Here is a 56747-nt window from a genome sequence, read left to right on the forward strand (position 1 = left end):
TCTGATAGAGCGGCCGAGCTGAAGGGACTCGTCGATCTGCTGATCTGCTCCAATGTGTGCATTCCGGAAAGGTTTGAATTGACACTCCCTGTGCCATTGGGAACGGGCGTCGATGCGAAAGCCGCGACCGATATCGCGACATGGGCCGCTCGCGTACCTGTTGCAGGGCCAGAAAGTGCAATAGCGGTCTCGGGCGCATCGCTGAAGCAGGATCAGGCATTGGTTGTTCAAATGACGCGGCCTTCTGGCTGGAACAATCCCGATCTTTTTCCAGAGTTTGGTGCAGGCTCTGCATTCGGCGCACCCGACATCCGCCTTACAAGTGATCGCACCGGTCTCTGGGCAAGTATCCCGATTCTCGCGTTAAGCGAGGAACAAACCTCCCTTCGAATTACGGTCGTAGACGAGGGTGTCGCGGTTACATTCGATGATGTGAACACTACCGACGTTGTACCTGCGCCACCTTACGCATCCGAGACCAGCCAAGATAGGGGTCAGTTTTTCCCGATTCTCTTGCTGTCCTTCCTGGGAGGGTTGATACTGAACGCAATGCCATGCGTCTTGCCAGTTCTATCGATTAAGTTCGGGTCGGCGCTCCGAATGAAGAATCGCTCCCTTTCACAATTGCGCGCGGGATTTCTCGCTACGGCTGTGGGAACTGTTGCTTTTATGTGGGTGCTGGCCTTGGCGGTCATAGCGCTGCAGACGCTCGGATATGCCGTTGGATGGGGTGTGCAGTTTCAGAATGCATATTTCCTAATTGCACTCATTCTCGTTGTCGGACTCTTTGCGGCAAATTTGTTTGGAGTTTTTGAAATTTCTTTGCCCAGCAGCTGGATGGTTAGGCTATCTGGCCGCTTTGGGCGGGGGTATGCCGAAGACTTCTCCACCGGCGCTCTGGCTGCGATACTTGCAACGCCTTGTTCAGCCCCGTTGCTGGGGACAGCCATTGCCTTCGCCCTTTCTGGCACGACAGGCGATATACTTGCGGTTTTCACAGCGATGGGGATTGGGCTTGCACTGCCATATATTCTGGTTGCCGCTTGGCCTGGTTTCCTGTCTCGACTGCCCAAACCGGGACCCTGGATGATAAGCGTGAAGATCGTTCTCGGATTGCTGCTTGCCGGAACCGTTGCATGGCTATGCTGGGTCTTGATTGGTGTGACGTCGCCAACTCTCACAGGCCTGGTGCTGCTGGGTCTTGGGCTCATCGTACTGGCGGCGAGAGCCTATCAGGTTCAGCCTCGTAACGGTTTGCTGTGGGGAATGACTGCGGTTTTGGGCATGACGTTGGCGGCCCCTGCACTGCTGCCAAAAAGCTCCGATGATGTAACAGCCTCGATCACTTCTTACTGGGTCGAGTTCGACCGGTCCCGGATCGCGCGTGAAGTGTCGCAGGGCAAAACTGTCTTCGTGGACGTTACTGCGGATTGGTGCATCACTTGTAAAGCAAACAAAACCCTGGTCCTGGATCGTGAACCAGTTTTGGGAGCACTTGGCGAGGAAGGCGTGATTGCGATGCGCGCGGATTGGACGCGACCGGACGCGAAAATCCAATCCTATCTCGAGGCGCACGGCAGATACGCAATTCCGCTCAACATCGTCTACGGTCCAGATGCTCCTGAAGGTATCATTTTATCTGAACTACTATCTGCGGATGCCGTTCTCGAAGCACTGTCGGCTGCCAATCTCAGCGCTGTCCGAAAACGATGACATAGTGCCGTTGCATTGCTCAAGGGAGGCAGAACCTACAGTGGTTTAGTTTCAGGTGAAAGGAAAGCTGTTATGTATCTGAGACCACGCGGCCCCAATTTATTTGTTGATCCGATCCAATCGGGCCGTGGCGGCGGCACGCATAGGGTCGGTTTCCGGAAGGCTTTCGGCCAAGGTGCGCGCATTGTCGGCGGCGTTCTGGGCAGCATCAAAGTCACCCAATACACTGTACGCCTCCGCAAGCCGAAGCCATCCTTCAAGATTGTCTTGGTCATCCAACAATCGCGCCGCCAAGCGGTCAACCATGGAGCGGACGAAAGCGCTGCGTTCCTCGACCGACATGTCCTGAGCGGCCTCGATATCGGCCGCACCGGGGCTACGCGCGTCCCGAGAGTCCGGAAAGAAATCAGCTAGGGTGACAGGGCTCTCTCCAACCTGTTCCCCCAATCGGTTGGCGACAGACAGGAAAAGTTCCATCCACGGATAGGCGCGATCCGCTCTCTTGAGGCGCTCGATCAAAAGCGTCCTCGCTTCATCTGGAACCCCGTCCTGTTCGAGGATCCGGGCTCTATAGAAAATTGGGCCTGGATCATCGGGGGCCATCTCCGATGCGCGTTCGATCACGCTTTCCGCTTGCGGCGTCACGATCCCGTTCTCGGCTGCGATCAAGGCCTCGGCATATAGCAATAGGGTTGAGATATCTGCATTGTCGCGGACAGTGACGCGTTCGAATGCATCGGCGGCATCATCGTAACGAGCCATACGCATATAGGTCTGACCGAGCAGAACCCAACCATCACTTGGTCCACCAGACTCGTCTGCTTCAAGCCGGGTTTTTAGTCTCTGGGTCAACTCTGAGAGGTTTGCGGCTTCCTGGGTTTCAGATGCGCGAGACGCCAGAGGCTGGCTTTCGATCTGTGGCGAGCCGATTTGAGAATACAGAGCGAAGGCTACCAATGGCGTGGCAATGGCGGACGCGAAGATGGTGCTTCGCCCACTTGCGCGCGACGATTCACGTGTCGCAAGCCGACCGGCAGCCAGAATGCGGCGTTTGATTTCAACCCTGGCCGCGTCGGCCTCGGTAACGGATATCAGATTCCGCTCTTGATCAGTATCAATTTCGGAAAGCTGATCCTTGAGGATAACCAACGCTCCATCCTTTCTGTTCAGGACTTCACCCGTTCGATAGAGACCGGACAAGAACAGAAGGACAGTGATGGATGCCATCGCGCCTAACACCAACCAAATCATGGGTCTCTCCGTCCTTCATTTTCATGAAAAATGGCTTCGAACTCACGCTCTTCATCGGGGCTCAGTGGATCAGCAGTGCCATCAAGAACGGCCCTGCTTCGGTACCTGATTGTGACAAAGACAACGCCAATCCCAACGGCAAAAAGAACCGCTGGTCCGAACCACAACAGATACGTGGCGGGTTTCAGTCGCGGCCTGAACAGGACGAAGTCACCATATCGATCTACGAAAAACGCAATGATCTCGTCATTTGTTTCACCTGCAATCAGACGTTCGCGCAGCAAGGTGCGCATCGTTCGGGCAACACCCGCATTTGAGCTATCGATATCCTGATTCTGGCAGACAACGCAGCGTAGCTGCTTTGAGAGCTCCCGGGCGCGCGACTCAAGCACCGGATCATCCAGCAACTCATCTGGCTCCACAGCCCATGCCGCGGTTGTTGCGGAAAGCATCAGCACCAGTGAATAGAGCCAACTCTTCATGATTGACCACCTGCTGCGGCCAACGCAGCACGAATTTCATCCTGTGCCTCTGGCGTCACAATGGGACCAACGTAGCGATAGACTACGATACCGTTCGCATCGATCACAAACGTCTCAGGCACCCCCGAAATACCCCATTCGATACCGACCCGGCCCTCGCTGTCTGATCCGATCCTCTCATAGGGGTTGCCAAGCTCCTCCAGCCAGTTTGCGGCATCTGCTGGTTTGTCCATGTAGTTAATCCCCATCAGCCGAACACCGTCCTGTTCAACAAGCCTGGTTAGCACCGCATGCTCAGCACGACAGGGCACGCACCATGAAGCGAATACATTGACCAAAACCGGCTCGCCAATGCTACGAAGGGCTGCGGCCGACAGTCCGGGGGTCTGCGTGCTCTCTACCGGTGGAAGCTCAAAATCCGGAACTGGTTCGGAGACCAAAGCGGAAGGAATTGCGTTAGGATCTCGGTCTGGGTTGAGCCCCCAGAACAAAAATCCACCCAAGACCACTGCGACCAGCGCTGGCATCGCGAGAAGGATTTTCTTCATCATATCATTCCGCCGGTTGAAGCGCTGACGACCGGCTTTTTGGCGACGGCGCACCCACCCGCAATCTGCGGTCCGATAGCGAAAGGGACCCGCCAAGCACCAGCATCGTCGCTCCGATCCATATCCAATTAACCAGTGGTTCGTAGAGAATGCGCAAATTCCACTGGCCCGACGCCTTTTCGGTCGCAGGCTCACTGATGGTGACGTAGAGATCACCTCTGAGCGTTGATCGGATTGCAGATTCGGTTGTGGACGTCCCCGCAACTGGATAGTTTCTGCGCTCCGGACGAAGAAGCGTAATCTCCCGTCCATCTTTCAAGACGCGAAGCTGGCCTTGTTGTGCGATGTAGTTTGGACCACGCAACCGTTCGACACCGTCGAATATTACCTCAAAACCGGCGATTTCCACGGTCGTCCCCGGTTCTGCGAAAAGAACACGTTCTTCCTTCCAGGCTGTGGAACCTACAAACCCAAGCACAAGCATTGCAACGCCAAGATGCGCGAGCGTCATACCGTGCGCAGCGCGCGGCAAGTTCCGCGCGCGACGCAGCGACTGTGAAAGGGGTAAATCAAAGAGCTTGATGCGCAACGCCCATTCGCGCAACGTTGCAACAAAAACCCAGGCTGCAATCCCTATTGAGACCACTGCAAGCAGGGGCCCGTCTGTCTGAAGGTACCAAACGATCCCCGCAACACCAATCGCGATACCAAAAACCAAACGCAGCCGCTGCCAGATACCGGGAAGATCGGCCCGTTTCCAAGACAGGAATGGGCCAATTCCCATGATGATGACTAGCGGCAGCATGAAAGGGATAAACGTCGCGTTGAAATACGGTGGTCCTACAGAGATCTTTTCATCAGTCACCGCTTCCACAAACAACGGATAGAGTGTTCCAAAAAGGACGGTCGCCGTTGCGGTCGCGAGCAGAAGGTTGTTGAGCAAAAGCCCCGCCTCGCGGCTAATCGGCCGAAATACGCCACCCGATCCAAGCTGAGGCGCGCGCCATGCGTAAAGTGTCAGTGAGCCGACAATGGTTACGCCAAGAAGGCCGAGAATGTACACGCCGCGCGCCGGGTCGACCGCGAACGCGTGAACGGATGTCAAAATGCCGGATCGGACGATAAATGTCCCCAGAAGTGACAGTGAAAAGGTCAGGATGGCCAAAAGAATGGTCCAGCTTTTGAACGTGTCCCGCTTTTCCGTGACGATAGCGGAGTGCAGGAGTGCCGTACCCAGCAGCCATGGCATGAAGGATGCGTTTTCCACCGGGTCCCAAAACCACCAGCCGCCCCAGCCAAGTTCGTAATAGGCCCACCAAGAGCCGAGTGCGATCCCCGCAGTGAGGCTGATCCAGGCCGTCAGAGTCCAAGGCCGCACCCAACGCGCCCATGCGGGATCCACCCGACCCTCTATCAGAGCCGCGACCGCGAAGGAGAAGACGATCGAGAAGCCGACATACCCAAAATACAAGAGCGGGGGATGCATCGCCAACCCGATGTCCTGCAGCAGAGGATTAAGGTCTGTGCCATCCAGAGGCGGCGGAAACACCCGCTCGAACGGATTGGATGTAAAGAGCATGAAGCTCAGGAAACCGACGCTGATCCAGGCTTGAACGGATAGAGTTCGCGCTTTGAGACCAACCGGAATGTTTCTGCCCAGCAGCGCGACCCCAGCCCCGAAAAGTACGAGAATAAAGGTCCAGAGAACTAGAGACCCTTCGTGGCTGCCCCAAGTGCCGGCAACCTTGAAGATCATCGGCTTCAGAGAGTGGGAATTTTCAACCACGTTTCGAACCGTGAAATCACTGACAACAAAGGAGCGCATGAGCGCGCCAAACGCAATTGCAACTAACGTCACCTGAAGCACCGCTGTTGTCTTTGCACTTTCCATCCAAAGCACGCGTCCCGTGCTTGCTCCGACAATTGGCAAGATGCTTTGAACAATCGCGACGGCAAGCGCGAGGGTAAGGGCGAATTGTCCGATCTCAGGTGTCATTTTGCGTCCTCCTGAGTAGCGCTTCTGCATCCGAGCCGGACAAGGTTTCCGCATCGGGATAGTTCAGCATGTTCATCGTCCATTCTAGTGAGATCATATCGCGACATTCTCCACTTTCCGCCTGTGTTCGCTTCTGTGAATCGCAACCGAGTTGGGGTTGGGCGGAAAACCGAATGGGATGAAGTTCTTTGCGCGTGCATGCCGTGAGCAGGATCCGACAGTTGATTCGCGTCCTTTGTAGTTCCTGTAGTCGCTGTAGGTTCAAGCGTTATTTTAGACTGATACCTTAAAAAATGACCCATGCTTGCAGTGCATCTGCGTAGCAGCTTTGTATCTGCAGGCCCGGTTTCCGCAGGCGTCGGATTTAGCGGAAATTGCCGTTGCCTTCCCTTGATGGCCACCTGCAGGGTCAGACGAAGCAGCGAAACATTGAGTGACGGCAGGTTTTGAAGCGCTGAATAGAGAGCATTAGCTTCACAGGTGCGTGACGTGCTGCCGCAGGGCAAGAATCACGCTTGAACCTACAGTAGCTAGAGGGTGTAAACGCGCTTAAAATATAGAATCAAATTCGGGCGGAGCGGCGTGAAGCTTTCAGGTCTTCAAAAAGTGCTATGGGTATTGGCGGGCGTCGCGGCGCTCGTTTTCATCTGGCTGTTACTGTGGGCGGACTACCGCGCCGATATTTCCCAAGCCGAGACCGAACCACCTTTCCTTGCGCAGTTCGAACTGACGGACCATATGGGCATGATCCGCACCGAAGAGGACTTTGCGGGTCGCTGGATGCTTGTGTTCTTCGGGTTCGCCAATTGCCCAGATGTCTGCCCGACGACGCTTGCAGAGGTGGCGGCGGTCATGGATGGACTTGGCGAGGATGCCGCAAAAGTGCAGCCGATCTTCATCTCGATTGATCCCGAACGCGATACGCCAATGGCTCTTGCCGACTTTGTGCCGCGCTTTGATGCAGGCATCATCGGTCTGACCGGAACATCCGATCAGATCGCTGAGACCGCTGAAACCTTTCCGATCTACTTCGAACGGATCGAAGAGGCCAGCGCGCCGGATGGCTATACAATGGGGCACACATCGCACCTGTTCCTTTTTGATCCGCAGGCGGGCTTCGCCGATTCCTGGCCCTACGGCACACCCGCCGAAGAGATCCTTGCGGATCTGAGAGAGAGGATCTGATCGCCATGACCCGACTTTCCGGAGAAACGGCCCTTGTTCTTGCTTGGATCATTGCGCTTATCTCATCGCTTGCCGTGCTCTTTATTGGCGAGGTTCTTGGTCAAACGCCTTGCGTCCTTTGCTGGTTCCAGCGCGCCTTCATGTTCCCCCTGGCTGTCGTTCTTGGGCTCGGGCTGTGGTGGCAAGATCCTCGCGTGGGGCGCTATGGCGTTGCGCTGGCGCTTGGGGGGGCGGCGGTGGCGTTGTATCACATCGGCCTCTATGTCGGGCTGATCCCCGAGGCGATCCAGCCCTGCAAGGCGACCGGCCCCTCTTGTACCGACGACAACCAGGTGGTCTTCGGCATTCCGATTCCGCTGATGGCGCTTGTCGCCTTCACGATGATCGGGGTGCTGTCGGCCATTTCACTGAAGGAAAAACAAACATGAATCGACGCGGTCTCGTTCTATCCGTTCTGGCTGTTGGTGCCGCAGGTTTTGGCGGCGCGGCCTGGTATGCCACCCGCCCCCAACCCATTGCAGAGGCAGTCCCTGTCGCGCCTGAAGTGAACGATGTGCTGATCCGGCCCTATTCCCCGATCCTCGGCCCCGAAACGGCACCTGTCACGATTGTCGAGTTTTTCGATCCAGCTTGCGAGGCCTGCCGCGCCTTCTATCCCGTGGTCAAGGATATCATGACTGAGCACGGTGATGCGGTCCGTGTCGTCATTCGATACACTGCCTTTCACGGGGACGCTTCGGTGGAAGCGATCCGTGTTCTCGAAGCTGCGCGGATGCAGCATGTGTTCGAACCCGTGCTGGAAGCGGTCCTGCGCGAGCAGCCGCGATGGGCGTCCCATGGCACTCCGGCACCGGGTTTGATCCTTGAGATTGCCGCAAGCGGTGGTCTGGATGTCGAAGCTGCTCGGACACAGATGCTGGCCCCCGGTGTCGTGGCCGTGCTCAATCAGGACCGCGCTGATGTCGAAGCGGTTGGCGTTCGACAAACGCCCACGTTCTTCGTCAACGCCAAGCCATTGGACCCGTTTGGTGAGGCAGAACTGCGGCGACTGGTGGCGGCGGAAGTTGCGGCCAGCCAAAGTTGATGCTCGGCCAGATACAGGAGAATTCTTCATGACAAAACTATCTTACATCAACGGTTTGACCCTTGTCTTACTGCTCTCGGGCATGTCGACTCCGGCATTTGCCGGTTCGGAGGATGTGGTCGTCGAAAACGCGTGGTCCCGTGCTTCAATCGGGGTCAACCGCCCTGGTGCCGCCTATATGACTGTGCGCAACACCGGTGAAGACACGGTCACGCTGACCGGGCTTACAACACCACTGGCCGTGATGCCCCAGATCCATGAGACGAAAACCAACGCCGACGGCGTCAGTTCTATGGCGCCTGCTGACGAAATCACGATTGAACCGGGCCAAAGCGTAGCATTGGAACCGGGCGGACTGCACGCCATGCTCATGAAGCTGCAAAACCCGATGATCGAAGGCGAGACCTTCCCACTGACACTGACGTTCTCGGACGGTGGTGAAGTGACTGTTGAGGTCCCAATTCTGGGGATCGCCGCGCGCGGGCCGGAGAGCTGATGCAGCGTCGGCATGTGGTCCAATACGGTGCAGCCGGTGTAGGCGCTGTCGCTCTGATGCTCGGGGTCGGCTGGTGGCGGGTAGACGGTCCCGGCGCACCAAAACCGGCCGGCCAAAGGCCTCTCCCCCTGTCGGCGATGGATTTCCGACTGACCGATCACGAAGGCAATGAAGTGGGCCCAGAAGCCCTGATTGGACGCCCGACCATGGTGTTTTTCGGGTTCACCTACTGCCCGGATGTCTGCCCCACGACGTTATCGGATATCTCAGGTTGGCTTGAAGATCTCGGGGACGACGCCGCGCGGATGAACGTGGTCTTCATCACAGTCGATCCAGAGCGGGACACGGCCGAGGCCATGGCCGAATATGTCGGCTATTTTCATCCGGCCATTCGCGGCTGGACGGGACCGGAAGACCAGATTTCCCGCGCTGTAGAAGCATTTCGTGCCTCGTATGAGCGCGTTCCGACCGAAGGCGGCGACTATACAATGAACCATACGGCAAGCGTATTCCTGTTCGATGCCAAGGGTGAACTCGTCACCATGATTGACTATCACGAGCCAAGAGAATTCGCAGTGCCGAAGATCCGGCGTGCACTGACAGAAGACGTAGAGGGGGCAACATGAATATTAGAATTGTTTTGGCGAGCGCTGTGGTCGCAGGCGCTTTTTCGGTGACCGCCATCGCCATATCTGGCGTTCTTTCCAAAGAGCCAGTGCCTCCTGCGATTGCTGAAGCCACCCTCTGGACTCCCGATCCGCTCTCGATGCCTCAGATCGCCGACTACGATGTGACAACGCCCGCTGCATTTCACGCCGACAATGCTAGCCCAATGCGACCTCTGCCGCTCTTGCAATCCGTCTTCGCAGAAACCGCCTTGCCCGAGATTGAACCGCCTTTGATAACCTGGTCGCGTGAGATCGCGTCGGGCGAGACGCTGGATGCGGTCCTGGCGAACGCGGGTATCGCTGCGCCTGCGCGTGCCGAAATCGCGCTCGCGCTTGGTGCAGAATATGACCTGCGCCGATTGCGCCCGGGCCATGAGATCACTGTGATCTCAAAGGTGGACGGAAATCCGAGCCGCGTGGAACTGGCAGTTGACGATGGGGTGCGGATCGAAACGGTCTTTGGTCAGGAACTTGTCACACGCGTGTTGGAGCCAGACCCTGAAATGGTGACGTTCGCGGGCGAGGCAGTGATCGAAAGCTCTGTCTTCGCGGCATTGGACAAGGCGGGCATCCCTGCTCGCTTTGCGGTCGACATGGCGCAGATGCTGGGCGGCACAGTGGATTTTCGACGCGAACTTTCCGGTGGCGAGACGATGCGTCTTCTTTGGCGCGAAGCGCGCGACGGAAACGAGAGGATCGGTCAGCCCGAACTTGCCTTTGCCGCACTGAATCTTGGTGAAACGGTCTACGAGATCGTCTGGCCGGATGACGGCAGCGGCAAAGCGACGATCTATGTTGATGGAGAGGTCCTGCGTGTCTTTGCCCAACCGGTGGAAGGAGCGCGGCTGAGTTCCGTCTTTGGCCGTCGCACACACCCAGTCTATGGGAATGTGCGCATGCACACCGGCGTCGACTTTGCTGCAGCAAGCGGTACGCCGGTGAAAGCGACGGCGCCCGGACGCGTGAGCTTCATCGGACGTCGCGGTGGATATGGCCGGGTGGTGGAGATAGCGCATGGATCCGACACCCTGACACGATACGCACATCTCAGCGAGGTGCCGGACACACTCGAACAAGGGCAGCGCGTGATGGCCGGAGACATGATCGGTCGCGTCGGTGCGACCGGCACCGCGACCGGCCCCAATCTGCATTATGAGGTTCTTGTCGATGGTCGCCCGACGGATCCTCTCTCAGACGACCGACTGGCAGAGGCGGCCGAGCGGGATGCGGATGACACGGCTGCACTTGAGCGATTGGCTGAGGCACGCACGCTACTGGCCGAGAGGCTCACCAGCGAATTTATGCAAACAACAACCGAAAGGCTTTAATCCATGAAACGACTGGCTCTCGCCCTTGCAGTCACGCTGGCCTTGTTCCCCGCGGCGCAAGCTGTCGCCGATGCGATCCAGATTGATGTCCGGAAGACAAACGGCTGCGGCTGTTGTCTGTCCTGGATGAAGCACCTCGAGGAAAGCGGATTCGCGCCGACAGGCGAGGACATGTTCGGGGGATCTCTTGTGCGCTTCAAACTCGACAATGGCGTGCCTCAGCGCATGGTCTCCTGCCATACGGCTTTGGTCGACGGCTACGTGATCGAAGGACATGTACCGGCATCAGACATTCAGCGTTTGTTGGATGAGCGTCCAGATGCAGTGGGGTTGGCGGTGCCCGGAATGCCCTATGGATCGCCGGGCATGGGACCGGAAGACGATCGTGAGGCTTATGAGGTCTTCCTGATCCGCGGCGATGGATCGACCGAGATCTTTAGCAGTTATTCGGCCGCTGACTGACGTATCGGCGAGACCTCAGCGCTTGGAACCCTTCTCCCCAATTACCCTTGGCTTTCTTGGAAGCCTGGCCGCCGGATCGCTGACCGCGGTCGGGGCGATCCCCGTTCTTTTCGGGCGCATCCCATCCCGGGCTACACGCGATCTGCTACTTGGCTTCGCAGCGGGTGTCATGCTCGCGGCCTCGTTTTTCTCGCTGATCATCCCGGCTCTCGATGCAGCCGAAGGACAGTTCGACAACGGTGCTCTCCCGGCGGCCATCGTTTGTGTTGCGATCCTGCTTGGCATGGGCGCGGTCGCTCTGATGAACGAATGGCTGCCGCATGAGCATTTCAAGACGGGGCGGGAAGGCCCAGACGCTGCTTCGCTGCGCCGCGTCTGGCTCTTCATCATTGCGATCACGATCCACAATTTCCCCGAAGGACTCGCCGTTGGTGTCGGGTTTGGGGCTGACGGTCTGTCTGGTGGCTTGCCGCTTGCGATTGGCATCGGGCTGCAAAACGCTCCCGAGGGTCTCGCCGTAGCGGTCTCATTGCTTGGTGAGGGTTATTCCAGGCGCCGTGCGTGGGGGATTGCCGCCCTGACAGGTCTTGTCGAGCCGGTAGGCGGGCTTCTTGGGGCTGGGATCATCAGCATCTCGCAGCCGCTGTTGCCATGGGGGCTCGCCTTCGCCGCCGGGGCGATGCTCTACGTCATCAGCCACGAAATCATTCCCGAAACCCACCGTTCAGGCCATCAAAACAGGGCGACACTCGGTCTCGCAGCCGGCCTCGTGATCATGTTGTTCCTCGATGTATGGCTGGGAGGATGAGATGAAACTGACCCATTTCCAAGGTTTCATTGCGGCTGGAACTGCTTTTCTTGTCGATCAGGTGACAAAAGCAATTGTCGTCGCCAATGCGGCAGATTTGAGCGCCGGAATTCCGGTCTTTCCCGGTTTCAATCTCATCTACCTGCGCAACGATGGCGTGACATTCGGATTACTTGGTGGCGCGCCATGGTGGAGCCTTACGGCGTTGGCCCTCGCTGTCTGCGGCTGGTTGACCGTCATGTTGGTGCGCACTGCCAACCCGGTTGAGGCTATCGCCTATGGTGCGATTATCGGTGGCGCGCTCGGCAACGTCCTCGACCGCATCCGGTTTCGGAGTGTGACGGACTTCCTCGATTTCTATGTCGGATCCACGCATTGGCCCGCCTTCAACATGGCGGATGTTTTCGTGGTCAGTGGCGTGGGCCTACTGCTCATAGCCCCTTGGTTGAGCGCCAAGTTGAAAACAGGCACATGATGGCGGGCTTGCGACCACTGACGGGTCGTGGCCGTTACATTCCCCTGCGATCAGGGATTAGCTTTGCAGCGGGCGGTTTAACGGTTTTAACCCTTCCACCATTCTCATGGCTCATCGTTGTTCCAGTCGCCTTCTCAGCACTCTTTCTCGTCCTCCGGCAGGTTTCGACAGCGCCTGCCTTCTTCATCGGCTGGGTCTTCGGAATGGGCCAGTTCGGGTTTGGAGTTTCCTGGATCGCCGAGAGCTTTTACGTCGATTCCGAACGTTTCGGTGCCCTTGCGATCCCGGCAGTCGCGGGACTGTCCGCCGGACTGGCCATTTTCCCGGCGATTGCGGCGATGTTATTTGCCACCATCATGCAGCGCCGTGCTGTCGGCGACACTACGGCAGGTCTTCTGCTTGCAACCTGCTGGGTTGCCGCAGAATGGCTGCGTGGTCATGTCCTGACAGGGTTTCCCTGGAACCTTGCCGCTTATGCCCTTGTCGAACACGCCGCTCTGCGCCAACCCGCCGCCTGGGTAGGAAGCTATGGGCTGAGCTTTCTCACGGTCTTTATAGGGCTGTTGCCCGGTGTGTTGATTGTGGCGGCACCAAACAGACGCGTGCCTGTTCTCGTGCTCTTCGCCGTTGTGGTGATGGGCCTCTGGGGTGGCGGCGCGCTGCGTTTAGGGACGAATGTGCCTCCGACGGACAGCGCTTTGCGCATCGTCCAAGGCAATGTGCCGCAAGTCGAGAAGTGGGCACCGGGCAGCCGCGAGCGAACGCTGGAGAAATATTTGGGCTTGTCGGCGCAACCTGGACGCTTCGACCTGTTGCTGTGGCCGGAAACGGCCTTTCCCGGTTTTCTGGACGAGGACGCCTTGGCGCGTAGGCGGCTATCCACGGTTCTGCCAGACGGCAGGATCCTTTTGACAGGCGTGCCTGACCGCGTAGAGGGCGATGGGGGAACCCGATATTTCAACACGGTTCAAGCCTATGACGGCAGCGGCGAAATTCTGACGGGATATGCAAAACATCATCTTGTTCCGTTCGGGGAATATGTGCCCCTGAGAGGCTGGCTGCCGATCGAGCGGCTGACCGAAGGTTTGGGTGATTTCACGCCAGGACCAGGGCCACGCACGCTGGCGATCCCGGGTGCGCCTCTGGTCGCGGTGGCGATCTGTTACGAAATCATTTTTCCGGGCCAGGTAGTCGATGACCTTTTTCGCCCCGACTGGATTTTCAACGCCACAAATGATGCCTGGTTCGGGACCAGCATCGGACCCGAGCAGCACCTCGCCTCCGCGCGCATGCGCGCGGTCGAAGAAGGGCTTCCTGTAGTCCGGGCGGCCAACACCGGGATTTCCGCGATCATCGACGCCAAGGGAGAGATCATCGCGCGCCTCGAGACCGGACAAACTGGAGTCATAGATGCCAGCCTGCCGACAGCGCTTGCGCCCACACCTTACGCACGTTTCGGTGATTGGACATCGCTGGCGCTCATCTGTGCGGTCTGGGCTCTAGCCTTTACCGTCGGATTGGTCAGACGACGTTTCAATTCAGAAAAATCAAAATCGGAGGAATCGTGATGCTGGTGCTCGCAGGCTTTGTCGGAGGGGCGCTCTGGGGTGGCTATCTGGCGCAACGGCGGAAAGGGAACCGCCTGGATATACTTCAATACGCGACAAGCTTCGGTATTGCTTTCGGCCTGCTCGCTTTTTTCGCCTCGGTGATCCTCTTGCGCATCACGTCTTGAGATTACTTTGGCACCGGCAACGAATTGAAACGACTATTCAACATATTACTGTACTTGCTCCTGGCGGTTTTTGCATTAGGACTGACCGTATCCGGTGTCGTCTACTTTCTTTTGCGCGCCTCCGTCCCCGACTATGACGAGGATTTCAGTGTTGCGGGTATCGAAGGTCCAGTCGATATTCTGCGAGATGCTGCGGCCATACCGCACATTTCTGCAGACTCCGCTCCGGACGCCTATTTCGCGCTTGGTTTCGTTCACGCTCAGGACAGGCTTGGCCAGTTATTGAGGGCAAGGCGGGCAGCGCAAGCCTTGATGCCACTTGACCGGACGATCGAAGTTGAGCCTTCGACAGCCCAAGCGCTCGACGCATATGCCGCAGGTGTCAACGCGTGGCTTGGCCTGGTGTCCGAAGGCGGGCGCGGCAGAGGCTCACCCGATCTGTTGATCGCGGATGAGAGAATGATCGCAGCCTGGAGACCCGTCGATAGTCTCAGACTTGCCCAAGCGTTTCTGAACGATCTTCAACCCGAGAGACGGCAGAATGACCTGTCCGGCTTGTCAGATCTACCGATCCCGTCGGATCGACCTCTTTTGCCCGAGCTGTTTGTGACCTCGCCCAAGGTCAGCCTCGATGCTTGGGCGTTGCCTGGAGACAGAACAGCTACCGGAGCACCAATTCTCGCCGCCGATATACGTGGCCCCTTATCGCTGCCTTCTGAATGGTACCTGGCGGATATTCAACTCCCGACCGGAGCCGCGATTGGGGCTACATTGCCGGGTGTGCCCTTCATTGTCGTCGGTCGCAGCGAACGCGTCGCTTGGGCGTTCCGATCTGTGTCCCAGAAAGCCGTTAAAGAGCCAGAGAATCCCACGGCCGCGCAGGCCAGCAATTTTCTGATGATGCTTGACCGTCTGGCGCGGTCCGCCGATGTGAACGATGCTATGGACGCATGCATGAACCTGTCACCAGCCGGATTGGAGATTCTTGCGATCGACCGAGAAACCCTTGCTCGCTGGCCTGACAGGGAGGTCGAAACTCCTTTATCGTTTCGAGACGCCCGTCTGGCTGCTCTTGATGAGCGGCAGCCGATATTCTCGGTCGAGGGCGCGATTACGGTGCAGCGCGACACGGTCAGCGCTGCCGCGCGGGCGCTTCTTCCTATAATGGCAAAAGAGCTTTGGTTCGTGGGTTCCACAGGTGCTCTCGAAGAGAACCGCGCAGATGAGCTTCGCGGCGATATTCTGGATCAACTTGCCCAATGGAATGGCGACATGGATCGCTTTTCACCGGAGCCGCTCGTGTTCTGGGCCTGGGCGCGCGCGTTGCAAAAGCGAATACTTCAGGATGAATTTCCATCCGCGACGAAGGTCTGGGCCAGGCCAAATCCCGATGTCCTATTTGCGGTGCTTTCAGATCGCGGAGGGAGCGCAATCTGGTGCGACATCCGCCCGTCTACCCGCATCGAGACCTGCCAGGATCAGGTTCGTGCGGCCCTGGATGATGCCATCGGCTGGCTTGTCGACCGCTACGGACCCGATCCGTCCGCCTGGGCCTGGGGCGAAGCACACGCTTTGAATATGGGGTGGGCACCAATCCGATCGAGCGGGATCATCAGCGATCTGCTGTCTCTCGAAGCCCCATCTTCCGGCGATCCCGACACACTGATTGCAACACTGTTCACTTCTGACAATGACCGCCCGTTCGCGACCAGCGCGGGCACCAATTTTCAGGCGGTCATGTCGTTTTCGGAAGAAGCCGGATCCTATTTCATCGCGCCCGCCGGTCAGTCCGGCCACCCGCTCTCACGTTTCTATGAAAACCTTTTCCCCATGTGGATGCAGGGCAAATACCTTCCGATGTCCACTGATCTGTCCTTGGCCCAAGGTGGCGCAGTGGGAACATCTCGACTTTCACCAGTGTCCGTCGATGGGCCAGCAATACAACATGACAGGAGCCAATGATCACCTACTTCCTTAATTTCGACCCGTTTGGATATGCGATTTCGCCAGTGTCCCTTGTTTCCGTCAGTTTGGCCGCATGGTTCTACGTGCGCGGCCTCGCGCGATCCGCTCGCATTCGCGGGACGGTTTCTGTTTGGCGGCAAGCTCTGTTCTTCGCTGGCTTGACCTGTATTCTCGCGGCCACGAATGCGCCTCTGGCTTCGTTGGGGCACAGCCTCTTTTCGGTGCACCAAGTGGAGCATCTTCTCCTTCGCCTTGCAGGACCACTACTCATCGCGGTCTCTCAGCCGTGGCGACTATTGCAAGCCGGTTTGAACAGACGGTGGCGTCGATACCTCGGCGCTCTTGGAAAATCTATTACTTTGGGGCTCTTGGCACATCCGGTAACCGCCACTGCCGCGCTCATCACGTCGCTCTTTATCTGGCAGATTCCAGTGCTTTACGGACTTGCGCAGCGCATCGCGGCGATCGAGGTGTTCGCCCATTTTGCGATGGTGCTGGCAGGGATCTGGTATTTCGGCATGCTCTTCGACCCGAGAGATCCCCCTGAGGGCGCGAGGCGCGGCGCAAGGCTGATCTCCGGTTTTGCGGTGATCGTTTCAAACATTTTTCTGGGTTCCTTGACGACACTCAAAGAGGTGAGCCTCTATGCCTCCTACCAAACGGCGGGAACCGGGTTGCTCGATCCCCTGTCCGACGAAACCATGGGTGGCTACACGATCTGGGTCCCGTCCTCGATGCTGATGATCGCCGCGATCATTCTGGTCATGAACGGGTGGAACGCGGCCGAGGTGCGTCGCTGGAATTCACGATACGAGTTGGTGCGAGGCTCGAACTCCGCGGCGCTCGAGTTTCCGGAAACGGCCGAAGAATTGCGTCTGAAAGTGGCAAAGCCAAACCGCGACATGGGCCGGACGCTCGCCATAGGCGCCTTGGTCATGTTCTTCATCGTCATGACGACGGTGGTGACTATTGTCTATGCGCTTTGAACAGAGGAGCAAATCAAAGGTTGTACCCACGTCTTTTCCCGCGATCGACATTTTCGCTGCACCGTCGTCGCAGTCAGAGATTTTGGGCACACTATCTCGGGCTGGCCAAGCTCAGAGGACACGAACGATTTTCTGCACTAAAGTTGACCATCAGAACAGACCCACCAGCCTTTGACTGCTGACGCCGCCGCCTCCTGAGTCTTGCTTTGCTGAATTTCGCGAGAACTTGATGCTGCGCTACTTGCCGCTCTCAGATTGCAGGAGGGCGTGTTCGAAGGCCTCCAGCGTGGTCGTGCTGACGTGATGCTCGATCCCCTCCGCATCGCGTTCCGCAGTCTCTTCGTCGATTCCCAGGCTGAGGAGAAACGCGACGACGATCCTGTGCCGCCGGCGGCAGGCCTCGGCCAACTCCCGACCGGCATCCGTGAGGAATATGGCGCGGTAAGGTTCCCGCCGCACCAGGCCAGCAGCTTTGAGTCGCGAGATGTTCTTGGTCACGGTCGGCGGCTTCACTCCAAACCGTTCGGCGATTTCCACCGGCCTTGCCTCTCCGCGCGACTCGATCAGTTCGGCGATCAGTTCAACGTAATCTTCCGCCATTTCGCTCTCATGTGCCTGACGCACGGTCGCGAATCCCTCAGCCTGTGCTTCGGGAGCCCTGTCGACAGTTTCGAACGGTTCATGTTCCTGTGATTGCAGCTTTGTCATACTTGGGACTTTGCAGGGAAACTGCAGGATTGACAACTTGTTTGCATAGGGTAGATAAATTAGCCGTGGCTAACTTTGAAGTTGGGAGACCACGGTGATTCAGAAATTCCTTGGAGCGTTCATTGTCGCACTCGCAAGTGCGCTCGTCCTGTCCGGACCTGTCGCTGCGACGCCTGCCAAGGAGGCTCCATGGCTTCCCGAGGCGGCGGCCTACCGGCTGACTCTCTTCCTCGGAAATCTCGAACCGCTGCCTTGGGATGACGTCGGGACCGCCTGGGCCGAACCCTACCGGGGTTCGGAATTCTCTGTTGGTGCATTGGCATGGCTGGACGGCAACAGCGACATCGGACCCGCCCCCCTTCTGGACGCCATCACTCGCGAAGACCGCCAGGCGGTCTTTGCCGAGGCGACGCGGCTGATCGCGCGCCGGATCGACGAGGAACTGGACCGAGCAGTCATGGCCGACGACCCTGCACGTGCGCAGCAGGCCGTGCGGACAGCCCGAGAACTCTATCGCTCGTTCGCGGACGGTATCGCGGCTGCTGATCCCGACGCTTCGAGACGCATCGGCCTCGCCTGGCTGGAACTCAACAGCAGCACAGGTTCCGCCGGTGTTCTTGGTGCTGGTGCCACACCCGCGAGTCGCAAAACCATGGAAGCCGCGCGCGAAGTCATCTCCCTCTATCTCGCCGAGAATTACCTCGTTGACGATTTCGCGCCGCGCCGGACGCTGAGCGCGCTGCCGGAAACTGTTGTCCTGAGTGGCCGCACCATCGAGGTGCCGCCTAGCCTGCCGCCGGGGTCTGACATCTTCGATCAGGATCCGCTGCCGCGCCTCGTCCTCAATTTCGAGGAGCAGGGCATCGACGAGACCGACCTGCCATTGGTGGCCTATGGCGACATGCTATTCGACAGCGCGCAAATCTTTGGCAATCCGGCGCAGGGTCTCGGGGTCGCTTGTTCGACCTGTCACAACCGATCGGACGTTAACCAGAGGCTTTTCATTCCGGGTGCGAGCCATCAACCAGGCGCGATCGATGTCGATGGCGCCTTCTTCAACCCGATCTTCAATGACCGGCGTGATGATCCGATTGACATCCCCAGCCTCCGTGGCCTGCGCTTCACCGGGCCCTACGGCCGCGATGGCCGCTTCGCCTCCTTGCGCGATTTCACCCGCAACGTCATCGTCAACGAGTTCGGCGGCGATGAACCGACGCCCTTCATGCTGGATGCTCTGCTCGCCTACATGCTCGAATTCGACTTCCTGCCCAACTCCATGCTGACACCGGATGGTCAGCTGACCGAAGCCGCTCCCGAGGCAGCGCAGCGCGGCGAAGCGATCTTCAATACACCCTTCGCGGCGCTCGGCGACCGTTCCTGCTCCAGCTGCCACGTCCCGGACACGAACTTCCTGGACCGGCAGGCCCATGATATCGGCTCGGTTGCGTTGGCCTACGATGGCGCCCGCACCGGTGCGATGGATACACCCACGCTGCTCGGCACCGTCTACACCGCGCCCTATTTCCACGACGGGTCGCTGCCGACCCTGGCCGCTGTCGTGGACTGGTTCGACGAATCGAAAGCGCTCGGCCTGACCGGAGCGGAACGGGCCGACCTGACGGCCTATCTGGAGACCGTGGGCGCAGCGGACGAGCCCTATGAGGCATTCGACGCCGAGAACACCGCCTTCCGGCTGGCATTCTCCGAACTGACGACCTTCGCCTCGACGCTTGATACGCTGCTGCCGCAGCGGGATGCAAAACATATCCTGCTGCTGACCGACACCGTGGCCGCGGACCTTTCGGCGGACGCCAGCACAATGTCGAACCTGGCTGCGCGGCCTGAAGTCTACGCGTTGGCCCAACGTCTGGCCGAGGTTGGTGACGCCGTTCGTACTGATGACTGGGTGGCTGCCGAAACAAGCTGGACCGCGTTCAAGTCCGAAGCCGACGCAATCGAAGAGAGGGCATTCTGATGGCGATCCATATGAACCGCAGAACGATGTTGGCGCTGGCCGCTGCGGGCGCAGTATCGCTCGCAACCCCGCTGGCCGCGCAGGACACTGCGTTGCGGCTGGCTTTCATCCCGCAGGAGAACCCCGAGAAGCTCCTGGGCGACATTGAAGCCATCACCGGCTGGCTGGCTAGTGAGATCGACGTCCCCGTCGAAGGGTTTGTTACCATCGACCATGCGGCAGCGGTCGAGGCGCTGCGCAATGGCGACGCGGATATCTCCTTCATGGGCGCCCTGCCTTTCGTCCTGGCCGAGGCCGAGATCGGTGCCGTGCCACTCCTGTCCGAGGTCTACCGCGACGCGCCGAGCTACACGGGTCGCATCTTCGTCCGGCGCGATAGTGGCATCGCAGGGCTTGCCGACCTGCGCGGGCGCGACATCGCCTTTGCCGATCCGATCTCGGAATCTGGTTATCTCTATCCGCTCGCCGAATTCGTCGAGGCTGGGCTGATCGACGGTCCGGGCGCGGCGGAGGCATTCTTCGGCCGCGTCTTCTTCGCAGGCGGCTATCAGCAGGCCATGCAGGCGATGGCCGAAGGTCTGGTCGACGCCGCGGGTGCCAGCCAGTATGCGGACCTGCTCCTGACGCCGCAGCAGCAGGCACAGGTGACATGGATCGCGGAAAGCCCGCCAATCCCGAGCCATGTCGTGATCGCGCGACCCGGGTTGGATGCCGAGGTGCAAGACCGCTTCACCAACGCGATGCTGCAGCTCAACGAACCTGAGAACCGCGACAAGCTGCGCTATCTCTACGGGCCGGACGGCTATGTCAGGGCCGACTCCGCCGCCTATGGCGGCGTGCGCGACATGGCACGGCGATATGGGCTCCTGGAATGAACATTGCGATCCGGATCGACGACCTGAACTTTGCCCATCCGGGCGGGAGTGTTCCGGCGCTGGAGCGGGTCTCGCTTACAATTTCGACCGGCGAAAGCGTCGCTTTGCTCGGCCCGTCCGGGGCAGGAAAAACAACGCTGCTGGCATTGCTCGACGGCAGGCTTCAGGGCTGGCGCGGGCGCGTTTCAGTCTTGGGTGCGCCGCTCGATCCCGACCAACCGCCGCCGCGCGCAAGCCGACCTGATACCGGTTTCGTGTTTCAGGAATTCGCCTTGGTCGAACGCTCCACGGTTCTGCGCAACGTGCTGAACGGCCGCCTAGGCCGGATGGCGCCCCTGCGCGCCCTGCTGGGGTCGCCAACGCCACATGATCTCGACATTGCGCGCACAGCCCTCACCGATTGCGGCATTGCCGATCTCGCCGAACGCCGGGTCGACAGTCTCAGCGGCGGCCAGCGGCAGCGCGTGGCCATTGCGCGGTGTCTCGCGCAGGAGCCACGGCTGATCCTCGCCGACGAGCCGGTGAGCAACCTCGACCCCACCCGCGCTGGGGAGGTCTTGGCGCTGCTGACCGGGGCGGCGCAAGCGCGCGGCGCAACGGCGCTGTTTTCCTCGCACCAGCCCGACCTGGCGCGGCGTTTCGCGCAGCGCATCATCGGCATGCGGGATGGGCGGATCGCCTTCGATGTACCGACCTCCGAGTTGAACGATGATGCGACAGCGGAGCTCTATCGGGAGGTTGAGCCAATCCCCGGTATCGGCCTCAGGGCGGTGTCCTGATGGCGTTCCGCGGGTTTGGCGGCTTTGCGACGAGCGGTCTGATCGCCGCCGCGATCGTGTGGTCCTTCGCGACGACCGATGTCGAGTTGTCGCGTCTCATGTCGGCCGGCCCGCGCATTGCCGATTTCCTCGGCCGGATGGTTCCGCCTGACCCGACGGTGATGGCCGAGATCAGGAAGGGCAGCGCGGAAACGCTGAGGATCGCGATCCTCGGCACCCTCGGTGCTGTGATCCTGTCCGTTCCCCTCGGCATCCTCGCCTCCGAAACGATGGTATCGCGTGCGGTGTTCCGACCGATCCGAACGCTGCTTGCCTTCATCCGGGCAATTCCGCTGATCCTCGTGGCCATGCTCATGGTGGGCGCTGTCGGGCTCGGGCCGCTGCCCGGCATCATCGCGGTCGCCTTTCATGCAACGGGGATGCTCGCCAAGTTCTATGCCGAGGCGATCGACGGCGTGCCCCGCGCGCCGATCGCCGCGCTGGAAAGCGCGGGCGCCGGGCCGCTCGTGCGGCTCAGACATGCGATCTGGCCGCAGATGGCGCCGGTCGTCGCCCGCGACACGATCTTCCGGTTCGAACTAAACCTGCGAGAGTCCCTGATCCTCGGCATAGTCGGCGCGGGCGGGATCGGCTTCTACATCCAGACCTACGTGCGTTCCTTCCAGTACGACAAGGCCGCCAGCGTCACGATTGCGGTCGTCGTCATGGTCATCGCCATCGAGGCGATCAACGTCACGCTGCGGCGCCGTTTCACCTGATCCTCAGGCATAGATGTCGATCGGGGTCCCGTCCCTGACCATGGCATAGATTTCCTCGATCTGGCGGTCCGTGACAGCGATGCAGCCTGCCGTCCAGTCGCGGACATTCATTGGGTCGATCCCCTTGCGCGGTCCGCCGTGGACGAAAATGTCACCACCCGGCGACTTTCCTTGCGCCTCCGCGAACGCGATGTCAGCCTCGTTGGGATAGGAAATGCCGATGGAGAGATGGAAGAGGCTGTCCGGGTTGCGCCGGTCAATCTCGTAGGAGCCTTCCGGCGTCCGTCCGTCCCCCTCGAACTGCTTGTGGCCCTCGGGCGCGAAGCCCAATCCGATGGGATAGGTCCGCAAGACGTCATCCGCCCCATCAAGAACCAGCAGTCGTTGTCCCTTGTACATGCGCAGCCGAGTCACTTCGGGTCCGTTGTACGACCGGAACTTGCTGGCACAGCCTGACAGGAAGGCGGCAAATCCGCCCATCAAAAAGGCGCGCCGTGGAAATCTGGTGTTTGTCACTGCTCGACGCCCCTTTTTGCGAGGTCTGTTGGTGCCAGAGGTTACTCTAACGAAGACGTCGGATCAATGACCGTGCGCCAGTGCTCCCTTCGCCATCTGCTCGCCCACCGGTTCACCGCCCGAAGGCCCGTCCTTGATCCGATGCCCGTTCAAAAGCCGCAGCGCATTGGCGACCACCAACAGGGATACGCCTACATCCGCAGCGATGGCGCCCCACATCGAGGCCATCCCGAACGCGGTCAGCCCGACGAACAGCGCCTTGGTTGCCAGCGATATACCGATATTCTGGTGGATAATCGTCATTGTCCGGCGAGAGTGAGCAATCAGCCACGGCACTCGAGCCAGATCGTCGGTCATCAGCGCGATATCGGCCGTCTCGATGGCCGCGTCCGAACCGACAGCCCCCATGGCGATGGCATAATGCGCCCGCGCCATCGCCGGTGCGTCGTTCACGCCGTCACCGATCATCGCCACCATGTCGTGGGTTGCCACCAGTTCCTCGATGGCCGTCACCTTGTCTTCTGGCAAGAGATCGGCACGCACCTCGTCAATGCCGACCTCGGCCGCCACTGCACGCGCGGTGCGCTCGTTATCGCCGGTCAGCATGACGATTGTCTTCACGCCCTGCGCGTGTAGGCGCGCAACGATCCCCTTTGCATCTGGGCGGATGCGGTCGCGAAGCTCCAGTACGCCGGTCACGCCGGTCTCGTCACCCACGGCAACGAGGGTGCTCCCTGCCCCTTCGATCCGGTCCCGCAGATCCGCCGGAATGGCATTGCCGAACCCCTTCTCTTCGGCGAAGCGATCCGAGCCGAGCCAGATAGCGCGCCCGTCGGCGCGTCCTTCCAGACCGCGCCCGGGCACGGTGCGGGTGTCCTCTGCGGCAGACACGGAAACACCATCGGCTTCGGCGCGCGAGAGGATGGCGCGTGCCAGCGGGTGTGAAGACCGCGCCTCCAGACTTGCTGCCAGCGCCATGAGATCGCGTGCGGAAACGCCGACCAGGGGGTGAACCGCCGCCACCTCAGGCTCGCCCATGGTGATCGTCCCGGTCTTGTCCATCGCCAGTGCCGTGGTCCGCCCCGGCGCCTCGACATAGGCGCCGCCCTTGATGAGCACCCCCGCCCGTGCCGACGCGGTCAGCGCCGCCACGATAGAAACCGGCGTAGAAATGACCAGCGCGCAAGGACATGCGATGACCAGAAGGACCAGAGCATTGTAGAACCAGTAGTCCCAGGCGCCGCCGAGCAGCAGTGGCGGCACCAGCGCGATGGCGATCGCCAGAGCCATCACAATGGGTGTGTAGATGCGCGCGAACTTCGCGACCCACTGCTCGACCGGCGCACGACGGGCATGGGCATCGCCCACCATGCGAATGATTTTCGCCAGCACCGTGTCCGAGGCGGCTTTGGTCGCCCGCACCGTCAGTGTGCCCTCGCCGTTGATAGTGCCGGCATAGACCTCGTCGCCGGGCTCCTTGGGCACCAGTGCGCTTTCGCCGGTAATAGGAGCCTGATCGACGGCCCCTGCCCCGTCCACGACTTCACCGTCGAGAGGGATCCGGTCGCCGCCGCGCACGATAAACCTTGCATTGACTGCCACGGCAGCGGCCGGAACGTCGGCTTCCGATCCGTCGTCGTAAAGAACCCGAGCCGTAGGCGGCGCGAGGTCGAGGAGAGATGAAACCGCGTTGCGTGCGCGACCGACACTCCAGCTCTCAAGATAGAGCGACAAAGAGAAGAAAAACGCGACCGTCGCGGCCTCGAAGAATTCGCCGAGCCCGATGGCTCCTGCAACGGCCACCACCATCAGTAGGTTCATGTCTGGCGAAAGTCGCCGCGCCGAAGACCATGCCTTGGGCGCAACCAGCCAGACCCCAAAGAGGATCGCGACGGCGAAGATCCCTGCTTCCGCCATAGGCATAGGCACCTCGCCATGCCCCGCAAAGAGCCCGAGCGCGCCGCCCATGCCGGTCTCGACAATGTGAAAAAGGAATCCCGCCGCCCAGAAGCCGCCGCTCAACGAGGTAAAGCGCTTCTGACGTGCCAGATGCGCGGCCTGATCCTCTGCTGCGTTGTCGGCGTCCCACGGTTTTGTGCTCATGCCGGTACTCGCGACCAGTTGCGAAACCTCGTTGTCCGAAATTCCGACTGCGGTATCCAGAATCGTCATCCGACCATTGATGACATCGAACGCCAGATGCTCAGTCCCGCCGACTTTTGGACCGACCACCCTATTCAGGATTGCCACCTCTTCGGCACAATCTAGACCGGAAACTTGAAAACTTCGCCCATTCGAGGGGATGGATTGTGCCGGTCCCGTGTTGGCTCCAGCACCGCAGCACGCAGCACCTTTTCCATGAGAGTGGGGAACTACGCTCGCATGTTTGTGATCATCACCATGATCGTGACTGCAGTCAGAGCTGTGCTTGTGGTCGTGGCGGTGGCCATTGGAAGACATGGGATTGACCTCGGGATTCGTTCATTCCACATTGAGATAGCCCCTACAGTAACTAGAGCTTCAAGAGCAAAAACAGAAACTTGGTCAAATAAGGACACAGACCTGCGGAACCTTGAAACGCGCCGTTAAGTCTGAGGACGCGGCTGACCTGCCAAAGAGTGAGATAGATATGCTTCAAAAATATGCGGTGATCATGGTTGCAACATTGGCCCTGGCTGGCTGCGCGGTGCCTTCTAAGGAAGACAACGATCCATTCAGGATCGGCAATGTTCCAGAATCTGTCGCAGCCCTCGCTGCACCCGACCAGGATCTCATCACGGCACGGCTACGTCCCGAAGATAATTGCTATTGGTATGCCCATAGTGGGCCGGTGGAAACGACCTTGGTCCCGTTGCGATCGGCAGGCGGCAATCCCATCTGCGTCGCGCGCCAATCCTGATTGACGCGTCCAAGCGTCGGATTGACGGCGCGGCTTGGGTCAACTCTGCGGAGTCACGCTGTCCTCGGCCGAATATAGGAACGCCGTCGAGCCAATCTCCACATTCGGATACAGATCGTTTATGTGCGCCATGACCATCCGGACGCAACCGGAACTGGCTCGGCCGCCGATGCTTCGCGGCTGTGGTGTACCGTGGATGCGCAGATAGGTGTCTCGGTCCCCGACATAGAGATAAAGCGCCCGTGACCCGAGCGCGTTCTCAGGTCCGGGTTCCATACCGTCAGCGATGTCGGCGTAGAGCTCCGGGTCGCGGTCAATCATGTTCTGTGTTGGCTGCCAATGCGGCCACCTGACCTTGCGCTTGATCGTGTAGACGCCTGGCTCATAAAGTTTGCCACGAGCAATCGCTACGCCATAGCGCATCGCCGTGCCGCCTTCCTCGATATGGTAAAGATAGCGCGCGACAGCATCGACATGGATGTCACCGGCCACAAGACCATCTTTAGTTATAACCCGCTGCGGCAGAAAGCGCGGGTGCAGGCCCCACGGGTTTGATGTGGCTGGGTTATAGCCCGGCGGTGTAATCTGTGCATCCCAAGCCGCCTTTTCCGCTTCAGTGGGCCAGGTGTCAGCGAGGAGCGGACTCGAGATAGACGCCGAGAACAATGCGGCAGTCGTCTGGATGAAGTGTCGTCTTGTCAGCATATAGATTGCTCCGTTCACGCATTGGACGGCAAACCGAACCTTACCCCGAACGCAGTGTTGTTCGCCCGGGAAAGAGTGAGGCGTTATTGGCAACTTGCTCCATGGTGCCGTTCTATGTCGGTGGCTTAACTCCTAAAGCTACTAGAGGTTCAAGAGAAATTTTGATGCCAGACGATCTCGGTAATACTTCGGGCCCGTTCGTTTCTTTATCAGTCTAAGCGCTGTCACGATCTGTGGGGTGAAACCAGGCTACTGCCACGATGCCGGGCCTCGTCTTGATCTTCGCTTCAATTGTGATCCTTAACTCGCTATGCCGAGCAGTTAAATTGAGCGCTTTCAATAATGGGTCTTTTCAACACGTTTGGCAGCAAGCCCCATATAAAATTTTGCCTCACGCGGAAGTGGTCGTGATGACGTGCATTGGGATATTATCGTTCACGCTTCGCGATAATTGTCACAAGCCCCAACACCTTCTGCGACCACATCAAGCAGGGCGTCTACATCATTTAAAAGAGCTGCTATGCGCGGACTGCTGATCCGGTAGCGAATGAAGCGCCCATCGCGGTCGCTGGCGACAAGTCCGCAATCCAGAAGGCATCGCAAATGATTTGACACGTTGGGCTGCGATAGCCCTGTGCGTTTGACGATCTCGTGAACAACCAACGGTCCTTCACACAGCACGCCCAGTATCGCCAGTCGGCTCGGGTCGGCAAGACCGCGAAAGAGCTTTGCCCTACGCTCGATGCCAGCGGCCGCAGCATTGCGATCGGCGAAGACTTGCATCATATCACTCCTTGCTGATATGTTTGAACTTGATCCACTTTAGCAGGAGTATTGCACCGATGGCCAACACCGAAAGCACCCGATCGACAGCAGATACGTCGCCCGTCCGTTACCGGGTTTCCGGAATGGATTGCGCCAAGGATGCCGCCCAGATCGAGCGGGCGGCGCAGTCTGCGGGTGTCGCGCCCGACGCAGTGAAAGTATCAGCGGCGACCCATATCATGACTCTGAAAGTCCCTGAAGCAAGCCTGCCGGAGATTGAAAAAGCCGTTGAGACAACGGGATATGGGTTCGACCGCATCGAGAGCGACGAGGACCTTCAGCAAAGTGCGGCCCATCAGGACCCGGGCTACCGCCGCGCGCTCTGGATCGTCGTGATTCTAAATGTCGGTTACGGCGTTCTGGAAATGATTGGTGGGTTTATTGCCGGGTCACAGGCGGTGAAGGCCGACGCGCTGGATTTCATCGGCGATGGCGCGATCACTTTCTTGGGGCTTCTTGCCATCGGATGGAGCCTTCTCTGGCGGGCACGCTCTGCCCTGATCCAGGGCATCTTTCTCGGCCTGCTTGGCCTTGGGGTCTTTAGCACGACCATCATAAGGGCATTCGAGCCGACAACCCCAGACGCCACATTGATGGGGATTCTGGGCCTGATTGCTCTTGTGATAAATGTCATCTCCGTGCTGCCGTTGTTGCGGTACCGCAAGGGCGATGCGAACATGCGCGCTGTCTGGCTTTTCTCGCGTAACGACGCCATCGGCAACGCCGCAGTCGTTATCGCCGCTGGGCTAGTGGTTTGGCTGGGCAGCGCTTGGCCCGATCTTATCGTCGCGTTCGGGATCGCCGGACTGTTCCTGCACTCGTCATGGGCGATCATCCGCGACGCGCGGGCCGATCTGAAGGCGGTGGCATGAACAGCCGCGTTCTCGGTGGGCTTTGCGCCATCGCCGCGTTTGGTGTTGATCAGGGCACCAAGGCTCTTGCCCTGAACTCCCCGGCGCTTGAGAACGGGGTCGAGGTTCTGCCCTTTCTCAACCTCGTGCGGGTTTTGAACGATGGGGTCAGCTTCGGTATGCTCGGCGGGGTCGTACCCTGGTGGGGTCTGGTCGCACTTGCTGCCGTGGTCGTGGCATGGCTGCTGATCTGGCTATGGAAGGCTCCGGACGGGCTGACAGGTGCGGCGCTCGGTCTGATCATCGGAGGCGCGCTTGGCAATATCCTTGACCGTCTGCGCTATCAGGCCGTCCCTGACTTTCTCGACTTCCATTACGGGTCATACCACTGGCCGTCCTTCAACTTGGCTGACGTGGCGATCTTTTGTGGGGCAGCATTGCTGTTCTGGGACAGCTTTCGCACCTCGAAAGTCAGGCCGGAAAATCGGGAACAAGACAATCGCAAGGGAGATGTCACGGGGGGATAACAGCTAACAGGCAAAGAACTTTGGGAGGGAATTCGGCTTGAGATTTTTGGATTGGATTGACCGTGGCATTCGCGGCATCGGCGTCGTGACTGCGTGGCTGACAGTTGTTTCGATTGCTGCTTATGGCGCGCTTCAGATGCTGGATCGCAAGCTACAACTTGGCGTGTCGAGCTATTTGCCGGACCTGTCCACGTCACTGCTGTTCATCCTAATTTTCTTGACCTTTGGGTATACCTATCTGCGCGACGGTCACGTGCGCGTTGATGTTCTTCGCAGACATTGGTCCGCCCGCCGCATTGCTTGGATCGAACTGATTGGCGGCCTTTTTGTCCTTCTGCCGCTCGCCGCCATCCTGACCTACTACGGATGGGACGGTTTGATGCGCACCACGAAATACGCGGAAACCCAGTTGTGGGCACAACGCATTGCCGGGGTCATCGGCCCCATCCTGCTGGCTCTTGCCGGGATGATCGTAGCCCTTCGCAACATCGCCTTTCTGACAGGGAGACGTGCGCAAGGTGCACCGGAACAAGCAAGCGGCCTGCACAATGGTGAATGAGGTCCTCACGGTTGCCATGCTTGTCGTGATGGCGATTGGGGTTTTCAGTGGCTTTCCGGTGGCGCTGGTGCTCGCGGGGACAGGCTTCTTGGGGTTTGTCGCTGCGGTTTGGGTGGGGATCACTGATTTTCAGCATCTGGGGCTGATCTACCTGAGGGCCCGTGGTGTACTGACCAATGAATCAGTCCAATTCACCAGCGTTCCAATGTTGATTTTTCTTGGTCTGATCCTGAATGCCAGCGGGATTGCCGAAACCATGTTTCGCTTGCTGGGGCGTCTTCTGACAGGCGTTCCCGGTCGCTACGCCATTGCGACTTTGCTGATCGGCCTCGTTCTTGCGCCCGCCGCCGGGGTGATCGGTGCTTCCGTCATAACTGTGGCGTTGGTGGCCTATGCCCCGATGATGGCGTCGGGCTACGCACCGCGAACCGCAGGAGGCGCTGTCGCAGCTTCTGGAGCATTGGGTGTCGTGTTCCCGCCAGCCGTGATGCTGTTCTTCATCTCGAACGTGTTCTATCTGCGCATCGGATTGATGTATGTGGCCCTCATCGTACCTGTGCTTCTGATGGTCATGGCCTTCGCGGTCTACTTTGCGGTCACCTTGAGAAAAACGGTCGAAATCCCGCTGGACACACCCAAGACCAATCTTGTGTCAGACCTCTTGTTTGTACTCGCGTCTGTCGCGGTCATCGCATCCATTCCGCTCAGCATCATTCTGGGCTTTGCGACACTAACAGAGGCGGCTGGAGTAGGGGTTTTTGGCGCGCTATTGGTCGCGCTGGCGCGAAAGCGCTTGTCTTTCTCATCGTTGAACTCTGTCACGGTGCAGACAAGCACGATGACGTCGATGGTCTACTTCATCGTATTGGGCGCATCGGTATTCTCGCTTAGTTTCCACCTGGTCGGTGGACCGGACGTCATCTTCGAGTGGATATCCGCATTCGATCTCACCCGGTGGGAACTGTTGGCGATCCTCCTTGGCGTGATCATCATACTTGGGTTTGTTTTTGACTGGATCGAGGTGCTGCTGGTCTTTGTACCAGTGTTGATGCCGATCTTTTCGGAACTCGACTTCGCAGATCACGTCGGCTCTGCCTACTTTGCGCAAATCTGGATCGCTGGCCTGATAGCACTGGCCTTGCAGACGTCTTTTCTGACGCCTCCCTTCGGCTATGCCCTATTCTTTGCCAAGATGGCGGCACCTAACAGGCTGCTGAAAAAGTCGGCCCTCGACGCGGTTATGAGAACATGATTCACTTCCGGCATGGCAGCGGCAGCAGGAGGTGGCGATGCGTGGGACGGACGAGGCAAGCGGGTCGCTGTTCAGCTATGTTGATCTTGAGCAGCGGGTTCCGGATCGTCATCCGCTGCGGTTGATCCGTCGGGTCGTCAATGACGCGCTGGCCAGCCTGGATGCCGAGTTCGCCGCGCTCTACACCGATTTTGGCCGCCCCTCCATCGCGCCGGAGCGACTGATCCGTGCGAGCCTTCTTCAGCTCCTGTTCTCGATCCGCTCGGAACGGCAGCTGATGGAACAGATGAACTATAACCTGCTGTTTCGGTGGTTCGTCGGCCTTGGCATCGACGATCCGGTCTGGGTTCCTACGGTGTTTACCAAGAACCGCGATCGGCTGCTGACGACCGACATGTCGCGCAAGCTGATGGCGGCGATCCTGGCGCACCCGGAGGTCCGTCCGCTCCTCTCGGATGAACACTTCTCGGTAGACGGCACTTTGGTCAAGGCGTGGGCGTCCATGAAGAGCTTTCAGCCCAGGAACAGCGCGCCGCCACCGCATGACGATGATCCTGGCGGACCGCCACCACCGGCCGACGCGACCTTCGCAAACACCGAACCGCAGCCCCAGCAGACAGAAACGCAGCCGATGCCCGACACGCCCCGCCATATCCGCAACGCCGCAGTGAACTTCCGGGGCCAGAAGCGCTCGAACGCAACCCACATCTCTGTGACGGACCCCGATGCCCGTCTCTACAAGAAAGCACCGGGTGCCGCGGCGACATTGTGCTTCATGGGACATACGCTGATGGAGAACCGCAACGGGCTGATCGTGCAGGCCGATTTGACCCATGCCGATGGTTACGGCGAGCGCAAGGCGGCCCTCGAGATGATCAACCGACACTCCCCTGGCTCGACCCGGCGCCTGACGCTTGGAGCAGACAAGGGATATGACAGCGCCAACTTTGTTGCCGCACTCAGGCGCATGGTTGTGACGCCACATGTCGCGCAGAAGGCCCGGAGTTCCGCAATCGACGGGCGAACCACCCAGCATCCCGGTTATGCCTTGTCACAGCGGCGCCGGAAGAAGATCGAGGAACCCTTCGGCTGGGCCAAGACCGTGGGCGGCATGGCCCAGACTGTTCATCGCGGCCTCGACAGGGTCCGCGCCCAATTCACAATGACCATGGCAGCCTGCAATCTGGCCAGACTACCGAAACTCCTTGCCCCCTGACGAAGGGGTCAAACCCGACCCGGCGTCCGCAGTCGCAAAGAGCCACCTTCAAACCGTGGGGGAAGAATAACGTCCTTCAAGGCTGACTTCTTCAGCAGCCTGTTAAGGGTTTGCCGCAAAACGGCTGTTCAAGCCCGGCGGGTTGCATTGCAGATCATCCAAACCACAATCATCTGCGCACCTGACCGTCTACGTGATCTTTTGCGCAATATGACCCGCATGCAATTGATCAGGACACTGGCAGCTTGGCGTCCGGATTTGACAGGGTTTCGGGATGTCGAAGAATCTTACAAGATTGCGCTCAAATCGCTAGCACGTCGATACCTTGAGCTGCACGATGAGGTCGCCGATCTGGACGACATGATCGAAGCAATCGTCACTGACCTTGCCCGATATCTGATTGCATGCAGCGGGATCGGCTTTACCAGCGCGGCTCAATTGTTGCTGACCGCAGGCGACAATCCTGAACGGCTCAGATCCGAAGCCAGCTTCGCTGCTTTGTGCGGCGTCAGCTCAGTTCCTGCATCCTCGGGGAAAACAACACGACACCGATTGAACCGGAGTGGCGACCGAGCCGCGAACAGCGCACTCCACATCATCGCAATTGGGCGGTTACGGCTGGATTCGAAGACAAAGGAATACGTTGCGCGACGAATAGCTCAAGGCCATTCAAAGCTGGAAGCTATTCGGTGCCTGAAACGATACATCGCACGTGAAGTCTTCAACATCATCGCGCGACGTCACAAACAGATCAATCAGGCTCAAATCGCGGCTTGACACTTAGAAGGGCGTCCAGGGATCGCAGTTCACATCCACCGACTTCATCAAGGTGCTGGCCGCCCGTGAGATCAAGATCAGCATGGATGGCAAGGGCGCCTGGCGCGACAACGTCTTCGTCGAGCGGCTCTGGCGGACCATCAAATACGAGGAGGTCCACCTGCGGGCCTATGCCAGCGTGTCCGAGGCCCGGGCCGGAATCGGACGGTATCTCGCCTTCTACAACAGCCGACGCCCGAATTCATCGCTTGACGGGAAAACCCCCGATCAGGCCTACTTCAACCAGCCAATGCCCGAGGCGGTAGCGGCATAAAAAAGGCGGAAAACCACTTAGAAAACGCCCGGAACCTGTTCAGATCAACCGAACCACCTCTCTGTCGGGCTTGGCTGGGCCTGACCACCCGGCGATACCAATCCGGGGAAGTCGACTACGACGGTCACACATCCCGGCGCGGCGACCGCCATGTGAGAAGCCTTCTCTATGAGGCGGCAACGGTCATTCTGACCCGCAGTCTTGCCGACAGCGATCTGCGGACATGGGGGCTGAAACTCAAGGGACGCATCGGCTTCAAACGCGCTGCCGTCGTGGTGGCTCGAAAACTCGCAGTCATAATGCATGCAATGCTCCGGGATGACACCCCGTTCGTGCGGGTCGCAAAGGCCGCAACCTGACACGTCACCAATAGCGCTCAAGTCGCGAGCGCGCGAAGGCGTCCCTGCCGGGACGTAGGTCGAGCCATTCCGCTGATCGAGTTGCACCAGCTAAAACAGCTGAGTGCGTTTCGCACATTGGAAGGCTCCTCCGCGAAGACCCATCATGCGGCGACCGACGTGTCGACCGCGAAGACGACCCTGACCCGGCAAACGTTTCGACGACGCGCACTCGGAGCCTCAGGCGCATTGGTCTCACGCATGACCTGAAGACCGACCTCCCGCCGTCCAACGCCCGGTGGTGCAAAGAAAATGCTTGCAATTCTGGCTGCGATTAGACGACTCGATCACACGCCCCTGGGGTCAGAAACTTCTTGCCTGACGGGCGGCAACCACAGAATTTGCGTTTTGAACGACCTCAGATTAAACTCTCTCTGATCGGATGGTTGTGCCATTTCCGTTTCGGATTGGGCGGGTTCGAAGCTACGCGCCTAAAGGCGCTCGGTGATCTCGATGGGGTTTTGGTCATCGATGATACCAGGTTTCTGAAGAAGGAGGCTCACTCCGTCGGTGTTGGTCGACAGTATTCCGGTACGGCAGACCGGATTGAGAATGCCAGATCGGTGTATTCGCCGCCTATGCCAGCCGCGGGAATCACGCACTGCTTGATCGGCGGCTTTACCTGCCGAAGGACTGGGCCAACGAGTTGTAGCGGTGCATAAAGGCGCGTGTGCCGGAAAACGTTATATTTGCCACAAAGTCGGCCATGGCCTGCGAAATGACAGAAAAGCTGCTGGGTGAGGGGGCGCCAAGCGCCTTTGTCCTCACCCATGTGGTCTATAGCTCGGACTATGGGTTCCCGCACATGCTGGAGGATCGTGGTCAGCCCTATGCGCTGGCGGTGCGTTCGACCCACAACTTGCACTTTCTGGAAGAGCGGCGCTGGTACAGACAAACCTGAGGACGATGATTTCCGAACCGCCCACAGAGGCCTGACAGTTCCTGTCCGCCGGTAAAGGTGCCAAGTGCATACGCCGATGGAGAACCGTTCGGCTGGACTCAGGTAAATGCCATTTTTTGCTCGATATCCACGGAGAGTACAAGACTGGATGGCGGGGAATTCCGCCACTTACGATTAGCGGGTCCAAGTGATTTTAGGCACGATCAAGATCTTGATGATTGGGTGCTTTACCTACCCTTTTGGTTGCTTGGATATGAAGCTATGGCTTCTATCTTCGTGGAGCGTTCAGCCCGATGTTTAATACAAAAGCCCGACTCGCCTGCACCGAAGCCGCTTGAAAACGTCAAGCGAGCCGAGTGACGCTCACCGGCTTAACGAACCGTGAGTAGTTACCGTGTCTTTCTGCAATCCTAAAATAGTTCTTCTTCTCAATTCCTCGCCTTGTATCCTGCCCGTGTCCGGATAGTATGCTGACACATACTGGCGGAGGAAACCATGATCATTCGCGCCATTGACGGGCTTAACGAAACCGTCGGCAGAATCGTCTCTGTGGTGGCGATCGTGTTCGCGGCATTCATCATCTATGACGTATTCATGCGTTACGTGCTCAACGATCCGACCCGCTGGGCGTTTGACGTCACAAAGCAGATGTTCGGCTTCTACTTTGTGCTGCTCGGCGGCTATGCGCTGCGGCATCAGGCGCATGTGCGGGTGGATCTGCTGACCGCCAATCTGTCCGAGACCCCGGCCCGTATTGTCGATGCTCTGGGCTATCTGATCTTCTTCTTTCCCTTCGCCTGGGTGTTCACAACCCGCTCCTATGAATTTGCGATGCGGTCCTATGCGCAGGGTGAAACCACCTATGGCTCGGTGCAATTGCCCGTCTATCCGCTCAAGATGGCGATGGCTGCGGCGGCGGCCCTGCTCTTGTTGCAGGGGATCGCAGAGGTTCTGAAACTCGTATTCAATCGTCAGGAGGTGCGCAGTGACGCCTGAAGTCATCGCCCTGTGCATGTTCGGCCTGCTGCTGCTTGGCCTCTTCATGGGCCATCCGCTGGCCTTTGTGCTGGGCGGCACCGCCGTTCTGGGTGCGCTGATCGCGGGCAAGCCGATGGTGCTGGGCATCGTCATCAATCGCATCTTCGGCGATGTGCTGGATAATTTCACGCTGATTGCCATTCCACTGTTCGTGCTGATGGCCCGGTTTCTCTCGGACAGCGGCGTCACCGACCGAATGTTCGAATCCCTCCGGCTGATGATGTCCAATGTGCGCGGCGGTCTGGCACTGGCGGTCGTGTTCATCTCGATCCTCTTGGCGGCGACCACCGGCATCATCGGCGCCTCGATCACCGTGATGGGCGTCATGGCCCTGCGCCCGATGCTGCAATATGGCTATAGCCCGACGCTCACCACCGGCGTCATCGCGGCCTCGGGCTGCCTCGGCATTCTCATTCCGCCCTCGATCATGCTCATCCTGATGGCCAGCTACTCACCGCTCTCGGTGGGCGAACTGTTTGCCGGTGCAATGATCCCCGGCATATTGCTCGGACTGCTCTACGCCGTCTGGGTTGTGATCGTGGCCTTCGTGCGCCCCGATATGGCCCCCGCCGTTGAGTCGGACGAAAAGGTCAGCCGCAGCGCCCTGCTCAAGATGCTGGCGATTGAGGCCGTACCGCCCTTGGTGCTGATCCTCGGCATCCTCGGCTCGCTCCTAGCGGGCATAGCCACGGCAACAGAGGCCTCTGCCATCGGGGCCATGCTGGCGCTGCTGATCGTGATCTTTCGCGGCAAGTTCAGATGGATCAGCTTCTACGGCGCAATGCTGGAGACCGGGCGCACCTCGGCGATGATCCTCTTCATCGTGATCGGAGCAACCGCCTTTACCGGCGTGTTCAACATCACCGGCGGGTTGCGCGCCACTCAGGAAATCATCCGGGGCATGGATATGGAGCCGTGGATGCTCATTACGATGATGCTGTTCATCGTGTTCATTTTGGGCGCTTTCCTCGACTGGACGGGGATTGTCTTGCTTTCGTTCCCGATCTTTCTGCCCATCGTGCAAGAGATGGATGTCAGCCTCTTGTGGTTTGTTGTTCTCATGTCGGTGGTGTTGCAGACCTCGTTTCTGACGCCGCCTTTTGGCTATGCCTTGTTCTATTTGCGCGCTATCGCGCCCAAGTCGGTCAAAACCTCACAGATCATCATCGGGGTGTTGCCATTCATTGGCTTGATCCTGATCATGTGCCTCGGTGTAGCCATCTTTCCGCAACTGGTCACATGGCTACCAGAGACGCTCTACACCAAGTAAACAAGGAGACTACCCATGCTGACGAAGATTACTCTCGTAACCGGCCTCGCTCTGGCCGCAGGGATTGCGACGCAATCTGCCGCGCAGGAAAGCTGGACCATGACAACCACATGGCCCAGCTCTCTGGAGCTGATCGAGATCGACAAGCATTTCGTCGACCTCGCCAACAAGCTGACCGGCGACGCGTTGACCATCGAGTTCTTCGAGGGAGGCGCGCTTGTGCCCGCAGGCGAAGTCTTTGGCGCAGTGGAATCTGGCACCATTCAGGCTGGCGGGGATTGGCCGGGCTATTGGGCAGGCCGCGATTCGGCGTTCTCCCCCTTGGCAACCACCGCCAGCCTCTTCAACGCCATCGACTACGTCAACTGGATCGAACAATGGGGTGGTGCCGATCTCTATAACGAGATCTACGGCAAATTCGGCATGGTCTACCTGCCCTACGGCGTGACCAACAACGAATCCGGTTTCCGTACCAATGAGCCCATCGTGACCCTTGAGGATCTGCAAGGCAAACGCCTGCGCCTGTCCGGTCTGGAACAGGGTCGCCTGCTCGAAAAACTCGGCGGCAATCAGGTCTCCATGGCCGGTGGCGAAATCTATCAGTCGCTAGAACGCGGCGTGATCGACGGCGCAGAATTCTCGACCCCCAATGTTGATTATTCAGGCGGCTTCCATCAGGTGACCAAGTTCTGGGCCACTCCGGGCTGGCACCAATCGGCTTCGGTCTTTGGCGTGATGATCAACAAGGCCTCGTGGGATGCGCTCTCTCCTGAAACGCAGGAGGATCTGAAAATCGCGGCTCAGGCCAATCTGATCTGGTCGCTTTCCTTCACCGAAAAGCGCGCCACCGAGGCCTATCAGCAGTTCAAGGACGCTGGCATCGAGATCACCCGCTACGACGACGAGACCTTGGCGCGCGTGCAGGAACTCGCCAATGAGGTGATCATCGAGACCGCCTGCGAAAACCCCGCCTCGGCCAAGGTCTATCTCAGCCAGCTCGAATATCTGGCCGATTACGCCAAATGGCGCGATGCGTCCGCCCCCTTCAATCTGGGTCGGTCACCCAATGGGCCGGACATCGAAGCCATCCGCGCCTGCGCGAACTGATACAGAGAATTCAACCGGAAGGCCCACCATCACTGGTGGGCCTTTTGCGTTTAACGAACGGACCGCTTTGCGGCAACATTCTCTTTTCCGGGCGTAGCTGACCCTTGCGCAAGCAAGAAATGTTGATGGTCTAAAGAAAATATCGCCTGCCTTCGCCACGATTTAGAAGCTGGCGCTACTCTACAAAGGCATTTTGTTCCAAGGGTGATCCCTACCTACTTGAAGCATGAACCACTTCAACCAGAGGCTGTTCCGGTTTTCGAGTCGGTGCTTTCTTCTTTTGGTGGACGGATACGGAAAAGAAGTGCGTAAAGTACCGGCACGGCGACAAGGGTCAGCACCGAGGCAAACGCGAGGCCACCCATTATCGTCACCGCCATAGACGCGAAAAACGCATCCGGCAGCAGGGGTATCATGCCGAAGATCGTCGTGCCTGCGGCGAGCACCACAGGGCGTAGACGACTGACCGAACCGTCAATCACTGCCTTGTAATCCGCCACACCCTCTGCGCGCTGAACGTCGATCTCTTCGACCAGAACGATCGCGTTCTTCATCAGCATTCCCGACAGCGAAAGGAAGCCGAGCAGAGCAGTGAAGGTGAAAGGCAGGCCGGTGAAAAGCAGCCCGAGCACCATGCCCGTCACGGACATTGGCACGACAAGCCAAAGGATGAGGGGTTGGCGCACCTTGTTGAACATGAGAATGGAGATTGTCAGCATGACAAGGAAGCCTAGGGGAAGCTGTTTGCCAAGGCTGGTCTGGGCGTCGGTTGAACTTTCATACTGGCCACCCCACTCCATGCTGTAGCCGTCGGGACGCGGGAGTGCCTCGATCTCGGCCCGCACGCTTTTGAAGGCCTCATCGGCGGTGAGATCCGCCCGTGCACCGCCAAGGGCAGTAATGGTGCGTTCGCGGTTGCGCCGGTGAATCAGCGCCTCGACGAGGCGCGGCTCGAACCGTTCCACAAGGTTGGCCATGGGAACGTAGGTGCCAGCACCATCGGACCAGGCCGACAGATCCCGAACGCGGTCAACCCCGTCCCGTTCGGTCGCGGGCAGCCGCAGGTGGATCGGGATGACCTCGTCGCCTTCGCGCAATTCACCGACTCGCAAGCCCGACGTTCCGTAGCGGACGGTATCGGCAATCGCGCTGCGCGTGGCCCCGGCCAGCCGCATGCGCGACTCATCGACGATCGGCTCAACAAGGATTTCGCGCTGGCGCCAATTGGTGCGCGGGTTGGTAATTGTGCCGGCGGCCTCGTATATCCGTAATGCATCGTCGGCGAGTTGGCGCAGAACGACCGGATCGGGACCAGAGAACCGGACCGCCACATCGGCACCGGAGGGCGGGCCGAAGACAAGCTCTTCGACCCGGACGAGCGCGTTGGGAAATTCGGCCGGCAGATCACGATTCAATCGATTGGCCATAGCCGGGATCGCCTCGGCGTCGGCCACACGAACGATAAGCTGGCCATAGCTGGCATCTGCCTGCTCCGGGTTGTATGTCAACATGAATCGGCTCGCGCCGCGCCCCACCAAGGTCGTCACGTCGGTCACCTTGTCTTCAGACAGGATCAACTGTTCGAGCCGTTTCATTTCACGGTCGGTGACGTTGATGTCGGTCCCTTGCGGCATCTGGAATTCGACATAGAAAAGCGGGGTATTTGACGCCGGGAAAAAGGCCTGCTTGACCTGCCCGAAGGCCATCACCGACACAATCGTGATTCCCACGATTACAAGCACAACCAGCACACGCGCGCGCAGCACGAGCCAGAGCAACCCGCGATAGATCGCGTAGAACGCGCCCTTGTAGGGATCATCCGAGGTATTTTTTTTTGGCGCCTTGAGCAGCAGCATGCCGAGATATGGCGTGACCGTAACAGCCAGAATCCAGCTCATCAGCAGCGAGATGGTGATCACCGCGAAGAGCGAGAACAGAAACTCGCCGGTGGAGTCCGGCGAAAGTCCGATCCCGGAAAAGGCCATGATCCCGATCACGGTGGCTCCAAGCAGCGGAATGGACGTGGAACTTTCGGTCTCGGCCGCAGCTTTTATCGCGCTCTTTCCGCGCGCCATGCCAATCACCATTCCTTCGGTGATCACGATGGCGTTGTCGACCAGCATCCCCATCGCGATGATCAGGGCACCAAGGCTGATCCGTTCCATCGCGATCCCGAAGACCGACATGAAGAACAGCGTGACGAACACAGTGAGCCCGAGCGTCGTGCCGACCACCAGGCCGGCGCGCCAGCCCATTGTGATCATCAGCGCCCCGACAACGATGGCGACCGACATCGCAAGGCTCAGGAGAAAGCTGGAGACGGCCTCGTCAACGACGACGTGCTGTTCGTAGATCGGCGTGATCTCGACGCTGTCCGGCAAGTCGGCCTTCAACGTCTCAAGCCGGGCCGCGACCGCCGAACCAACTTCGACCACGTTGCGGTTCGTCAACGCCGAAACCCCGAGGGTGAAGGCTGCCGTGCCATTGTGGCGGATCACCTGGCTCGGCTGTTCCGCCTCGTCGCGGGAGACGCGGGCGATGTCACGGATCGCAACCTGTCCGACCTCTCCGGCCGCGCCAAGCCGTAATTGTTCGATCCCCTCGGGGGTCACGTAACCCGGCGGAACGGACAGGCCGATGCGGGCGGGGCCCTCGGTGATCTCGCCATTGTTGAAAACGAGGTTTTCATCGTTCAGCACGCCCAGAACCTGGTTTGGCGGCAGGCCCAATTCCGTCAGGCGCGCGGACGGGATCGAGAGGGTGATCGTCTCTTCCGTAAGGCCCTGAACCTCAACCTTCGCAACGCCGTCGACGGTCACCAGCCCAAGCCGTAATCGCGTGGCCAGATCCCGCTCCTCGCGCGGGCTGAGACCTTCGGTTTTTACCGCGTAGAACATGCCGTAGACATCGCCGAAATCGTCGTTGACAATGGGTGCGCGCGCGCCCTGGGGTAGGTCGTCCTGCACGTCGCTGATGCGCAGCCGCATCTCGTCCCAGACTTGCGGAATCTCATCCGGGCCATAGGTGCCCTCGATCTCGACCGTGATCTGCGCCATGCCCGGCATCGACTTCGATTCGACCCGGTCAAGCTGCTTCATCTGCTGCAGCGCGTTTTCGATGACGTCCGAGACCTCTTCCTCGACCTCGACTGCTGTCGCGCCGGGATACGGCACGAACACGAGCGCGGTCTTGAGCGTGAAACTCGGGTCTTCAAGGCGGCCCACGGTGTTCAGCCCCCAATACCCGCCCAAAAGACAAAAAAGGATGAGGAGCCAGACCGCCACGGGCCTCTGGATGCTTGCGCCGGAAATGCTGAATGCCATGGATTTGTTCGTGTCCTGTCAAGGGGGCGGGATCAGAGCCCCGCAACCGTCACGGTCTGATTGTCGCGAAGCCGCCACCACCCGCCGGAGACGACCAGTTCATCGCCTTGGAGACCTTCCAGAACCACGATCTCGTTATCGACGGGAAGGCCCAGACGCACGGTCCGGCGCCTGACCTGCCCCGACTCTTCGTCGTAAATCCAGACCGAAGGCTCGGTTCGGCTAGAGGTATCGATCGCTGACACGGGGACCATGGCAGATTGTGCACTGGATTCGGCCGCCGCATTTGAAAGGCGCACCCTGGCCGTCATCCCGGGCAGAAGCCGCGAGTCGACATCGCCCGTGATGGCGAATTCCACATCGTAGGTCTGCGCCGTGCGGTCAGCATCGGTTGCAAAGGACCGAAGCATGAGCGGAGCCGTGTAGCCGGGCACGGCTGGAAAACTTGCCACGAGATCAAAGGCGTCGGGTGCGCTGCGTGCGACCGCCGCCAGTTCTTCCGGCAGAGAGATCATGATCCGCATCTCGCTGACATCCTGAAGACGCGCAACCGGCGCCGCGGAGGTGACGTTGACATATTCCTCGATGAAGGTGCGCGCCACGATTGCATCGAAAGGCGCGATGATCTGCGTCTGTGAGAGGCGCCGCTCGGCCTCGCGCAGCGCAACTTCGGCCTGCGCGTATTCGGCACGGGCGGTTTCGAAGCGCGCTTCGGCCGCAACCCCTCGTTCGGCAAGGCTCTTCGCGCGCTCGAGCTCGGATTTCGCCAGGTCAAAGGCGGCCCGCGCCCGATCCACCGCAAGTTCGAAATCGACCGGATCGAGTTCCGCGATCAGATCGCCTTCGCTGATCTTGTCGCCCGGATCCACCTCGAGGCGCAGGACCTGTCCAGAAACCTGGAAAGCGATGTCTACGGTGCGGGCTGGCGCGACCCGCCCGGCAACGGTGCGGCCACGCGTGACGGTGCGACTTGTTGCTCGGGTCACTTCTACTGTGACCTTCCGGTCGTGTTCAGCCCCCTCGCTGGTTTCGGCCGCAGGCTTTGTCGCGTCAGTCGTTGTCTGGGCCCGGACATCGGTCCGGAGCGCCGGAAACACCGACAAAACCAGCAGCGCCGCAGCCGCGATCACGGTAACCGATGCGATCCGTTTCCAGCTCTGCTTCATTCTATTCGAGTTCATCGATCAGGGTCCTTAATCTTTCGATGACGCGACCACGGAGATCCGCCCCGCCGTCTGGCAGCTTGAGAAGTTTCTGGAAGCGCACCCCCTGAATCGCCCAAAAAACCACCATGGCACCCTGCGGGTCTTGTGTGTCGGACAGGATACGCCCGATGTCGTCGCTCAATTCTCCCCGCAGCGGATCGAGCAGTTGCGGATCTGACGCCGCTGTCGCGAGGATCGCCATCGACAGGTCATCATCCACCTCTTGCGATTGCAGAACCGTTTCGAGATGCCCACGCAGGGTTCGCGCGGGGTGCCGCTCCGGCACGCTGTCCAGCAGCTCCCGATGTTCGGCCAACATCGCATCGAGCAGCCCCGAGAGCAGGGCCTTCTTTGTCGGGTAATTGTAAAGCACGCCCCCCTTGCTGAGGCCCGCCTCCTTTGCAACCGCGTCGATCGTTATCTTTCCCGCACCTGCGCGCGCGGCGATAGCGCGCGCAGCAGACAGTATCCTGCGAGACGCGCTTCTGGTTTCTGCTGGGGTCATGTGCTCACTCAAAACTGTACCGTCCGGTCGGTGCATATGCTAGGGTAGCTAGTGTCCGGCACCATCTGGGTCAAGTGTTCAACCGGATCAGTCACCTTGAGGCGCGGCATGGCACCTGTCGAAGCACCAGAAGGCAAGTTTGGGCCTCCCACGCTATAAGTCATTGCGTCGGCCATATACCGCCAGAAAAGCGTCAACCGCCCTCTTTGAATGCTCAGATGCATCGACAGGCTGGTCGACGGCCAGCAATCGCGGCATGATGACGTCGGAGATGGACAGGTGAATGAACTGACTGGCGGCGTTTTGAACGTTTTCAACGTTCAGTGATTTCGTTTCGTGCAAGTCTTTGAGTATTTGCGCGACGTGTGTGATAGCGCGCGTTGGGCCTGCATCCATGTATATTTCGCCTGCCTCCGGCAGAACCGGAACCGCGCCGATGCAAACACGAAGGAGACGAATGTAACCCTCATCCATGACCAGCCCGATCATGCGCCGCGAGAGCTCTTCAAGGGCATCTTGTGCATTGCCCAGGTTTGAAAGCGGACGGCAGATTTCTTCAGAAAGTCTGTCGCATTCAGCTCGTAAAACGCTTAAGAAGAGCCTGTCTTTGCTTGAGAAATGCGCATAAAGGGTCGCCTTCGAAACCTTGGCTTGTTCGGCAATGGCATCGACACTGGCGCCTTCGAAGCCGCACTTCAAAAAGACCTCCCTGGCCCCTCTGAGCACATCGGCACCTTTACTTTCTCTCATGGTGATCACCTGCTTCCAAAACGTGATAACGATCGCACAGCGCAACATGACTGGCCGCGCTCAAAGGCGTCCAACAGGTCCATCAACTGTCATTCGCAAAAGCCGAGCGGCGCTGCGTAGCTCACAAACACAACCGTCATGAATCGGCACCGCCCAAAGCTGGTAAACGCACGCGTTTTTCGGGCTGGCGCAGTCAAACAGCGCCCAAGTCATCGTCCTGAAACACCCCCTCAGCTTTCCAGCGTTCCGCGATAGTTCCCAGTGCGTCCAGAACGCTTCGCAGGTCGTTCCCGCGTGGCGTCAAGCCATAGGTGACCGCAGGCGGGATCGTCTCGGCCTGTTCGCGCCAGATGACCCCGGCACCTTGCAGCATCCGCAGACGCTCGGTCAGCATTCGGGTCGATATCCCCGGCACAGAGCGCTTCAGCACCCCGAACCTTTGCGGCCCCTGATCGTTCAGGACCCAGATGATGTAGGTGGTCCACGGCCCCATGAGCAGCCGCAGGATCGCATCCATCGGGCACTGTGGCGGCGTTTTGGACATCGCTGTGCGCTTCCTTCCCAGATGGTTACTTTATCGTCCCTACTTTAATTTTTTCCATAACTCAACTATTACACCTCCTGATACAGGCACTCGAGGGTTACCTTGGCAACCGGGAGGGACAATCGGACATGGCCCGCCAGCCCACGCTCTTCATTCCCCACGGGGGCGGCCCCTGCTTCTTCATGGACTGGACTCCGCCCGATGAATGGGACCGACACCGGCAGTTTCTGGAGAATCTTCCGGGCACACTGCCTGAGCGCCCCAGGGCGCTTCTGGTGATCTCGGGTCACTGGGAGGAACCCGCGTTTACCGTGCAGACAAGTCCCACCCCGCCGCTTCTGTTCGACTATGGCGGTTTTCCGCCGCATACCTACGAGTTGACCTGGCCCGCCCCCGGCGATCCGGCGCTGGCCGATCGCGTGCATGACCTGATCCGCGCCGCCGGTCTTGCCGCCGCGAAGGATGCCGCACGGGGTTTTGACCACGGCGTCTTTGTGCCACTCAAGGTCGCCTTTCCAGAGGCTGACATTCCCTGCGTCCAGCTGTCGGTTGCCAGCGATCTGGACCCCGCGCGCCACATTGCGCTCGGTCAGGCCCTGGCCCCCCTGCGCGATGATGGCGTGCTGATCCTCGGCAGCGGCAACACCTATCACAACATGGGCGTGCTGATGCAAAGCCTGCGTGGCGGGCCGCGCGGCCCCGTCGTTGGCGGCGCGTTCGACGCCTGGCTGACCGAGGTGATGACCTGTCCCGATCCCGAGGAACGCAACCGCAGGCTCGTGCACTGGTCAGACGCACCGGGCGGTCGCGATGCCCATCCGCGCGAAGAGCATCTGATCCCACTGCATATCGTGGTGGGCGCGGCGGGCAACGATATCGGTCGCAAGACGCTGGAGGATCACGTTCTTGGCGCTGTCGAAAGCGCCTTCCGCTTCGGTTGAACAGAAAACGCAAAAGGAGAACCACAAGATGTCCGATAGCATCCAAGGCCCCTTCATCGTCACCGGCGCCTCCGGTCAGCTTGGCCGTCAGGTCGTCGAGAACCTGCTTGCGAAGGGCGCGAATCCCGTTGTCGCCATCACCCGCACGCCCGACAAGCTCGCCGATTTGCGCGCGCGCGGGGTTGAGGTCAGGGCGGGCGATTTCAATGATCCGGCCACGCTTGGCGCGGCCTTTGCCGGTGGCGGGCGGCTGCTGATCATCTCGACGGACGACCTTGAGCCGGGCAAGCGGCTTGCCGCGCATCGCAATGCAATCGCCGCCGCGCAGGAGGCCGGTGTAACGCATATCGTCTATACGTCGCTCACCAATCCAGATGAAAGCAGCCCGATCACCTTTGCCGCCGATCACCGCGAGAGCGAGGCGCTGATCAAGCAGACCGGCCTCCCGCACACGATCCTGCGCAACTGTCTTTACGCCGATCTCTTGCTGATGAGCGGGGCGCAGGCGATTGGCGCGGGGGCGCTTTACGCGGCGGCGGGTGACGGCAAGGCGGGCTATGTCACGCGCGCCGATTGCGCCCGCGCCGCCGCAGCGGCCCTGTTGTCCGAGATCGGATCGACCCTGCGCGACATCACCGGACCCGAGGCCGTCGGCCATGCCGAGATCGCCGCGATACTGTCCCAAGTTGCCGGCAAGGAGATCCCCTACGTCCCGATCACGCGCGACGCCTTGGTTGAGGCGATGGTCACGAATGGCCTGCCGGAGTTCATGGCGAATGTCTTCTCGTCCTTCGATGTCGCCATTGCCAAGGGGAATCTCGACATGGCCTCGGATGACGTGGAAAAGCTGACCGGACTAAGGCCACAATCGGTCCGCGATTTCCTGCTGGCCAACACGCCCGCACTGACCGGGCAGGCGTAAACAACACCCACGGAGGCCCCGTTATGCTGAATATCCCGCCGCGCGAGGGGCCAAGGCCCGTCACCACGCCTTGTGCCCCGCATACGCAGATCAGTCAGAACCCTGATGCCGCGTCATATCGCGCTTTCAAGGACAGGGCCTTCGATTTTCCCTTTGTCATCCGCCAGCCCTCGATGATCTCGGTGCCGGGGGCCGAGGCACTTTGCCTCGAACACGGGCGCGGCTGCGGCTGCCGTGAGGCGTTCATGATCGGTACCGAGTTCGCCCATGTCCATCCGCCGCAGGACGGCAGCCTGCACATGATGCTGCCAGAGGATGCGGTGCCGAAGATCGTCGATCTTGGCTGGGCAGAGCCACATCCGATGGCTGCGGCGGGCATGATCCCGCCCACGGCTGTCATGGTCTATGCGCCCAGAAATGAGCCCGAAATCGATTCAGTTCTGGGCCTGCTGGGCCTTTCCTATGACTTTGCCCGGGGTCGGCTCGGACGGGTGGACAACATCGTTCTGTAACGGATGCGCCGTTCAATCCGGTTGTGAAACCGCATGCGGATGATTTAGGGTTCAGGCGCGTCGCAAGAATAAAAAACACGCCCGAATCATCACAACAAGCGAGTATCCAGTGGCAAAAAACAGACCCGTTATCATGGCCGCGATCGTCATCGCTGTCGCCGTATCCGGCTTTTTGATCTGGCAAAGCACCCTATCCGATACGGACGCGGAAGGATTCGCGCGCGGCAACGGGCGGATCGAAGCGGTCGAAATCGACGTTGCGGCCAAGCTGCCCGGGCGAATTGACACGGTGCTTGTGAACGAAGGAGGGCTCGTGACGGCAGGTGCGCCTCTGGCCACGCTCGACACGCGGCAATTGCAGGCCAATCGCAACCAGATGGTGGCGGAACTGCGCCGCGCTGAAATCGCCGTGGAAAACGCCACGCTGCTTGTCGAACAGCGCGCGGCCGAAGTACGCGCGGCCGAGGCCCTTCTGGAACAGCGCCGCGCGGAGGAGGATGTCGCGCGGCGCCAGTATGAGCGCTCCGAGTCTCTGACGCAGAACAGCATCACATCCGAACGGCAATTCGAGATCGACCGGGCCAACGCCTTTGGCGCCGCGGCGGCGGTTGCCTCTGCACAGGCGTCGCTTGCGGCGGCGCGGGCGGGGGTCGCATCGGCGAAAGCCTCGGTGATTGGGGCCGAGGCGGCGGTGACCGCGGCCCAGGCGACGATCGAGGCGATCGACGTGCAGATCGAGGATAGCACATTGAAAGCGCCGCGTGCCGGGCGGGTGCAATATATCGTCGCGCGCGCGGGCGAAATCGTGGGGGCCGGCGGTCGCGTTGTCAACATGCTGGACCTCAACGACGTTTACATGACGTTTTTCCTTTCGACGGCGGATGCGGGGCGTATCGGGCTGGGAACCGAGGTGCGCTTGCTGCTGGATGCGGCACCCGGCATCGTCATCCCCGCCAGCGTTTCCTTCGTGTCGGACGTGGCGCAGTTCACGCCCAAGACGGTCGAGACAGAGGTTGAGCGCGAGAAGCTGATGTTCAGGGTTCGGGCCAGGATCGCGCCGGAGCTCCTTCAAAAGCACCTCGATCAGGTCAAGACCGGGCTTCCCGGCGTCGCCTGGGTGCGGCTTGATCCGACCGCGCCCTGGCCGGCCGAGGCACAGGGCAAGGTGCTGGAATGACCGATTCCATGCCTGCGGTGCGTGCCGAGGGGCTCTCGCTCCGCTATGGCAATACCCTGGCCGTGGACGATGTTTCGATCGACCTGCCGTCAGGCCGTTCCGTCGGCGTCATTGGGCCGGACGGCGTGGGAAAGTCGAGCCTTCTGGCGCTGATCGTCGGGGCGCGTCGGATGCAGACAGGGCGGCTCGAGGTGCTGGGGGGCGACATGGCCCGCGCCGGGCATCGCGCGCGCATCGCCCCGCGCATTGCCTATATGCCGCAGGGGCTGGGGCGGAACCTTTACCCGACGCTTTCGGTCCGCGAAAATGTCGATTTTTTCGGGCGCCTTTTTGGCGAGGGCGCGCAGGAACGCGCGCAGCGGATCGACGAACTGCTCAAGGCGACCGGTCTCGCCCCGTTTGCCGACCGCGCGGCGGCCAAGCTTTCGGGCGGGATGAAGCAGAAGCTGGGCCTGTGCTGCGCGCTGGTCCACGACCCCGACCTTCTGGTTCTCGATGAGCCGACCACGGGCGTCGATCCGCTGTCGCGGCGCGAATTCTGGGCCCTGATCGACCGAATCCGCGCTGATCGCCCACATATGAGCCTGCTGGTGTCGAGCGCCTATATGGAAGAGGCCGCGCGCTTCGATCACCTGGTGGCGATGGACGCGGGCAAGGTTCTGGCGACCGGCAGCACGGCCGAAATCCTGGAACGCACCGGTGCCGCTGATCTGGATGCGGCCTTCATCGCACTTCTGCCCGAGGAAAACCGCAGCCGCCACAAAGACCTGAGCATCCCGCCGCGCGATCCGGCGTCCGACGGGGAAAACGTCATCGAGGCCGAGAACCTTACCGTGCGGTTTGGCGATTTCACAGCTGTGGACCAGGTGAGCTTTCGCATCAAGCGGGGCGAGATCTTCGGCTTTCTGGGCTCCAACGGGTGCGGCAAGACCACCACCATGAAGGCGCTGACCGGGCTGCTGGATCCGAGTGACGGCACCACGAAGATTTACGGTCGCAAGGTCGATGCCCATGACATGGCCACCCGCAAGCGCATCGGCTACATGACGCAATCCTTCTCGCTTTATTCCGAGCTGACGGTGCGGCAGAACCTTGATCTGCACGGGCAGCTTTTCGACATGACATCCGCAGAGATCGTGCCGCGGATCGCGGAACTCGCTGAGCGGTTCGATCTTGAAGACGTGCTCGACAGCCTGCCGATGCGCCTGCCGCTGGGTATTCGTCAGCGCCTGTCGCTGGCGGTCGCGCTGATCCATCGCCCCGAAATCCTGATCCTAGACGAGCCGACATCGGGGGTGGACCCTGTGGCGCGCGATATCTTCTGGCAATCGCTGATAGATCTGTCCCGAAACGATGGCGTGACGATCTTCATCTCCACCCATTACATGGCCGAGGCCACGCGCTGCGACAGGATTTCGCTGATGCACCAGGGCCGCGTGCTTGTAAGCGACACGCCCGAAGCGATCCGCGAGGAGGTCGGCGCAGAGACGCTGGACGATGCCTTTGTCCACCATCTGCAACGCGCGCAGGATCAGGATACCCCGCCTGCGCCCGAGATGAAAGAAGAGCTTTCCGCCGGGCCCGCCACCTCCGCCCGGCGGCGGCGCGGGGGGTTCAGCCTGGCGCGGCTGCTGAGCTTTTCATGGCGCGAGTCGCTGGAGTTGCGCCGCGATCCGATCCGCCTGACGCTTGCCAGCCTCGGCAGCGTGATCCTGATGATCGTGCTGGGCTATGGCGTGTCCATGGATGTCGAAAACCTCAAATTCGCGGCACTCGATTTCGATCGGAGCATCCTTAGCCAATCCTATGTCAACGACCTGGCCGGGTCGCGTTACTTTGACGAGGAACCGCCGCTTGTCGATCATGCCGATCTTGACTACCGGATGCGGGCGGGTGAAATCAGTCTGGCTCTGGAAATTCCGCCGGGGTTCGCCGCGGATCTTGAACGCGGCCGCCCCGTCGCCATTGGCGCGTGGTTCGACGGGGCCATGCCGATGCGCGCCGATACGGTGCGCGGGTATATCCAGGGGATGCACGCCCACTGGCTGACCGAGCAGATGCGTCAGGTCTTTGGCGATCAAGCGGTGGCGGGTAACTTCACGCTTGAGGTGCGCTACCGCTACAACCCCGATGTCGAGAGCCTGGCGGCCATGGTGCCCGCGATGATCCCGCTGTTGCTGATGCTGATTCCGGCCACGCTGGCCGTCCTGTCCGTGGCCCGCGAAAAGGAAACGGGTTCGATCGTCAATCTTTATGTCACCCCGGCGCGACGGCTGGAATTCCTGCTGGGCAAACAGGTGCCCTATGTCGTTCTGGGTTTCATGAATTACCTTTTGCTGTTGGCGCTGGCGGTGGTGGTCTTCGGGGTGCCGGTCAAGGGCAGCCTGCTCGCGCTTTCGCTCGGGGCGCTGATCTATGTCGTGCTGGCCACCGGGCTGGGCCTGCTGATTTCCGCCTTCACCCAAAGCCAGGTCACGGCGCTGTTCTTCACCTTCATGGCGACGCTTATCCCGGCGATGCAATATGGTGGCATCATCGATCCGGTTGCGTCAATGGACGGCATGGGTCGGGTGATCGGTGAAATCTATCCCACCAGCCATTTCGTCACCATCTCGCGCGGGACCTTTTCCAAGGCACTGGGGTTCGATGATCTGGGCGGGTCTTTCCTGCCGATGCTGGCGCTTGTGCCCGTGGTGGTGCTGCTGGGTGCCATCTTCGTGCGCAAACAGGAGAAATAACCGATGCGGCTCAGGCATGTTCTGCAACTGTCGTTGAAGGAAATTCGCGGGCTGTTGCGCGATCCGCTTCTGATGGTGCTGGTCGCCTATGCCTTCACGCTCGACGTCTATGTCAGCGCGACCGCCATCCCCGAATCGCTCAACAGCGCCACGATCGGGATCGTGGACGAAGACGCCTCGCCGCTGTCGCGGCGGGTGGCCGATGCGTTCCTGCCGCCGTATTTCATGCCGCCCGCCCAGATCGACATCGCGCAAATGGATGCGCGGATGGATGCCGGGATCGACACCTTTTCGCTGGTGATCCCGCCCGAGTTCCAGCGCGACCTGCTGGCCGGGAACCGGCCCGAATTACAGCTCAATGTCGATGCGACACGGGTCAGCCAGGCCTTTACCGGGGCGGGTAGTATCAGCGCCATTGTCAATCAGGAGATTGCCGGATGGCTGGCACGCGATGCCGCCCCGGTCGGGATGCCGGTTGATCTGGCCGTTCGGGCCCGTTTCAACCCCTCGCTCGACCCGGCCTGGTTCGGGGCGGTGACCTCGGTCATCAGTACGGTGACCATGCTGTCCATCATCCTTTCGGGTGCCGCCCTGATCCGTGAGCGCGACCACGGCACGTTGGAACATCTGCTGGTCATGCCCGTGACCGCCGCCGAGATCATGACGAGCAAGGTGCTCAGCATGGGCAGCGTGGTGCTGGTGGCGACGGCGCTTTCGCTCACTCTGGTGGTTCAGGCGGGGATGGGTATCCCGATCGGGGGATCGGTTGCGCTCTATCTTGTGGGCGCGGCGTTGCACCTTTTTGCAACGACCTCGATGGGCATCCTGCTGGCCACCATCGCAGGCTCTATGCCGCAGTTTGCCATGCTGCTTTTGCTGGTGCTGTTGCCGCTCGATATCCTGTCGGGCGGCGTCACCCCGCGCGAGTCGATGCCCCAAGCCGTGCAATACATCATGCTCGCGGCCCCCAACACGCATTTCATCGCGCTGGCACAAGGGGTCTTGTTCCGCGGGGCCGGGCTGTCCGTGGTCTGGCCGCAACTTGTGGCGCTGATGCTGATCGGGTCGGTGATGTTCGCCTTCGCCCTGCACCGGTTCCGCGCCTTTCTGCGCTGACTGCGGGGGCGGCGTAACCGCTTTTCGGCTATACTTGTTCAGCCTTGGTGGAAAGCTCAGACTCCTTGACGACCTTTTGCGACTCTGTTGCACAAATCGGCTGATGGCCGAGGGGCCCCTTTCCCTGGGCAGATGTCGCGTAGCCCTTAATTGGGCTCTGCCTCACTTTGTGTGGCGCAACTATCCTGAAACTGGAAAATTCAGGAGGGATAGTTGTGAGTTCGAAGAAGCACTGGTCGCCCGGGAGCGATGTTGCCGTTCATAGCGTTGAGCGAAGTGAATCCGGCGGGTGGATTGTATCTGGTGTCTTGGCGCCCATCGGCGTTTGCCCAGACTGTGGATTGCATTCACGCCGACGTCACGGTTGGCGGCGTCGGCGGTTGCAGGATTATCCCGCCCATGGAGACGAGGTAACGGTTGATCTCGCGATTTGCCGTTGGCGATGTCAGGCACCCACTTGCCCACGCCGAACTTTCTCCGATCAGATCGCCGCGATTGCGTGTCCATTTGCACGTCGTACTTCGCGTGTCGGGGAAATAGTCAGCCTTCTTGGGCATGCGACAGGCGGACGGCCTGCCGAGCGGCTCTTGCATCGTTTGGGCCTTGGGGTCAGCGATGACACGGTGCTCAGGCAGCTGAAGAAGTGTGTTCAAGGCACCGCCGAGGCGTCAACGGTCATCGGGATCGACGATTGGAGCTGGCGGAAGTCGCAAACCTACGGCACGATCATTGTGGATCTGGAGCGTCGCGTGGTGATCGACATTCTTGAGGATCGTGATGTCGCCACCTGCGCCAACTGGCTGAAGCGACACCCCGAGGTTGAAGTGATCAGCAGAGATCGGTGTGGTCTCTACGCCCAGGCTGCACGGCTAGGGGCACCGCAGGCGAAGCAGGTCGCTGACCGGTTCCATATCGTGCAAAACCTGCGGCAGGCCATCGAGGAACAAATGAACCTTCACGGCCGTGCGACCGGCCGGGCGCTGCTGTCCGACGCCGACAACATCACCGCAGCCGGCAGCCTTCTGAAGTCACGCCTTGCGCACAGAACATCTCGGGAGGAGGTTTTCGCCACCATCCATGCTCTCCGAAATCAAGGGCTTTCCTGCAGTGAGATCGGGCGGCGAACAGGGTTCCCGCGTCGCAGCATCGCGAAATGGCTGCAGTTCGAGACACCACCAGACCGCAGGCGGGCAGCCTTGAAGCGGACTTCGCCGTGGTACTTTGAAGAGTTCCTGGGCCAAAGCTGGAAGGATGGCATTCGAACTGGAAGCGCCCTGTTCCGTCTGATCCGAGAGCGCGGTTACGAGGGGAGTCAAACGCATCTGCAGCGGTTGCTGGCGGGTTGGCGCAGAGCCGAACAGCAAGCGAGCGGCCCCAAGGTAAAGCACAAAATCCTTAAGCCAGTCCGGGACCCGGAAACGGGGCACGCGATCTCCCCGGTCATCGCGGCCGCGCTGTGCATCAAACCGCGCGGAAAGCTCACTTCGGATCAGGCGCGGAAAGTCGACGCGCTCAAGGCCGGCTCTCCCGACTTCGCAACGATGCGCCGCCTCGCCATGCGGTTCAACGGTATCCTGCGCGGCCGCGAAGCAGACCCGCTCCCGGCATGGATCGACGAGGCGATCGAAACTGACCTGGCGCCACTCGTGCGCTTTGCCCGCACATTGAATCGGGACTTCGATGCGGTCAAAAACGCCATCGAGATGCCATGGAGCAACGGCCAGGCGGAAGGTCAGATCAATCGCCTGAAGACGCTCAAACGCGCCATGTACGGTCGGGCCGGTCCAGAATTGTTGCGGGCGAGAATGCTACCGTTCCGCCACACAGATTGAGGCAGAGCCCAATTAAGGGCTACGCGACACCTCCGGTAGATCGAACAATCGAAATGTCGCGGATTTCATCGGCGGTTCGGTGACGATAAACCGCAACCATGTCGCCCGAGCCGGTCCGTGCCGCGGACGTCTGACAACAAGTACAAGCGCGCGCGTCCAACAGGCTTTCTGGCTTCATCGTTCCGTCAGAGTTGATCTGCCGCGAACGCAACTGCATTGCATTCTCGAAACTGTCGCCTTCTGTCTGACTTTCATACTTCCGGCCATCCAGCCACAGCGCCGTCAATCCGCCAAACTGATGGGGAACCAACGAAACGAACCCATGCTGGCGTTGAGATCTGTCATCATGGGGGATAAGGGGGACCGACCAACTTTTGCCCTCATCGAGGGAAAAAGCAATATTCACGTCGTATTGGTAATCGCTCGTACCATTGAGTTCGAGCCATTGTACTGCCAGCGTACCATTGGAAAGTGCCATCACCGACGGGAAATCGGCCCAGTTGATGTAAATCTTTGAGGATTTATGAATTGTACGAGCGTCAGACCACTCACTGCCATCGAGGATGGCCATGCGAACTTTCGCTTCGGCTCCTTTTTCTTCTGTCCAGCTCAATATGATCCGGCCATCCGGCAAGGTTGCAAGTGATGGTTCACGGGCACCGATGCCGACCGGTGCTGCACGGTCGGTCAATCTGAAGAGGCCGGTTTCCCCGGCATGAGTTGCGGTGAAAGAACTGAAAAATGCAGCAAGGATCAGGATCGATGCAGCGAGACACTTACTCATCTAGAGAATTTTCCCCAACAGTTGTGGCCATGTCGCGGCGAGCCGAATGGTCGTTGACCGCGAACCAAATCCCACCCTTCTGTCCGTCGAAACGGCTCAATTGATCCCATTGGCACGCTGCAATGCTCGAATGTACGTCACGATAGCAAGGATCTCTGATCGCGTCACGCCTTCAACCGCTGGCATGTTTCCAAATTTCCAATGATGCGCCCGCACTCCATTTTGCGCCGCGAGGACAAACGCCATGTCGCTGTGATGGCTCGGCTCATAGATCTTGTGAACAAGCGGTGGAGCAACGCCATCCCGGCCTTGCCCGTTCAGGCCGTGGCACACGGCACAGACTGCATCATAAGCGCCTGCGCCGATTTGCTCTTGCTCTGTAAAACTTGCTGGTAGCGTGACAGTTACAAGCGCGCCTGCGGGAAGCGCGACGCCCTCATCCGTCTGCGTACCTGTTTGAGAGTAATCCGGCTGCATGATGTACCAGCCTGCAGAAGCAACGGCGATCAAAGCAAAGAATATTGCTGCCCATTTCATCCCATCAAACTCCTTCATGATGTTGCTATGGCCCCCTGCCCTACCAAAGACAAAGCTGGGTATCTCTGCTTGGATCGCTCGAATTGGCCAGCCTCTTGTGGCACAGTGTTGTCTGGCTGAGCATGCCCCAATGGCTGAATCGATTTGCTTAAAAAAGCCATGATTTCCTGATACCGGATCCGCGTGTCTTCCAGCGTCTGATAGTAATTGAAGAGCTCTTTCAGCGGTGCCGAGAAGTCCTTGTGTGCTGCCAGGACGGCCACCAGCGCGCCGAGTGTAATGCGACCTTCAATGACAAAATATCCACCCAAAGAGTAGAACAGGAATGGCGTCAGCGCGGTCAGAAAATTGTTGAGGGCCTTGATGAAGAACTTAAGACGGAAAATCTTCCTGCGCACGCGCTCAAGCTCTCTAAAACTTGTACTCACTGGCAGCAGCCCGGCCGGATTGACCTGTCGTTCGCGCAACTGATCGCTGAGCTGCCTGCCAAGTTGTCGGACTTCCCTGATCCTTGTGCGTGAAAGGGCGTTGACCCGGCGTTGTAGCTTGGGCAGCAGCACGAGCTGAATTGGCAGCACCGTCAGTGCGGCGGCACCCAACACAGGGTCCTGAACGAACATGAAAGACAGGATCGTCAGAAGCGTACCGCCTTGCAGGATTGGTAGCGCAAGGACATCTGCAGCAAAGCCACCTATGGGCTCAACTTCCTGTGCGAGAATAGGGATGATTTCGCTCTGGTTTCGGGAGTCTGCATCGCTGCGCCATTGCCGATAGACCAGCAGGCGGAAGCGCCGCAGAAACCGCTCCGCGACATACCCTTTGAAGACGTTAAGACCATATTTGTTTAGCCCGTTCAGGATGATCGCCAGAAGATAGAGACCACAAAGCAGCATGAGAAAAACGACCTGGTCGAGGTCGCGTCCCAAAACGGCAATGGGGAAGCGATCAGAGTCCAAAGCGTTGTTTACGATCTGCTTTGGCAATTCGAGCGTCAGATAGAGAATAGGCATCGCGATGAGGCTAACCATGATCATCAACGCTTGCTGCCTTCTTGAATAGCGCAAGACGGTGCTGAAAAGACTTCCTTCGAGCCCTCGTATGGGCTCTGCGTGGAACGCAGGCATGCTGCGGTCCTTCCAAAGCTTCAGAACGCCGCGAATTGCAAGATATAAGCCAACACTGATCAGCAGCGCAGGCGCCAAGACCAGTATGAGATGAATGAACGGGTGAACCCAGTCTGGCGTGGCATCGTTGTAGTCGTATCCGAACGCGGCAGATACGTTATGTACAAACACGTGATATCTATCCAAGAGTGACATGGAAAAGTCTAGCCCTTGGATTTCGGCGCAAGGTGATCGTGCACGATGATGACGCCCCACATGCCCGCTTCCCGGTGGCCGGGGATCAAGCATACGAACTCCAGGTTGGTCATATCGGAGAACTCCCAGATCAACTCGGCATTTTGTCCACTAGGGATAGAAACTGAATTGGCGTTGTCATGTTGCATATCGGGATGTTCGCGCATCCACTGCTGGTGTTCTGCAACCTCGTTAAAGGAGCCGAGAAAAAACTCGTGATCCAGTCCGCCCAGATTGCTGATCAAAAAGCGGATAACTGAACCGCTCTCGATGTGGAGTGCGTCCGGCTCGAAAAGCATGTAGCCGCTTTCTGTCTCCCTGATGGACAATTCAATCGTCGTGTCGATTGAGGAGCCATCACCGGGTTTCCCGATCGGATCATGGCCAGGCACTTCGAAGGCTCGGGCGTGAGGCTGCTGGCCCTTGCCACTGGAAGCGCCCACTGAAAAAGCCGGAAGGACGAGCGCAAGGGCGATGGTGCAGGTTCTCAGGAAATTCGTCATGCTCGGCTACCTCCGTAGCGCTTGATTTTATGGGATCTTCTTGTTGGGCCAAGCGATCAAGGCGATGGGGCCGGAGTGTTTACCCCCGACCCCATTGTTTGTAGTTACTTCATCTGCGTGACGGTCAGTTTACCCTTGACCCGGTCAGCGACGAATTCGATGCCCTGACCTTCCGCCATCTTGGCCATCATTGCTTCGTCGGCGCGAAACACCATGGTCATCGCGGGCATATCGAGGTTGACCAGAGGGCCGTGGATGATTGTGACCTTGCCGGCCTTGGCGTCGATTTTCTTGATGGTCCCGCTCGTGTATTCCACGTCAGCTTGGGCCATCTGGTCACCGACTGCGACCTCACGGTGCATGCCGGATTCGTAGTGGCCAGGGATCAGGCACGCCGCTTCGAACGTACCAGAATTCGCGAAAGTCCAGACAACCTCACCCGACGCGCCCGCATCGAGACGGATACGGTTCGGATCGTCGTGTTCCATATCCATCTTGGCCATTTCGATCTTGTGCTCGGCATTCCGCTCTACCGTGTCGAGGACGAATTCATGCTCCAGCTCACCCTT

The 56747-nt window shown here is 59.5% G+C and carries 53 protein-coding genes and 4 pseudogenes (2 of these 57 running past the window's edge); 38 read left to right on the top strand and 19 right to left on the bottom strand.

From position 1 onward, the window contains the following. Positions 1–1713, top strand: the 3' portion of a protein-coding gene (locus tag RAK1035_RS19610; RefSeq protein WP_008282976.1) for a protein-disulfide reductase DsbD family protein. The gene continues 390 nt to the left of window position 1, outside the view; 1713 of the gene's 2103 nt are visible here — the last part of the coding sequence; its start codon lies off the left edge, out of view; the stop codon is at positions 1711–1713. Positions 1714–1812: 99 nt separating this feature from the next. Here the strand turns inward: RAK1035_RS19610 and ccmI are convergent, their stop codons facing one another. Genes ccmI through RAK1035_RS19630 form a run of 4 tightly spaced genes read right to left on the bottom strand, consistent with a single transcriptional unit; the run spans position 1813 to position 5990 of the window. After that, positions 1813–2964, bottom strand: coding sequence for a c-type cytochrome biogenesis protein CcmI (gene ccmI / locus RAK1035_RS19615; protein ID WP_008282977.1), 1152 nt, complete (start codon positions 2962–2964; stop codon positions 1813–1815). Beyond that, positions 2961–3446, bottom strand: coding sequence for a cytochrome c-type biogenesis protein (locus RAK1035_RS19620; protein ID WP_008282978.1), 486 nt, complete (start codon positions 3444–3446; stop codon positions 2961–2963). Before RAK1035_RS19620 ends, ccmI begins: the two co-directional genes overlap by 4 nt. Beyond that, complete coding sequence (locus RAK1035_RS19625; RefSeq protein WP_027263707.1) at positions 3443–3994, bottom strand: DsbE family thiol:disulfide interchange protein; 552 nt, start codon at positions 3992–3994, stop codon at positions 3443–3445. Before RAK1035_RS19625 ends, RAK1035_RS19620 begins: the two co-directional genes overlap by 4 nt. A 4-nt stretch (positions 3995–3998) precedes the next feature. Continuing rightward, on the bottom strand, positions 3999–5990 hold the full coding sequence (locus RAK1035_RS19630) for a heme lyase CcmF/NrfE family subunit (RefSeq protein WP_008282980.1): 1992 nt from the start codon (positions 5988–5990) through the stop codon (positions 3999–4001). A 618-nt stretch (positions 5991–6608) separates the two neighbouring features. Between RAK1035_RS19630 and RAK1035_RS19635 the strand changes: the two genes are divergently transcribed. The 13 genes from RAK1035_RS19635 to RAK1035_RS19690 are packed head-to-tail and all read left to right on the top strand — an operon-like array spanning position 6609 to position 17182. Then, positions 6609–7175 (top strand): SCO family protein, encoded by a 567-nt coding sequence (locus RAK1035_RS19635; protein ID WP_008282981.1) that lies wholly within the window; start codon positions 6609–6611, stop codon positions 7173–7175. A 5-nt stretch (positions 7176–7180) separates the two neighbouring features. Further along, positions 7181–7603: a disulfide bond formation protein B gene (locus RAK1035_RS19640; protein ID WP_037239850.1), complete on the top strand. Its 423-nt coding sequence runs from the start codon at positions 7181–7183 to the stop codon at positions 7601–7603. Beyond that, positions 7600–8259 (top strand): DsbA family protein, encoded by a 660-nt coding sequence (locus tag RAK1035_RS19645; protein ID WP_008282983.1) that lies wholly within the window; start codon positions 7600–7602, stop codon positions 8257–8259. The genes RAK1035_RS19640 and RAK1035_RS19645 overlap by 4 nt, the downstream gene beginning before the upstream one ends. A 28-nt stretch (positions 8260–8287) precedes the next feature. Then, complete coding sequence (locus tag RAK1035_RS19650) at positions 8288–8755, top strand: copper chaperone PCu(A)C (RefSeq protein ID WP_008282825.1); 468 nt, start codon at positions 8288–8290, stop codon at positions 8753–8755. Continuing rightward, positions 8755–9381, top strand: a complete 627-nt coding sequence (locus tag RAK1035_RS19655; protein WP_037275514.1) for an SCO family protein — start codon at positions 8755–8757, stop codon at positions 9379–9381. The genes RAK1035_RS19650 and RAK1035_RS19655 overlap by 1 nt, the downstream gene beginning before the upstream one ends. Further along, entirely contained in the window at positions 9378–10751 is a 1374-nt protein-coding gene (locus RAK1035_RS19660) for a M23 family metallopeptidase (protein WP_008282827.1), read from the top strand. Before RAK1035_RS19655 ends, RAK1035_RS19660 begins: the two co-directional genes overlap by 4 nt. 3 nt (positions 10752–10754) lie before the next feature. Further along, complete coding sequence (locus RAK1035_RS19665; RefSeq protein ID WP_008282828.1) at positions 10755–11213, top strand: DUF411 domain-containing protein; 459 nt, start codon at positions 10755–10757, stop codon at positions 11211–11213. Positions 11214–11235: 22 nt separating this feature from the next. Further along, positions 11236–12021 (top strand): ZIP family metal transporter, encoded by a 786-nt coding sequence (locus RAK1035_RS19670; RefSeq protein WP_008282829.1) that lies wholly within the window; start codon positions 11236–11238, stop codon positions 12019–12021. Next, positions 12002–12496 carry a signal peptidase II gene (lspA, locus tag RAK1035_RS19675; RefSeq protein WP_008282830.1) on the top strand — a complete coding sequence of 165 codons (495 nt, stop codon included), beginning with the start codon at positions 12002–12004 and terminating at the stop codon, positions 12494–12496. Before RAK1035_RS19670 ends, lspA (RAK1035_RS19675) begins: the two co-directional genes overlap by 20 nt. Then, complete coding sequence (gene lnt / locus RAK1035_RS19680) at positions 12493–14064, top strand: apolipoprotein N-acyltransferase (protein WP_050775788.1); 1572 nt, start codon at positions 12493–12495, stop codon at positions 14062–14064. Before lspA (RAK1035_RS19675) ends, lnt begins: the two co-directional genes overlap by 4 nt. Continuing rightward, positions 14064–14231 carry a hypothetical protein gene (locus tag RAK1035_RS20450; protein WP_008282832.1) on the top strand — a complete coding sequence of 56 codons (168 nt, stop codon included), beginning with the start codon at positions 14064–14066 and terminating at the stop codon, positions 14229–14231. The genes lnt and RAK1035_RS20450 overlap by 1 nt, the downstream gene beginning before the upstream one ends. Positions 14232–14255: 24 nt before the next feature. Next, positions 14256–16193 (top strand): penicillin acylase family protein, encoded by a 1938-nt coding sequence (locus RAK1035_RS19685; protein WP_008282833.1) that lies wholly within the window; start codon positions 14256–14258, stop codon positions 16191–16193. After that, positions 16190–17182 (top strand): cytochrome c oxidase assembly protein, encoded by a 993-nt coding sequence (locus tag RAK1035_RS19690; protein ID WP_037275512.1) that lies wholly within the window; start codon positions 16190–16192, stop codon positions 17180–17182. The genes RAK1035_RS19685 and RAK1035_RS19690 overlap by 4 nt, the downstream gene beginning before the upstream one ends. Before the next feature lie 237 nt (positions 17183–17419). Here RAK1035_RS19690 and mntR read toward each other — a convergent pair whose 3' ends face one another. Continuing rightward, positions 17420–17890 (bottom strand): manganese-binding transcriptional regulator MntR, encoded by a 471-nt coding sequence (mntR, locus tag RAK1035_RS19700; protein ID WP_005641374.1) that lies wholly within the window; start codon positions 17888–17890, stop codon positions 17420–17422. A gap of 94 nt (positions 17891–17984) precedes the next feature. Here mntR and RAK1035_RS19705 point away from each other — a divergent pair, with 94 nt between their 5' ends. The 4 genes from RAK1035_RS19705 to phnE are packed head-to-tail and all read left to right on the top strand — an operon-like array spanning position 17985 to position 22277. After that, positions 17985–19865: a cytochrome c peroxidase gene (locus RAK1035_RS19705; protein ID WP_008282837.1), complete on the top strand. Its 1881-nt coding sequence runs from the start codon at positions 17985–17987 to the stop codon at positions 19863–19865. Continuing rightward, positions 19865–20740, top strand: a complete 876-nt coding sequence (locus RAK1035_RS19710; RefSeq protein ID WP_008282838.1) for a phosphate/phosphite/phosphonate ABC transporter substrate-binding protein — start codon at positions 19865–19867, stop codon at positions 20738–20740. Before RAK1035_RS19705 ends, RAK1035_RS19710 begins: the two co-directional genes overlap by 1 nt. Next, the gene (locus RAK1035_RS19715) at positions 20737–21519 is read left to right on the top strand and encodes a phosphonate ABC transporter ATP-binding protein (protein ID WP_008282839.1); all 783 of its coding nucleotides are present in this window, start codon (positions 20737–20739) and stop codon (positions 21517–21519) included. The genes RAK1035_RS19710 and RAK1035_RS19715 overlap by 4 nt, the downstream gene beginning before the upstream one ends. After that, positions 21519–22277, top strand: coding sequence for a phosphonate ABC transporter, permease protein PhnE (gene phnE / locus RAK1035_RS19720; RefSeq protein ID WP_008282840.1), 759 nt, complete (start codon positions 21519–21521; stop codon positions 22275–22277). Before RAK1035_RS19715 ends, phnE begins: the two co-directional genes overlap by 1 nt. Before the next feature lie 3 nt (positions 22278–22280). Here phnE and RAK1035_RS19725 read toward each other — a convergent pair whose 3' ends face one another. Both RAK1035_RS19725 and RAK1035_RS19730 read right to left on the bottom strand, forming a co-directional pair. Beyond that, positions 22281–22757, bottom strand: coding sequence for a L,D-transpeptidase family protein (locus RAK1035_RS19725; protein WP_008282841.1), 477 nt, complete (start codon positions 22755–22757; stop codon positions 22281–22283). Positions 22758–22856: 99 nt separating this feature from the next. Further along, positions 22857–25253 carry a heavy metal translocating P-type ATPase gene (locus RAK1035_RS19730; RefSeq protein WP_439570338.1) on the bottom strand — a complete coding sequence of 799 codons (2397 nt, stop codon included), beginning with the start codon at positions 25251–25253 and terminating at the stop codon, positions 22857–22859. Positions 25254–25422: 169 nt separating this feature from the next. Here RAK1035_RS19730 and RAK1035_RS19735 point away from each other — a divergent pair, with 169 nt between their 5' ends. Then, a complete protein-coding gene (locus RAK1035_RS19735) occupies positions 25423–25692 on the top strand; it encodes a hypothetical protein (RefSeq protein WP_005613342.1) in 270 nt (89 codons plus the stop codon). Positions 25693–25731: 39 nt separating this feature from the next. Here the strand turns inward: RAK1035_RS19735 and RAK1035_RS19740 are convergent, their stop codons facing one another. Next, positions 25732–26397, bottom strand: a complete 666-nt coding sequence (locus RAK1035_RS19740; RefSeq protein ID WP_005613343.1) for a L,D-transpeptidase — start codon at positions 26395–26397, stop codon at positions 25732–25734. Positions 26398–26832: 435 nt separating this feature from the next. Beyond that, a complete protein-coding gene (locus tag RAK1035_RS19745; RefSeq protein ID WP_005613345.1) occupies positions 26833–27183 on the bottom strand; it encodes an ArsR/SmtB family transcription factor in 351 nt (116 codons plus the stop codon). Positions 27184–27239: 56 nt separating this feature from the next. Between RAK1035_RS19745 and RAK1035_RS19750 the strand changes: the two genes are divergently transcribed. From RAK1035_RS19750 to dctP, 12 genes and pseudogenes are all read left to right on the top strand, one after another. Continuing rightward, a complete protein-coding gene (locus RAK1035_RS19750) occupies positions 27240–28094 on the top strand; it encodes a cation transporter (protein WP_037298733.1) in 855 nt (284 codons plus the stop codon). Beyond that, positions 28091–28600, top strand: a complete 510-nt coding sequence (lspA, locus tag RAK1035_RS19755) for a signal peptidase II (RefSeq protein WP_009824417.1) — start codon at positions 28091–28093, stop codon at positions 28598–28600. The genes RAK1035_RS19750 and lspA (RAK1035_RS19755) overlap by 4 nt, the downstream gene beginning before the upstream one ends. Before the next feature lie 37 nt (positions 28601–28637). Further along, positions 28638–29159 carry a TRAP transporter small permease subunit gene (locus RAK1035_RS19760; protein WP_232279250.1) on the top strand — a complete coding sequence of 174 codons (522 nt, stop codon included), beginning with the start codon at positions 28638–28640 and terminating at the stop codon, positions 29157–29159. After that, positions 29149–30411: a TRAP transporter large permease subunit gene (locus RAK1035_RS19765; RefSeq protein WP_232279251.1), complete on the top strand. Its 1263-nt coding sequence runs from the start codon at positions 29149–29151 to the stop codon at positions 30409–30411. The genes RAK1035_RS19760 and RAK1035_RS19765 overlap by 11 nt, the downstream gene beginning before the upstream one ends. A 37-nt stretch (positions 30412–30448) precedes the next feature. Beyond that, positions 30449–31627, top strand: coding sequence for an IS5-like element ISRssp10 family transposase (locus RAK1035_RS19770; protein ID WP_008281741.1), 1179 nt, complete (start codon positions 30449–30451; stop codon positions 31625–31627). Positions 31628–31729: 102 nt separating this feature from the next. Continuing rightward, positions 31730–32404 (top strand): annotated as a pseudogene (locus RAK1035_RS19775) (transposase); the annotation flags it as partial. Positions 32405–32420: 16 nt separating this feature from the next. Then, positions 32421–32717: pseudogene (locus RAK1035_RS19780) on the top strand (transposase); the annotation flags it as partial. 68 nt (positions 32718–32785) lie between these two features. After that, positions 32786–33076: pseudogene (locus tag RAK1035_RS19785) on the top strand (transposase); the annotation flags it as partial. Between the two features lie 473 nt (positions 33077–33549). Beyond that, positions 33550–34111 (top strand): annotated as a pseudogene (locus tag RAK1035_RS20750) (IS701 family transposase); the annotation flags it as partial. Positions 34112–34511: 400 nt separating this feature from the next. Continuing rightward, positions 34512–35012, top strand: a complete 501-nt coding sequence (locus RAK1035_RS19800) for a TRAP transporter small permease subunit (RefSeq protein WP_008282852.1) — start codon at positions 34512–34514, stop codon at positions 35010–35012. Next, a complete protein-coding gene (locus tag RAK1035_RS19805; protein ID WP_198133619.1) occupies positions 35002–36324 on the top strand; it encodes a TRAP transporter large permease in 1323 nt (440 codons plus the stop codon). Before RAK1035_RS19800 ends, RAK1035_RS19805 begins: the two co-directional genes overlap by 11 nt. 15 nt (positions 36325–36339) lie before the next feature. Continuing rightward, entirely contained in the window at positions 36340–37431 is a 1092-nt protein-coding gene (gene dctP, locus RAK1035_RS19810) for a TRAP transporter substrate-binding protein DctP (protein ID WP_008282854.1), read from the top strand. 236 nt (positions 37432–37667) lie between these two features. Here dctP and RAK1035_RS19815 read toward each other — a convergent pair whose 3' ends face one another. From RAK1035_RS19815 to RAK1035_RS19835, 5 genes are all read right to left on the bottom strand, one after another. Beyond that, on the bottom strand, positions 37668–40754 hold the full coding sequence (locus tag RAK1035_RS19815; protein WP_008282855.1) for an efflux RND transporter permease subunit: 3087 nt from the start codon (positions 40752–40754) through the stop codon (positions 37668–37670). Between the two features lie 32 nt (positions 40755–40786). After that, positions 40787–41935 carry an efflux RND transporter periplasmic adaptor subunit gene (locus RAK1035_RS19820; protein ID WP_102106002.1) on the bottom strand — a complete coding sequence of 383 codons (1149 nt, stop codon included), beginning with the start codon at positions 41933–41935 and terminating at the stop codon, positions 40787–40789. Beyond that, positions 41922–42500, bottom strand: coding sequence for a TetR family transcriptional regulator (locus RAK1035_RS19825; protein WP_368074248.1), 579 nt, complete (start codon positions 42498–42500; stop codon positions 41922–41924). The genes RAK1035_RS19820 and RAK1035_RS19825 overlap by 14 nt, the downstream gene beginning before the upstream one ends. A gap of 117 nt (positions 42501–42617) precedes the next feature. Further along, on the bottom strand, positions 42618–43214 hold the full coding sequence (locus RAK1035_RS19830; protein WP_232279252.1) for a TetR/AcrR family transcriptional regulator: 597 nt from the start codon (positions 43212–43214) through the stop codon (positions 42618–42620). A 193-nt stretch (positions 43215–43407) separates the two neighbouring features. Next, complete coding sequence (locus RAK1035_RS19835; RefSeq protein ID WP_008282859.1) at positions 43408–43731, bottom strand: winged helix-turn-helix transcriptional regulator; 324 nt, start codon at positions 43729–43731, stop codon at positions 43408–43410. A gap of 155 nt (positions 43732–43886) precedes the next feature. Here RAK1035_RS19835 and RAK1035_RS19840 point away from each other — a divergent pair, with 155 nt between their 5' ends. The 7 genes from RAK1035_RS19840 (at position 43887) to RAK1035_RS19870 (ending at position 52996) form a co-directional block, all read left to right on the top strand. Continuing rightward, positions 43887–44699 carry a DODA-type extradiol aromatic ring-opening family dioxygenase gene (locus tag RAK1035_RS19840; RefSeq protein ID WP_008282860.1) on the top strand — a complete coding sequence of 271 codons (813 nt, stop codon included), beginning with the start codon at positions 43887–43889 and terminating at the stop codon, positions 44697–44699. 28 nt (positions 44700–44727) lie between these two features. After that, complete coding sequence (locus tag RAK1035_RS19845; protein WP_008282861.1) at positions 44728–45621, top strand: NAD(P)H-binding protein; 894 nt, start codon at positions 44728–44730, stop codon at positions 45619–45621. Between the two features lie 23 nt (positions 45622–45644). After that, positions 45645–46133 carry a luciferase domain-containing protein gene (locus RAK1035_RS19850; protein WP_008282862.1) on the top strand — a complete coding sequence of 163 codons (489 nt, stop codon included), beginning with the start codon at positions 45645–45647 and terminating at the stop codon, positions 46131–46133. A 133-nt stretch (positions 46134–46266) separates the two neighbouring features. Continuing rightward, positions 46267–47310, top strand: coding sequence for an HlyD family secretion protein (locus RAK1035_RS19855; protein WP_008282863.1), 1044 nt, complete (start codon positions 46267–46269; stop codon positions 47308–47310). After that, positions 47307–50048: a ribosome-associated ATPase/putative transporter RbbA gene (gene rbbA, locus RAK1035_RS19860; protein ID WP_008282865.1), complete on the top strand. Its 2742-nt coding sequence runs from the start codon at positions 47307–47309 to the stop codon at positions 50046–50048. The genes RAK1035_RS19855 and rbbA overlap by 4 nt, the downstream gene beginning before the upstream one ends. A 3-nt stretch (positions 50049–50051) precedes the next feature. Then, entirely contained in the window at positions 50052–51164 is a 1113-nt protein-coding gene (locus RAK1035_RS19865) for an ABC transporter permease (RefSeq protein WP_008282866.1), read from the top strand. A gap of 215 nt (positions 51165–51379) precedes the next feature. Beyond that, the gene (locus tag RAK1035_RS19870; RefSeq protein WP_075571758.1) at positions 51380–52996 is read left to right on the top strand and encodes an ISL3 family transposase; all 1617 of its coding nucleotides are present in this window, start codon (positions 51380–51382) and stop codon (positions 52994–52996) included. A 19-nt stretch (positions 52997–53015) separates the two neighbouring features. On the opposite strand, the gene RAK1035_RS19875 is transcribed toward RAK1035_RS19870, so the two are convergent. The 5 genes from RAK1035_RS19875 to RAK1035_RS19895 form a co-directional block, all read right to left on the bottom strand. Continuing rightward, positions 53016–53780: a sialidase family protein gene (locus RAK1035_RS19875; RefSeq protein WP_232279253.1), complete on the bottom strand. Its 765-nt coding sequence runs from the start codon at positions 53778–53780 to the stop codon at positions 53016–53018. Between the two features lie 96 nt (positions 53781–53876). Then, positions 53877–54335: a c-type cytochrome gene (locus RAK1035_RS19880; protein WP_008282869.1), complete on the bottom strand. Its 459-nt coding sequence runs from the start codon at positions 54333–54335 to the stop codon at positions 53877–53879. Further along, positions 54332–55636 (bottom strand): ABC transporter transmembrane domain-containing protein, encoded by a 1305-nt coding sequence (locus RAK1035_RS19885; protein WP_008282870.1) that lies wholly within the window; start codon positions 55634–55636, stop codon positions 54332–54334. Before RAK1035_RS19885 ends, RAK1035_RS19880 begins: the two co-directional genes overlap by 4 nt. Before the next feature lie 8 nt (positions 55637–55644). Next, positions 55645–56178: a cupredoxin domain-containing protein gene (locus tag RAK1035_RS19890; protein WP_008282871.1), complete on the bottom strand. Its 534-nt coding sequence runs from the start codon at positions 56176–56178 to the stop codon at positions 55645–55647. Between the two features lie 104 nt (positions 56179–56282). Next, positions 56283–56747, bottom strand: partial view of a copper-binding protein gene (locus tag RAK1035_RS19895; RefSeq protein ID WP_008282872.1) — the 3' portion only. Its footprint extends 249 nt past the window's final position; 465 of the gene's 714 nt are visible here — the last part of the coding sequence; the start codon falls outside the window, past its right edge; the stop codon is at positions 56283–56285.

Origin of the sequence: Roseovarius sp. AK1035, assembly GCF_003288315.1 — a bacterium.
GTDB lineage: Bacteria > Pseudomonadota > Alphaproteobacteria > Rhodobacterales > Rhodobacteraceae > Roseovarius > Roseovarius mucosus_A.

Bases quoted from the DNA above. Each gene is read 5' to 3' on its own strand.
- RAK1035_RS19640 (WP_037239850.1), top strand. From the start codon at position 7,181: ATGACCCGACTTTCCGGAGAAACGGCCCTTGTTCTTGCTTGGATCATT.
- RAK1035_RS19770 (WP_008281741.1), top strand. From the start codon at position 30,449: ATGCGTGGGACGGACGAGGCAAGCGGGTCGCTGTTCAGCTATGTTGAT.
- phnE (WP_008282840.1), top strand. From the start codon at position 21,519: ATGGCGTTCCGCGGGTTTGGCGGCTTTGCGACGAGCGGTCTGATCGCC.
- lspA (WP_009824417.1), top strand. From the start codon at position 28,091: ATGAACAGCCGCGTTCTCGGTGGGCTTTGCGCCATCGCCGCGTTTGGT.
- RAK1035_RS19815 (WP_008282855.1), bottom strand. From the start codon at position 40,754: ATGGCATTCAGCATTTCCGGCGCAAGCATCCAGAGGCCCGTGGCGGTC.
- RAK1035_RS19630 (WP_008282980.1), bottom strand. From the start codon at position 5,990: ATGACACCTGAGATCGGACAATTCGCCCTTACCCTCGCGCTTGCCGTC.
- RAK1035_RS19620 (WP_008282978.1), bottom strand. From the start codon at position 3,446: ATGAAGAGTTGGCTCTATTCACTGGTGCTGATGCTTTCCGCAACAACC.
- RAK1035_RS19890 (WP_008282871.1), bottom strand. From the start codon at position 56,178: ATGACGAATTTCCTGAGAACCTGCACCATCGCCCTTGCGCTCGTCCTT.
- RAK1035_RS20450 (WP_008282832.1), top strand. From the start codon at position 14,064: ATGCTGGTGCTCGCAGGCTTTGTCGGAGGGGCGCTCTGGGGTGGCTAT.
- RAK1035_RS19880 (WP_008282869.1), bottom strand. From the start codon at position 54,335: ATGAAGGAGTTTGATGGGATGAAATGGGCAGCAATATTCTTTGCTTTG.
- RAK1035_RS19655 (WP_037275514.1), top strand. From the start codon at position 8,755: ATGCAGCGTCGGCATGTGGTCCAATACGGTGCAGCCGGTGTAGGCGCT.
- lnt (WP_050775788.1), top strand. From the start codon at position 12,493: ATGATGGCGGGCTTGCGACCACTGACGGGTCGTGGCCGTTACATTCCC.
- dctP (WP_008282854.1), top strand. From the start codon at position 36,340: ATGCTGACGAAGATTACTCTCGTAACCGGCCTCGCTCTGGCCGCAGGG.
- RAK1035_RS19715 (WP_008282839.1), top strand. From the start codon at position 20,737: ATGAACATTGCGATCCGGATCGACGACCTGAACTTTGCCCATCCGGGC.
- RAK1035_RS19885 (WP_008282870.1), bottom strand. From the start codon at position 55,636: ATGTCACTCTTGGATAGATATCACGTGTTTGTACATAACGTATCTGCC.
- RAK1035_RS19725 (WP_008282841.1), bottom strand. From the start codon at position 22,757: ATGGGCGGATTTGCCGCCTTCCTGTCAGGCTGTGCCAGCAAGTTCCGG.
- RAK1035_RS19855 (WP_008282863.1), top strand. From the start codon at position 46,267: ATGGCCGCGATCGTCATCGCTGTCGCCGTATCCGGCTTTTTGATCTGG.
- RAK1035_RS19650 (WP_008282825.1), top strand. From the start codon at position 8,288: ATGACAAAACTATCTTACATCAACGGTTTGACCCTTGTCTTACTGCTC.
- RAK1035_RS19800 (WP_008282852.1), top strand. From the start codon at position 34,512: ATGATCATTCGCGCCATTGACGGGCTTAACGAAACCGTCGGCAGAATC.
- RAK1035_RS19875 (WP_232279253.1), bottom strand. From the start codon at position 53,780: ATGAGTAAGTGTCTCGCTGCATCGATCCTGATCCTTGCTGCATTTTTC.
- RAK1035_RS19750 (WP_037298733.1), top strand. From the start codon at position 27,240: ATGGCCAACACCGAAAGCACCCGATCGACAGCAGATACGTCGCCCGTC.
- mntR (WP_005641374.1), bottom strand. From the start codon at position 17,890: ATGACAAAGCTGCAATCACAGGAACATGAACCGTTCGAAACTGTCGAC.
- ccmI (WP_008282977.1), bottom strand. From the start codon at position 2,964: ATGATTTGGTTGGTGTTAGGCGCGATGGCATCCATCACTGTCCTTCTG.
- RAK1035_RS19735 (WP_005613342.1), top strand. From the start codon at position 25,423: ATGCTTCAAAAATATGCGGTGATCATGGTTGCAACATTGGCCCTGGCT.
- RAK1035_RS19845 (WP_008282861.1), top strand. From the start codon at position 44,728: ATGTCCGATAGCATCCAAGGCCCCTTCATCGTCACCGGCGCCTCCGGT.
- RAK1035_RS19850 (WP_008282862.1), top strand. From the start codon at position 45,645: ATGCTGAATATCCCGCCGCGCGAGGGGCCAAGGCCCGTCACCACGCCT.
- RAK1035_RS19710 (WP_008282838.1), top strand. From the start codon at position 19,865: ATGGCGATCCATATGAACCGCAGAACGATGTTGGCGCTGGCCGCTGCG.
- RAK1035_RS19625 (WP_027263707.1), bottom strand. From the start codon at position 3,994: ATGAAGAAAATCCTTCTCGCGATGCCAGCGCTGGTCGCAGTGGTCTTG.
- RAK1035_RS19865 (WP_008282866.1), top strand. From the start codon at position 50,052: ATGCGGCTCAGGCATGTTCTGCAACTGTCGTTGAAGGAAATTCGCGGG.
- rbbA (WP_008282865.1), top strand. From the start codon at position 47,307: ATGACCGATTCCATGCCTGCGGTGCGTGCCGAGGGGCTCTCGCTCCGC.
- RAK1035_RS19830 (WP_232279252.1), bottom strand. From the start codon at position 43,214: ATGAGAGAAAGTAAAGGTGCCGATGTGCTCAGAGGGGCCAGGGAGGTC.
- RAK1035_RS19840 (WP_008282860.1), top strand. From the start codon at position 43,887: ATGGCCCGCCAGCCCACGCTCTTCATTCCCCACGGGGGCGGCCCCTGC.
- RAK1035_RS19820 (WP_102106002.1), bottom strand. From the start codon at position 41,935: ATGAACTCGAATAGAATGAAGCAGAGCTGGAAACGGATCGCATCGGTT.
- RAK1035_RS19745 (WP_005613345.1), bottom strand. From the start codon at position 27,183: ATGATGCAAGTCTTCGCCGATCGCAATGCTGCGGCCGCTGGCATCGAG.
- RAK1035_RS19730 (WP_439570338.1), bottom strand. From the start codon at position 25,253: ATGTCTTCCAATGGCCACCGCCACGACCACAAGCACAGCTCTGACTGC.
- RAK1035_RS19740 (WP_005613343.1), bottom strand. From the start codon at position 26,397: ATGCTGACAAGACGACACTTCATCCAGACGACTGCCGCATTGTTCTCG.
- RAK1035_RS19660 (WP_008282827.1), top strand. From the start codon at position 9,378: ATGAATATTAGAATTGTTTTGGCGAGCGCTGTGGTCGCAGGCGCTTTT.
- RAK1035_RS19835 (WP_008282859.1), bottom strand. From the start codon at position 43,731: ATGGATGCGATCCTGCGGCTGCTCATGGGGCCGTGGACCACCTACATC.
- RAK1035_RS19690 (WP_037275512.1), top strand. From the start codon at position 16,190: ATGATCACCTACTTCCTTAATTTCGACCCGTTTGGATATGCGATTTCG.
- RAK1035_RS19825 (WP_368074248.1), bottom strand. From the start codon at position 42,500: ATGCACCGACCGGACGGTACAGTTTTGAGTGAGCACATGACCCCAGCA.
- RAK1035_RS19645 (WP_008282983.1), top strand. From the start codon at position 7,600: ATGAATCGACGCGGTCTCGTTCTATCCGTTCTGGCTGTTGGTGCCGCA.
- lspA (WP_008282830.1), top strand. From the start codon at position 12,002: ATGTATGGCTGGGAGGATGAGATGAAACTGACCCATTTCCAAGGTTTC.
- RAK1035_RS19665 (WP_008282828.1), top strand. From the start codon at position 10,755: ATGAAACGACTGGCTCTCGCCCTTGCAGTCACGCTGGCCTTGTTCCCC.
- RAK1035_RS19765 (WP_232279251.1), top strand. From the start codon at position 29,149: ATGGTGAATGAGGTCCTCACGGTTGCCATGCTTGTCGTGATGGCGATT.